General features: G+C 60.2%; 50 protein-coding genes and 2 pseudogenes (2 of these 52 only partly in view). 29 read left to right on the forward strand and 23 right to left on the reverse strand.

The window, feature by feature from the left end; genetic code table 11:
• Window positions 1–1,582 carry the 3' portion of a phospholipase D family protein gene (locus tag QMX88_RS00295; RefSeq protein WP_442969418.1) on the forward strand. 8 nt of this gene lie to the left of the window's left edge, so the window shows 1,582 of its 1,590 coding nt (coding positions 9–1,590); the start codon falls outside the window, past its left edge; the stop codon is at window positions 1,580–1,582.
• Here the strand turns inward: QMX88_RS00295 and QMX88_RS00300 are convergent.
• Both QMX88_RS00300 and QMX88_RS00305 read right to left on the reverse strand, forming a co-directional pair.
• Window positions 1,579–2,724, reverse strand: coding sequence for an MFS transporter (locus tag QMX88_RS00300; RefSeq protein ID WP_282365377.1), 1,146 nt, complete (start codon window positions 2,722–2,724; stop codon window positions 1,579–1,581). The genes QMX88_RS00295 and QMX88_RS00300 overlap by 4 nt on opposite strands.
• Window positions 2,725–2,832: 108 nt before the next feature.
• Window positions 2,833–4,326, reverse strand: coding sequence for an aldehyde dehydrogenase (locus QMX88_RS00305; RefSeq protein WP_282365378.1), 1,494 nt, complete (start codon window positions 4,324–4,326; stop codon window positions 2,833–2,835).
• 260 nt (window positions 4,327–4,586) lie between these two features.
• On the opposite strand from QMX88_RS00305, the pseudogene QMX88_RS00310 reads away from it, so the two are divergent.
• Window positions 4,587–4,946, forward strand: a pseudogene (locus tag QMX88_RS00310) (cupin domain-containing protein); the annotation flags it as partial.
• A gap of 81 nt (window positions 4,947–5,027) precedes the next feature.
• Here the strand turns inward: QMX88_RS00310 and rpmG are convergent.
• A complete protein-coding gene (rpmG, locus tag QMX88_RS00315) occupies window positions 5,028–5,183 on the reverse strand; it encodes a 50S ribosomal protein L33 (protein ID WP_010225867.1) in 156 nt (51 codons plus the stop codon).
• Between the two features lie 11 nt (window positions 5,184–5,194).
• On the reverse strand, window positions 5,195–5,431 hold the full coding sequence (gene rpmB / locus QMX88_RS00320) for a 50S ribosomal protein L28 (RefSeq protein ID WP_037016669.1): 237 nt from the start codon (window positions 5,429–5,431) through the stop codon (window positions 5,195–5,197).
• A gap of 362 nt (window positions 5,432–5,793) precedes the next feature.
• On the opposite strand from rpmB, the gene QMX88_RS00325 reads away from it, so the two are divergent.
• Window positions 5,794–7,383, forward strand: coding sequence for an ABC transporter substrate-binding protein (locus QMX88_RS00325; protein WP_282365379.1), 1,590 nt, complete (start codon window positions 5,794–5,796; stop codon window positions 7,381–7,383).
• A gap of 203 nt (window positions 7,384–7,586) precedes the next feature.
• Here the strand turns inward: QMX88_RS00325 and radC are convergent, their stop codons facing one another.
• Window positions 7,587–8,261 (reverse strand): RadC family protein, encoded by a 675-nt coding sequence (gene radC / locus QMX88_RS00330; RefSeq protein WP_192171453.1) that lies wholly within the window; start codon window positions 8,259–8,261, stop codon window positions 7,587–7,589.
• A 132-nt stretch (window positions 8,262–8,393) separates the two neighbouring features.
• Here radC and coaBC point away from each other — a divergent pair, with 132 nt between their 5' ends.
• The 5 genes from coaBC to QMX88_RS00355 all read left to right on the forward strand — a co-directional run bounded on the left by coaBC (window position 8,394) and on the right by QMX88_RS00355 (window position 17,308).
• Window positions 8,394–9,602: a bifunctional phosphopantothenoylcysteine decarboxylase/phosphopantothenate--cysteine ligase CoaBC gene (gene coaBC / locus QMX88_RS00335; protein WP_282365380.1), complete on the forward strand. Its 1,209-nt coding sequence runs from the start codon at window positions 8,394–8,396 to the stop codon at window positions 9,600–9,602.
• Between the two features lie 6 nt (window positions 9,603–9,608).
• Window positions 9,609–10,064, forward strand: coding sequence for a dUTP diphosphatase (dut, locus tag QMX88_RS00340; RefSeq protein WP_192171455.1), 456 nt, complete (start codon window positions 9,609–9,611; stop codon window positions 10,062–10,064).
• A gap of 1,303 nt (window positions 10,065–11,367) precedes the next feature.
• Window positions 11,368–12,765 (forward strand): phosphomannomutase/phosphoglucomutase, encoded by a 1,398-nt coding sequence (locus QMX88_RS00345; protein WP_282365504.1) that lies wholly within the window; start codon window positions 11,368–11,370, stop codon window positions 12,763–12,765.
• 22 nt (window positions 12,766–12,787) lie between these two features.
• On the forward strand, window positions 12,788–13,693 hold the full coding sequence (gene argB / locus QMX88_RS00350; protein ID WP_192171456.1) for an acetylglutamate kinase: 906 nt from the start codon (window positions 12,788–12,790) through the stop codon (window positions 13,691–13,693).
• Window positions 13,694–13,870: 177 nt separating this feature from the next.
• Entirely contained in the window at window positions 13,871–17,308 is a 3,438-nt protein-coding gene (locus tag QMX88_RS00355; protein ID WP_282365381.1) for a ParB/RepB/Spo0J family partition protein, read from the forward strand.
• Window positions 17,309–17,329: 21 nt separating this feature from the next.
• Here QMX88_RS00355 and QMX88_RS00360 read toward each other — a convergent pair whose 3' ends face one another.
• Complete coding sequence (locus tag QMX88_RS00360; protein ID WP_407073212.1) at window positions 17,330–17,941, reverse strand: DUF4124 domain-containing protein; 612 nt, start codon at window positions 17,939–17,941, stop codon at window positions 17,330–17,332.
• 12 nt (window positions 17,942–17,953) lie between these two features.
• Entirely contained in the window at window positions 17,954–18,595 is a 642-nt protein-coding gene (pyrE, locus tag QMX88_RS00365; protein WP_282365382.1) for an orotate phosphoribosyltransferase, read from the reverse strand.
• An 82-nt stretch (window positions 18,596–18,677) separates the two neighbouring features.
• On the opposite strand from pyrE, the gene QMX88_RS00370 reads away from it, so the two are divergent.
• A complete protein-coding gene (locus QMX88_RS00370) occupies window positions 18,678–19,457 on the forward strand; it encodes an exodeoxyribonuclease III (RefSeq protein ID WP_065988229.1) in 780 nt (259 codons plus the stop codon).
• Between the two features lie 83 nt (window positions 19,458–19,540).
• Here the strand turns inward: QMX88_RS00370 and QMX88_RS00375 are convergent, their stop codons facing one another.
• Together QMX88_RS00375 and rph are read right to left on the reverse strand one after the other, a co-directional pair.
• Entirely contained in the window at window positions 19,541–19,909 is a 369-nt protein-coding gene (locus tag QMX88_RS00375; RefSeq protein WP_065988228.1) for a DUF4870 domain-containing protein, read from the reverse strand.
• A gap of 57 nt (window positions 19,910–19,966) precedes the next feature.
• Window positions 19,967–20,689, reverse strand: coding sequence for a ribonuclease PH (rph, locus tag QMX88_RS00380; protein WP_192171461.1), 723 nt, complete (start codon window positions 20,687–20,689; stop codon window positions 19,967–19,969).
• 290 nt (window positions 20,690–20,979) lie between these two features.
• Between rph and QMX88_RS00385 the strand changes: the two genes are divergently transcribed.
• The 6 genes from QMX88_RS00385 (at window position 20,980) to QMX88_RS00410 (ending at window position 26,239) form a co-directional block, all read left to right on the forward strand.
• Window positions 20,980–21,843, forward strand: coding sequence for a YicC/YloC family endoribonuclease (locus tag QMX88_RS00385; protein WP_192171462.1), 864 nt, complete (start codon window positions 20,980–20,982; stop codon window positions 21,841–21,843).
• 13 nt (window positions 21,844–21,856) lie between these two features.
• Window positions 21,857–22,477 carry a guanylate kinase gene (gmk, locus tag QMX88_RS00390; protein WP_192171487.1) on the forward strand — a complete coding sequence of 207 codons (621 nt, stop codon included), beginning with the start codon at window positions 21,857–21,859 and terminating at the stop codon, window positions 22,475–22,477.
• A 129-nt stretch (window positions 22,478–22,606) separates the two neighbouring features.
• Window positions 22,607–22,870, forward strand: coding sequence for a DNA-directed RNA polymerase subunit omega (gene rpoZ, locus QMX88_RS00395; RefSeq protein WP_025257879.1), 264 nt, complete (start codon window positions 22,607–22,609; stop codon window positions 22,868–22,870).
• Window positions 22,871–22,930: 60 nt separating this feature from the next.
• Window positions 22,931–25,039, forward strand: a complete 2,109-nt coding sequence (spoT, locus tag QMX88_RS00400) for a bifunctional GTP diphosphokinase/guanosine-3',5'-bis pyrophosphate 3'-pyrophosphohydrolase (RefSeq protein WP_192171463.1) — start codon at window positions 22,931–22,933, stop codon at window positions 25,037–25,039.
• 24 nt (window positions 25,040–25,063) lie between these two features.
• Window positions 25,064–25,444 carry a RidA family protein gene (locus QMX88_RS00405; protein ID WP_065988223.1) on the forward strand — a complete coding sequence of 127 codons (381 nt, stop codon included), beginning with the start codon at window positions 25,064–25,066 and terminating at the stop codon, window positions 25,442–25,444.
• 57 nt (window positions 25,445–25,501) lie between these two features.
• The gene (locus tag QMX88_RS00410) at window positions 25,502–26,239 is read left to right on the forward strand and encodes a hypothetical protein (protein ID WP_282365383.1); all 738 of its coding nucleotides are present in this window, start codon (window positions 25,502–25,504) and stop codon (window positions 26,237–26,239) included.
• Window positions 26,240–26,367: 128 nt separating this feature from the next.
• Here the strand turns inward: QMX88_RS00410 and QMX88_RS00415 are convergent, their stop codons facing one another.
• A complete protein-coding gene (locus QMX88_RS00415; protein WP_282365384.1) occupies window positions 26,368–27,228 on the reverse strand; it encodes an NAD-dependent epimerase/dehydratase family protein in 861 nt (286 codons plus the stop codon).
• A gap of 212 nt (window positions 27,229–27,440) precedes the next feature.
• On the opposite strand from QMX88_RS00415, the gene exbB reads away from it, so the two are divergent.
• The 7 genes from exbB (at window position 27,441) to QMX88_RS00450 (ending at window position 36,136) form a co-directional block, all read left to right on the forward strand.
• Window positions 27,441–28,418 (forward strand): tonB-system energizer ExbB, encoded by a 978-nt coding sequence (gene exbB, locus QMX88_RS00420; RefSeq protein WP_282365385.1) that lies wholly within the window; start codon window positions 27,441–27,443, stop codon window positions 28,416–28,418.
• Between the two features lie 3 nt (window positions 28,419–28,421).
• A complete protein-coding gene (gene exbD / locus QMX88_RS00425) occupies window positions 28,422–28,847 on the forward strand; it encodes a TonB system transport protein ExbD (RefSeq protein ID WP_133773871.1) in 426 nt (141 codons plus the stop codon).
• Window positions 28,844–29,587, forward strand: a complete 744-nt coding sequence (locus tag QMX88_RS00430; protein ID WP_192171467.1) for an energy transducer TonB — start codon at window positions 28,844–28,846, stop codon at window positions 29,585–29,587. Before exbD ends, QMX88_RS00430 begins: the two co-directional genes overlap by 4 nt.
• A 91-nt stretch (window positions 29,588–29,678) precedes the next feature.
• Window positions 29,679–30,608, forward strand: a complete 930-nt coding sequence (locus QMX88_RS00435; protein WP_065988216.1) for a hydrogen peroxide-inducible genes activator — start codon at window positions 29,679–29,681, stop codon at window positions 30,606–30,608.
• Between the two features lie 8 nt (window positions 30,609–30,616).
• Window positions 30,617–32,692, forward strand: coding sequence for an ATP-dependent DNA helicase RecG (gene recG / locus QMX88_RS00440; protein WP_282365386.1), 2,076 nt, complete (start codon window positions 30,617–30,619; stop codon window positions 32,690–32,692).
• An 87-nt stretch (window positions 32,693–32,779) separates the two neighbouring features.
• On the forward strand, window positions 32,780–34,168 hold the full coding sequence (locus tag QMX88_RS00445) for an aminoacyl-tRNA deacylase and HDOD domain-containing protein (protein ID WP_192171469.1): 1,389 nt from the start codon (window positions 32,780–32,782) through the stop codon (window positions 34,166–34,168).
• 636 nt (window positions 34,169–34,804) lie between these two features.
• Entirely contained in the window at window positions 34,805–36,136 is a 1,332-nt protein-coding gene (locus QMX88_RS00450) for an IS110 family transposase (protein ID WP_282365387.1), read from the forward strand.
• 481 nt (window positions 36,137–36,617) lie between these two features.
• Here QMX88_RS00450 and QMX88_RS00455 read toward each other — a convergent pair whose 3' ends face one another.
• The 4 genes and pseudogenes from QMX88_RS00455 to QMX88_RS00470 form a co-directional block, all read right to left on the reverse strand.
• On the reverse strand, window positions 36,618–36,992 hold the full coding sequence (locus QMX88_RS00455; protein ID WP_282365388.1) for a helicase: 375 nt from the start codon (window positions 36,990–36,992) through the stop codon (window positions 36,618–36,620).
• A gap of 329 nt (window positions 36,993–37,321) precedes the next feature.
• Window positions 37,322–37,591, reverse strand: a pseudogene (locus QMX88_RS00460) (HU family DNA-binding protein); the annotation flags it as partial.
• A gap of 188 nt (window positions 37,592–37,779) precedes the next feature.
• On the reverse strand, window positions 37,780–38,928 hold the full coding sequence (locus tag QMX88_RS00465) for an NAD(P)/FAD-dependent oxidoreductase (protein ID WP_282365389.1): 1,149 nt from the start codon (window positions 38,926–38,928) through the stop codon (window positions 37,780–37,782).
• 34 nt (window positions 38,929–38,962) lie between these two features.
• A complete protein-coding gene (locus QMX88_RS00470; RefSeq protein WP_002555879.1) occupies window positions 38,963–39,130 on the reverse strand; it encodes a rubredoxin in 168 nt (55 codons plus the stop codon).
• Window positions 39,131–39,501: 371 nt separating this feature from the next.
• Between QMX88_RS00470 and QMX88_RS00475 the strand changes: the two genes are divergently transcribed.
• Together QMX88_RS00475 and ubiA are read left to right on the forward strand one after the other, a co-directional pair.
• Window positions 39,502–40,080, forward strand: coding sequence for a chorismate--pyruvate lyase family protein (locus tag QMX88_RS00475; protein WP_282365390.1), 579 nt, complete (start codon window positions 39,502–39,504; stop codon window positions 40,078–40,080).
• Window positions 40,080–40,970: a 4-hydroxybenzoate octaprenyltransferase gene (ubiA, locus tag QMX88_RS00480; RefSeq protein ID WP_282365391.1), complete on the forward strand. Its 891-nt coding sequence runs from the start codon at window positions 40,080–40,082 to the stop codon at window positions 40,968–40,970. The genes QMX88_RS00475 and ubiA overlap by 1 nt, the downstream gene beginning before the upstream one ends.
• Window positions 40,971–41,005: 35 nt before the next feature.
• Here ubiA and QMX88_RS00485 read toward each other — a convergent pair whose 3' ends face one another.
• Window positions 41,006–41,386 (reverse strand): COG4315 family predicted lipoprotein, encoded by a 381-nt coding sequence (locus QMX88_RS00485; protein WP_122534187.1) that lies wholly within the window; start codon window positions 41,384–41,386, stop codon window positions 41,006–41,008.
• Between the two features lie 170 nt (window positions 41,387–41,556).
• Between QMX88_RS00485 and phoB the strand changes: the two genes are divergently transcribed.
• The 3 genes from phoB to QMX88_RS00500 all read left to right on the forward strand — a co-directional run bounded on the left by phoB (window position 41,557) and on the right by QMX88_RS00500 (window position 45,037).
• Complete coding sequence (gene phoB, locus QMX88_RS00490) at window positions 41,557–42,246, forward strand: phosphate regulon transcriptional regulator PhoB (RefSeq protein WP_037016751.1); 690 nt, start codon at window positions 41,557–41,559, stop codon at window positions 42,244–42,246.
• Between the two features lie 90 nt (window positions 42,247–42,336).
• Window positions 42,337–43,596 carry a phosphate regulon sensor histidine kinase PhoR gene (phoR, locus tag QMX88_RS00495; protein WP_244656054.1) on the forward strand — a complete coding sequence of 420 codons (1,260 nt, stop codon included), beginning with the start codon at window positions 42,337–42,339 and terminating at the stop codon, window positions 43,594–43,596.
• A 100-nt stretch (window positions 43,597–43,696) separates the two neighbouring features.
• Window positions 43,697–45,037 (forward strand): hemolysin family protein, encoded by a 1,341-nt coding sequence (locus tag QMX88_RS00500; RefSeq protein WP_192174552.1) that lies wholly within the window; start codon window positions 43,697–43,699, stop codon window positions 45,035–45,037.
• A 21-nt stretch (window positions 45,038–45,058) separates the two neighbouring features.
• Here QMX88_RS00500 and QMX88_RS00505 read toward each other — a convergent pair whose 3' ends face one another.
• From QMX88_RS00505 to QMX88_RS00540, 8 genes are all read right to left on the reverse strand, one after another.
• Window positions 45,059–45,967, reverse strand: coding sequence for a peptidoglycan DD-metalloendopeptidase family protein (locus QMX88_RS00505; RefSeq protein WP_192174551.1), 909 nt, complete (start codon window positions 45,965–45,967; stop codon window positions 45,059–45,061).
• A 278-nt stretch (window positions 45,968–46,245) separates the two neighbouring features.
• Complete coding sequence (locus tag QMX88_RS00510) at window positions 46,246–47,151, reverse strand: response regulator (protein ID WP_282365392.1); 906 nt, start codon at window positions 47,149–47,151, stop codon at window positions 46,246–46,248.
• A 173-nt stretch (window positions 47,152–47,324) separates the two neighbouring features.
• Window positions 47,325–48,083, reverse strand: coding sequence for a phosphate signaling complex protein PhoU (phoU, locus tag QMX88_RS00515; RefSeq protein WP_133773894.1), 759 nt, complete (start codon window positions 48,081–48,083; stop codon window positions 47,325–47,327).
• 51 nt (window positions 48,084–48,134) lie between these two features.
• The gene (gene pstB / locus QMX88_RS00520) at window positions 48,135–48,968 is read right to left on the reverse strand and encodes a phosphate ABC transporter ATP-binding protein PstB (protein WP_282365393.1); all 834 of its coding nucleotides are present in this window, start codon (window positions 48,966–48,968) and stop codon (window positions 48,135–48,137) included.
• A 104-nt stretch (window positions 48,969–49,072) separates the two neighbouring features.
• Window positions 49,073–50,743, reverse strand: coding sequence for a phosphate ABC transporter permease PstA (gene pstA, locus QMX88_RS00525; RefSeq protein WP_282365394.1), 1,671 nt, complete (start codon window positions 50,741–50,743; stop codon window positions 49,073–49,075).
• 15 nt (window positions 50,744–50,758) lie between these two features.
• A complete protein-coding gene (locus QMX88_RS00530) occupies window positions 50,759–53,044 on the reverse strand; it encodes an ABC transporter permease subunit (protein ID WP_282365395.1) in 2,286 nt (761 codons plus the stop codon).
• Window positions 53,045–53,229: 185 nt separating this feature from the next.
• Window positions 53,230–54,210 carry a phosphate ABC transporter substrate-binding protein PstS family protein gene (locus tag QMX88_RS00535; protein WP_192174547.1) on the reverse strand — a complete coding sequence of 327 codons (981 nt, stop codon included), beginning with the start codon at window positions 54,208–54,210 and terminating at the stop codon, window positions 53,230–53,232.
• A gap of 147 nt (window positions 54,211–54,357) precedes the next feature.
• On the reverse strand, window positions 54,358–55,656 hold the full coding sequence (locus QMX88_RS00540; RefSeq protein ID WP_282365396.1) for an MFS transporter: 1,299 nt from the start codon (window positions 55,654–55,656) through the stop codon (window positions 54,358–54,360).
• A gap of 380 nt (window positions 55,657–56,036) precedes the next feature.
• Between QMX88_RS00540 and QMX88_RS00545 the strand changes: the two genes are divergently transcribed.
• Window positions 56,037–56,438, forward strand: a complete 402-nt coding sequence (locus QMX88_RS00545) for an acyl-CoA thioesterase (protein WP_093466337.1) — start codon at window positions 56,037–56,039, stop codon at window positions 56,436–56,438.
• 108 nt (window positions 56,439–56,546) lie between these two features.
• Window positions 56,547–57,211, forward strand: the 5' portion of a protein-coding gene (locus QMX88_RS00550; protein WP_282365397.1) for a D-hexose-6-phosphate mutarotase. The gene runs 247 nt beyond the window's last position; 665 of the gene's 912 nt are visible here — the first part of the coding sequence; it begins with the start codon at window positions 56,547–56,549; its stop codon lies beyond the right edge, outside the window.

Raw genomic sequence — 57,211 nt, forward strand, 5'->3', positions numbered from 1 at the left:
GTTGACGAACTTACGGGCGGTGCCCCTCCTCCTGGCTCTCGCCCTCGGCCTCAGCGGTTGTGCGCACACGCCCGCTCCTGACGGACCGAGTCAGGCGCTGCCGGCGGCGCAGTCTTCATTCGGCCGCTCGATCATGGCCCAGGCGGCGCCTCACGAGGGCCGTTCGGGCTTCCGCCTGCTGCCCAACAGTACCGAAGCCTTCATGGCCCGCGCCGAGCTGATTCGCAACGCCAAAACCAGCCTGGACCTGCAGTACTACATCGTTCACGACGGCCTGAGCACTCGGGCGCTGGTTGACGAACTGCTCAAAGCTGCCGATCGCGGCGTTCGCGTGCGCATCCTGCTGGACGACACCACCAGCGACGGGCTGGATGAAGTCATCGCCACACTCGCTGCGCACCCGAATATTCAGATTCGCCTGTTCAATCCGCTCAATCTGGGCCGCAGCATGGGCGCCACCCGTAACCTGGGCCGGCTGTTCAATCTGTCCCAGCAGCATCGCCGCATGCACAACAAGTTGTGGCTGGCCGACGGCGCCGTGGCCATCGTCGGCGGGCGCAATCTGGGTGACGAGTATTTCGACGCCGAACCCAATCTAAATTTCACCGACATCGACATGCTCAGCGTGGGCCCGGTGGCGGAACAGCTGGGTCACAGCTTCGATCAGTACTGGAACAGCGCGCTCAGCAAGCCGATCAACGACTTCCTCTACTGGCCACCCGATCGTAAGGATCTGACCAAAGCGCGCGCTCTGCTGGCCGAGTCGCTGGATCAGGCCCACGTTGAGAAGAAGGCCCTGTATGAACGGCTGATGGACTATCGGACTCACCCGCGCATGAAGACTTGGCTCAATGAGCTGATCTGGGCGCACAACCAGGCGTTGTGGGACGCGCCGACCAAGGTGCTGTCACGGGGGGAGCCCGACCCGCATCTGCTGCTGGCGACTCAATTGAGTCCTGATCTGGGCAGCGTGCACAAGGAACTGATGCTGATCTCAGCCTACTTCGTGCCTGGGCAGGAAGGCTTGGTGTACCTGACCGGACTCTCGGACAAAGGCGTGTCGGTGAACCTGCTGACGAATTCGCTGGAGGCCACCGACGTGCCGGCGGTACACGGCGGTTACGCGCCCTACCGCCGGGCACTGCTGGAGCACGGCGTGAAGCTGTTCGAACTGCGCCGCCAGCCAGGCGATCCGAGCAACGCCAAGGGCAGCGGACCTGCATTTCTGCACACAAACCTGATCAAGGGCGGCTCGGAATCGAGCCTGCACAGCAAGGCGATGATCTTTGATCGGCAGAAGATGTTCGTGGGTTCGTTCAATTTCGACCCACGGTCAGTGCTGTGGAACACCGAAGTCGGCGTGCTGGTCGACAGCCCCGAGCTGACCGAATACCTGCGCGAGCTGGCGCTTCAGGGTATGGCGCCGGCCATCAGCTATCAGGTCAAGCTGGAAAACAACCGGCTGGTGTGGGTGACCGAGGACAACGGCAAAATCCACACGCTGTCCAAAGAGCCTGGCGACTGGTGGCGCCGGATGAACGCCTGGTTCAGCACGGCGGTCGGCCTGGAAAAGATGCTTTAAGCCGCCACCGCCTGCGCTCCAAAGGCCTTGGGGCGCTGGGACAGGATGACCAACCCCAGCGCCCCCGCCGCCATCAGCAACGGCAGCGCCTGACCGCTGACCCACTGGCTGCCAGCGCCTGCCGCCAAGGGGCCGAGCAGGCAACCGATCCCCCACAGCTGGGCGACGTGGGCATTGGCGCGCACCAAAGCGTCATCGCGGTAGCGCTCGCCAATCAAAATCAGCGACAGCGTGAACAACCCGCCCGCACTGGCGCCGAACAGTACCCACAGCGGCCAGATGGCGATTGTGTCGACCAGCAGCGGGATCGCCAGGCTCGACACCATCAGCACCAGCGCACACCCGGAAAACAGCCGCCGACGCGAGACCCTGTCGGCCAGCGCACCAATCGGCAGTTGCAGAAGCGCATCACCCACCACCACAGTGCTGACCATTGCCAAGGCGATTTCAGGCGTGAAGCCTTGCTGCAGGCAATACACCGGCAGCAGGGTCAGAATCATCGCTTCAAACCCGGCGAATAAAGCGATGGCCCACGCAATGGCCGGCAAACTCCGACAGAAGCCGCCGAGATCGCGCAGCGTCACATGGCTGGATTCCGCGCTCGGCGCGCCTGTTCTGCCCAGCAATAGAAACGGCGATACCGCCAGCAACAGGGTCCCGACCCAGAGCCCGTAATCTGCTTCCGTGCCAATGAAACCCAGCAGCACCGGCCCGCCCAGCTGACTCAATGCGTAGGAACTGCCGTACAGCGCCACCAGCTTGCCGCGCAGCCGTTCGATCACCAACTGGTTGATCCAGCTCTCGCCGAGCACGAAGACGATGGTCAGGATCGTCCCGAGCATCAGCCTCAATACCAGCCAGATCCAGTAATTGGGCAGTAACGCCAGTAAACCCACTGAAAATGACCCGGCCCACAGGCACAGCCGCATCAGGTTGGCGGTGCCGAGTCTTGAAGCGAGCCGGCTGGCAAGGCTGGCACCCAGCAGCACGCCAATGGCCGGCATCGCAGCCATGACGCCAATGGCAAACGCACCGTAACCCCAGGCCTCCAGCCGCAGGGACACCAGCGGCATGCTCACGCCCAGCGCCAGACCGACGCTCAATACCGACGCCAGCACAGCGAAATAAGTACCCCAACGCATCACCACGCTCCTGTGGCTCAAAAGGACGAAACAAAACAGCCGGGCTTTGATGAAAGCCCGGCTGCGTTGGTTTTTACAGCGACTGAGTGTTGAAGCGCGCGCGGCCTCTTACAGCTTGATCCAGGTCGCTTTCAGCTCGGTGTATTTATCGAACGCGTGCAGCGACTTGTCTCGCCCGTTGCCGGACTGCTTAAAGCCACCAAACGGCGCAGTCATGTCGCCGCCATCGTACTGATTGACCCACACGCTGCCAGCGCGCAACGCCTTCGCGGTCAGATGCGCCTTGGACAAGTCAGCCGTCCACACCGCCGCGGCCAGGCCGTAAGGCGTGTCGTTGGCAATCTGAATGGCTTCTTCAGCGGTATCGAAGGTCAGCACAGAGAGCACTGGCCCGAAGATCTCTTCCTGAGCGATCTTCATCGCGTTGGTCACGCCGTCGAAGATCGTCGGCTCAACGTAGGTCCCGCCTGTCTCTTGAAGAATGCGCTTGCCGCCGACGACCAGCTTGGCGCCGTCGGTGTGGCCGGCTTCGATGTACGACAGTACGGTGTTCATCTGCTGGGTATCGACCAGCGCGCCAACGGTGGTTGCCGGATCAAGCGGGTTGCCCGGCTTCCAGGCTTTCAGCGCTTCGATCACCATCGGCAGGAATTTGTCCTTGATCGAGCGCTCGACCAACAGACGGGAGCCGGCCGTGCAGACTTCGCCCTGATTGAAGGCGATGGCGCTGGCCGCAGATTCCGCCGCAGCCTGCAGATCTGGCGCGTCGGCGAAGACGATGTTCGGGCTCTTGCCGCCGGCTTCCAGCCAGACGCGCTTCATGTTCGATTCGCCGGAGTAGATCAGCAACTGCTTGGCAATCTTCGTCGAACCGGTGAACACAGCCGTGTCGACGTCCATGTGCAGCGCCAGCGCTTTACCGACGGTGTGGCCGTAACCCGGCAGCACGTTCAGCACGCCAGCCGGAATACCGGCTTCGATGGCGAGCTGGGCGACGCGGATCGCGGTCAGCGGGGATTTTTCCGACGGTTTGAGGATCACCGAGTTGCCGCTCGACAGCGCAGGGCCCAGCTTCCAGGACGCCATCAACAGCGGGAAATTCCACGGCACGATGGCCGCCACTACGCCAATTGGTTCACGAGTCACCAAGCCCAATTGATCGTGCGGGGTCGGCGCCACTTCGTCGTACAGCTTGTCGATGGCCTCGCCGCTCCAGCTCAACGCCTGGGCGGAGCCGGGAATGTCGATGCCATAGGAGTCGCTGATCGGCTTGCCCATGTCGAGGGTTTCGAGCAGCGCCAGCTCTTCGACGTTCTCGTTGATCAGCTCGGCCAGACGAAGCATGGCTGCCTTGCGCTTGGCCGGCGCCAATCGCGACCAGACGCCGGAATTGAACGTAGCCCGGGCGTTTTCAACGGCGCGTTGCGCGTCGGCGGCGTCACAGCTGGCGACGTGGGCGAGGAAGCGGCCATCAACCGGACTGATGCAGTCGAACGTCGAGCCGGATGCGGCGTCTGTGTATTCACCGTTGATGAAAGCACGGCCTTCGATTTTCAGATCCTGGGCGCGTTGTTCCCAGTCAGCATGAGTCAGGGTGGTCATGAAACGTCCTCCTCTTATGAAATAGGCACGTCTTCGCACTCGAATCGGGCTTCAGGGCAGGGCCTGACGCGTCATCGGATCGGCCGAAGGCATTCGCCACCCTAAACCAGCATTGGACGGATTTCCAATATATTGGACAGAAGCGGGCTAGTTCTGGCCGGATCGTGCATTTTATTCAACAGCTGTTCGGGCTCGCTTGTGCTTTCCATCCGGCCCTCGGCAAGCAACAATCACGCAGCGCCTACTTTCAGGAATCAGATATGAGCATCGAAAGCATCGTCGACTTCAGCGAAGCCACTACCGCAGCGGAGCGTTTCACCCCTGCTGCTGAAAAGATCCTCAAGGGCGAGCCGAACCAGACGGTTTACAACCATTACAACAGCCCGTGCGGGCAGCTGAATGCAGGCGTCTGGGAAGGGGAAGTCGGTCAGTGGAAGGTAAATTACACCGAGCATGAGTACTGTGAAATCGTGCAGGGCGTCTCGGTCATCCGTGACGACGCAGGCAAGTCGAAAACCCTGCGCGCGGGTGACCGCTTCGTGATTCCTGCAGGGTTCACAGGCACGTGGGAGGTGCTGGAGGCCTGCCGCAAGATCTATGTGGTGTTTGAACAGAAGGCCTTACTGTTAGTTGACCCACCTTATTTCACCCACAAAAAAGCCCGCATCACTGCGGGCTTTTTTGTAAGAGGCAGAAATCAATTACTTGATTTTGGCTTCTTTGTAGATCACGTGCTTACGAACAACCGGATCGAATTTTTTAATTTCGATTTTGTCCGGAGTCGTGCGCTTGTTCTTGTCGGTGGTGTAGAAGTGGCCGGTGTTAGCGGTCGACACCAAACGGATCAATTCACGCATGATTTTCTCCCTTAGACCTTCGCGCCAGCACGGCGGATTTCGGCCAGAACAACCGTGATACCACGCTTGTCGATGATACGCATGCCTTTAGCAGATACGCGCAGACGTACGAAGCGTTTCTCTTCTTCAACCCAGAAGCGGTGATGCTGCAGGTTTGGCAGGAAACGACGACGGGTTTTGTTGTTTGCGTGGGAAATGTTATTCCCGGTTACCGGACCCTTACCGGTAACTTGACATACTCTCGACATGCCTCAGCCCTCTAAAACCACATGCCCAACCCGGCATGGGTTGGCCGCTTAATCTCTCAGTCATTTGGCGCCAGGCGCCGCGTTTCTTCAGGGGTCTTACCGGCCACACCTAAGGTGAAGGCAGCGGGCCCCTAGAAAAGAGCGCTGCTTTATACCAGAAAGCCCCCGGTGCAACAACACAAACCACGAATTGCCTGTCACAAAGCCAGGGCTTTCACCCGGCAACGCCAGCGGCGTTAGGCGCGGCGGGAAATATACCACTCGTCGCGCCGCAGCGATTGTTCTGCGCCAATCGATGGTCTAGGGTTACTGACTCTCCAGACTGCGCCGGCAGATGGGCTCTCTCTGAAAGGAAAATCGCCATGCGCCTAGCCGTTCTACCCCTGTTGCTCGCGTCCCTGTCCACACCACTGCTGGCCCAGGCGGCAACGACGCTGAGCGTCTGCACGGAAGCCAGCCCCGAAGGCTTTGACGTGGTGCAGTACAACTCGCTGACCACCACCAATGCTTCGGCCGACGTGCTGATGAACCGCCTGGTGGACTATGACGCCAAGGACGCCAAGCTGGTTCCGAGCCTGGCGCAGAGCTGGAGTGTGTCGCCGGACGGGCTGACCTACGACTTCAAACTTCGCGCCGGCGTGAAATTCCATCACACCGACTATTTCACCCCCACGCGCGAGCTCAACGCTGACGACGTGGTGTTCAGCTTCCACCGCATGCTCGATCCGGCCAATCCGTGGAATAAGGTCGCTGTGCAGGGCTTCCCCCACGCGCAATCCATGCAATGGCCGTCGCTGATCAAGAAAGTCGAAGCGACCGATGCCACCACAGTGCGCATCACCCTGGACCACCCGGATGCGACCTTTCTGGCGACGCTCAGCATGGGCTTCGCTTCTATTTATTCCGCGGAGTACACCGCGCAGCTGCTGAAGGCCGGTACGCCGGAGAAGCTCAACAGCCAGCCGATTGGCACCGGGCCTTTTATCTTCAAGCGCTTCCAGAAAGACTCGGTGGTGCGTTACGAGGCGAACCCGGATTACTTCGCCGGGAAGCCGGCCGTTGATGCGCTGATCTACGCGATTACGCCGGACGCCAATGTTCGCCTGCAACGTATTCGCCGCAACGAGTGCCAGGTTGCCCTGTCGCCAAAGCCGATGGATGTCGCTGAAGCCGGCAAGGATTCGAACCTGAAGGTCGAAAAGACTGACGCCTTCATGACCGCTTTCCTGGCGATCAACAGCCAGCATCCGCCACTGGACAAGCCGGAAGTACGTCAGGCGATCAACCTGGCATTCGACAAAGATACTTACCTGAAAGCGGTGTTCGAAGGTTCGGCGCGCCCGGCCAACGGTCCGTATCCGCCTAATACTTGGGGCTACGCCAGTGACCTGCCTGGCTACAAGCATGATGTGGCGAAGGCAAAGGAACTGCTGACCAAGGCCGGTCTGAAAGACGGCTTCAAGACGACGATCTGGACTCGGCCGTCGGGCAGCTTGCTCAATCCCAACCCTAACGCCGGCGCGCAGTTGCTGCAGAACGATCTGGCCGCGGTGGGGATCAAGGCGGAAATCAAAGTTATCGAATGGGGCGAGCTGATCCGCCGCGCCAAGACCGGCGAGCACGACCTGCTGTTCATGGGCTGGTCGGGGGATAACGGCGACCCGGATAACTTCCTGACGCCGCAGTTCTCCTGCGCCGCAGTCAAATCCGGCACCAACTTCGCGCGCTACTGCGATGAGGGGCTGGACAAGCTGATCAGCCAGGGCAAGGCGGTGACCGATCAGGCGCAACGCAGCAAGCTGTATCACCAGGTTCAAGAGCAGATCCAGAAGCAGGCATTGTGGCTGCCGCTTGCGCATCCAACTGCCTATGCGCTGCTGCGCAAGAATGTCGAGGGTTATAGCGTGAGCCCGTTTGGTCGTCAGGATTTCTCAAAGGTGACCGTGAAATAATTCGCGGGAGATCGGGAACTGGGCTCATACGCTCCCCCGCTGGATGCACGCGATGCTTAGTAGGACCGGCTTCAGCCGGGAAGAGGCCCGTTTGCACACCGTCGATTTTGCGGTGTGAATACCGACGCTTTCCCGGCTAAAGCCGGTCCTACATTCGTTCGGTGTCCAGCCCCAGAATCTCTGTGATTAGCCAGTCCTGGCCGCTACATCAACCCATACTCAACCATCGACAGCGGATCGCCGTCGCCGATGATCAAGTGATCCAGCACCACCACGTCCACCAGCGCCAGCGCCTGTTTCAGATGCCGCGTCAGGTCGATATCGGCTTCGCTGGCGTCTTTGACGCCGGAGGGGTGGTTGTGACAAAGGATCAAGCCTGCCGAGTTGTGGGCCAGTGCCCGCTTGACCACCTGCCGCGCGTGGACATGCGCCGTGTTGATCGAGCCGTGAAACAGCACTTCGAACGTCTGAACCCGGTTCTTGCTGTCCAGAAACAGGCAACCAAAGACTTCATGGGGCTCGTGCCGTAACAGCGCCTTGAGGTAGCGACGCACCTGCGTCGGGTTTTCCAGTACAGAATCGCGCTTCAAATCCTCGCCCATGTTGCGTCGGGCCATTTCCATGACAGCCTGCAACTGCGCGAACTTGGCGGGTCCCAGACCCAGCTCGCTGCTGAATGCCGTCAGGTTGGCTTCGAGCAACGCACGCAGGCTGCCGAACTGATGCAAAAGGTGCCGGGCCAGGTCCACGGCGCTTCTCCCCGACACGCCCGTGCGCAAGAAAATCGCCAGCAATTCGGCGTCCGACAGACTCGACGCCCCCCGCTCCAGCAGCTTCTCCCGCGGACGCTCTGCCGCCGGCCAATCGCGAATACTCATAGCAGCTCCCTGTATGTGGCGCCGCTGTTCCCGTGCGGTCGCTGTGCTATCTTAGCCGCTCTTTTTTGCGCGACAGTCAGGCCTGGGGAGGCGTAATGATTGCCGCGTGTTAACCGACCTAAAGGCAGGCCTATGCAGCGGCTGTATCGAAAACGCATCGTTCTCGGCGTCGGCGGTGGCATCGCGGCCTACAAGAGCGCCGAACTGGTCCGCCGTTTGCGCGACCACGGTGCGGAAGTCCGCGTCGTCATGACCAAAGGCGGCGCTGAGTTCATCACCCCGCTGACCATGCAGGCCCTGTCCGGCCACCCCGTCCACCTGGATTTGCTCGACCCCGCAGCGGAAGCGGCCATGGGTCATATCGAGCTGGCCAAGTGGGCCGACATGATTCTTATCGCACCGGGCACCGCCGACCTCATGGCCCGTCTGGCCCAAGGCATTGCCAACGATTTGCTGACCACCGTGGTGCTGGCGACCGACGCTATCGTCGCCGTCGCGCCCGCGATGAATCAGGCCATGTGGCGCGACCCCTCCGTGCAGGCCAATCTGCAACTGCTCGAACAGCGCGGCTTTCGCATGTTTGGCCCGGCCAGCGGCAGTCAGGCCTGTGGTGATGTGGGCTACGGGCGCATGCTCGAACCCAATGATCTGGCGCAATCTGCGGCCGATTGTTTCCAGCGCCTGACGCTGACCGGCAAGCATGTGCTGATCACTGCCGGCCCTACCCAGGAAAACATCGATCCGGTTCGCTACATCACCAACCACAGCTCCGGAAAAATGGGTTTCGCCCTGGCCGAAGCCGCTGCCGAAGCGGGCGCGCGGGTCACCCTGATCACCGGCCCGGTGAACCTGCAGACGCCTGACCGGGTGTCGCGCATCGACGTTGTCAGTGCCCGGGACATGCTCGCCGCCTGCGAAGATGCCATGCCTTGCGATCTCTTCATCGCCTCGGCAGCCGTTGCGGACTACCGGCCGGAAGTCGTCGCCACACAGAAATTGAAGAAAGATCCCAACACCGGTGATGGTCTTCTGCTGCAGATGGTCCGCAACCCGGACATTCTCGCCAGCATTGCACAGCGCCCGGATCGCCCGTTCAGCGTCGGCTTCGCGGCCGAAACCGAACACCTGCTCGATTACGCCGCACGCAAGCTCAAAGACAAGAACCTTGATTTGATCGTCGCCAATGACGTCGCCAATCCCAGCATTGGCTTCAACAGCGAAGAAAACGCCTGCAGCGTGATCGACCGAGCGTTGCAAGCGACGCTCTTCGCCCAGACCAGCAAAGCCAAGATCGCGCGGCAGCTGGTGACTTTTATCGCCGATCGCATGAACCAGGTTTAATCACAAATGCACGCTCTACAAGCCAAGATCCTCGACCCTCGCATTGGCAGCGAATTCCCGCTTCCCGCTTACGCCACTTCTGGCTCGGCCGGCCTCGACCTGCGCGCCATGCTGAAAGAAGACACTTTGCTCGAACCGGGTCAGACCCTCCTGATTCCTACCGGGCTGTCGATATACATCGCAGACCCTGGCCTGGCTGCACTGATTCTGCCGCGCTCGGGCCTGGGGCATAAACACGGCATCGTATTGGGCAACCTGGTGGGCCTGATCGACTCCGATTACCAAGGCGAGCTGATGGTCTCCTGCTGGAACCGTGGCCAGACCGCTTTCAAGATCTCCATCGGCGAGCGTCTGGCTCAGCTTGTACTGGTGCCGGTGGTGCAGGCGCACTTTGAAATCGTCCAAGACTTTGACGAGAGTCAGCGCGGCGCAGGCGGCTTCGGCCACTCCGGCAGCCATTGATCCGGTCACAAACACTCACTTTGGCTAACGCATCGCTTTTGGCCTGACGGGCTTTGAGCGGTGCGAAAACACAAGAACGCGTCAGGACGACCCAGCAGGGAGAGTTAGTTTGAAAGGCATCAAACGCACAGCCAAAGCGACCCCCGTTCCGGAAACAAGTGCCCCGGCCGGCAAAGACGCCAATCTGAGCCTGGCAAGTCCCGGCCTCATTCCTTCGCTCATCGGCCTGCTCGCGGCAATGGTGCTGGTGTGGCTTGCCATTCAAAGCCAGCCGCAGCAACAGGAGCAGCTGGTTCAGGCGTGGGGCAGCGCGCAAGCCGGGGCCGTCAACAAGGCCCTGCGCCAGATCAACGCAGACACCCAGGCCGCTGCAATGGACGCCGCGCTGAGCCAGGCCCTGTTGAGCAACAATTCGTCGGTCATCGAGAGCGCGCAGGCTCAATTGCGTTATCGAGACAGCGTGGTAGGCGCACGGCTCAACCCTGTGGGATTCAACAGCGTAGACACCCAAAGCGCGCTGCCGATCAGCTTCGCCACGCTGGACATGCTGGCCAAGGCCGGCAAGGGTGAAACGCCTGCGCCCGAAGCGCGCAAGGTCGGCGACACATGGCTGATCTACAGCGCCGCGCCCTTGCGCACGGCGCCAGACGCGCCGATCACCGGCACCCTGTTGCTGGCGTTCAACCCACAGCGGCTGATCAATGCACTCCCCGAGACACCCGCCGATGCGGGTCAGGTGGTACTCGTTCAGCAGTTTGGTAACGCCACCGCGCAGAATTTTCTCACGCGCGGCGAAGACGACGGCAGCCGTCCACAAGAATTTTCCACCGGCTACCCCAACTGGAAACTGACCTTTGCGGCCGGCCCCGCGCTGCAAGGCTCGACGCCCTGGCTGATGCTGCTGCTCGCCTTGCTGGTTGCCGCAGGGGCGATGCTGTTGGGGTTGTATCTGAACGAGAGTGCACTCAAGCGCCGGGTTGCTGCCGACGCGCGGCAGCTTGAGCAACTGCTGCAAGAACTCTCCGGAGGCAAGGCCGTCAAGGCCTTCAGCTTGAGCCTGCCCGCGTTGAACGGGCTCGCTCAGAGCATGGCGCGGTTCTCGCTGCGCAATAATCCAACGGCAGCCGGACCAACAGAACAGGGGCAGCCAGCCGGGACACCGCCCCACGGCGCCGCACCGCGCCTTCCGGTTGTGTCGGAGGATGACCACCTGACCGACCCTCTGTTTCAGGACACCGATATCCTCGACCTCGACCTGATCGATGACCACCCTGACTCCCCGCAGTCGGAGCCATCCCGCGCCATGAGCAGCAACGCCTCCATCGCCCCGACATTTCCCGAGACGATTTTCCGCGCTTATGACATTCGCGGCATCGTCGGCGATACGCTGAACGCCGAGACCGCTTACTGGATCGGCCGTGCCGTCGGTGCGGAAAGTCTCGCGCAGGGCGAGCCGCATGTTTCGGTAGGCCGCGACGGTCGACTCTCGGGGCCTGAGCTGGTCGCGGACTTGATCAAGGGGCTGCATGACAGTGGCTGCCACGTCAGCGACATCGGTCTGGTGCCCACGCCGGCGCTGTACTACGCCACCCACGTACTGGCGGGGAAAACCGGCGTCATGTTGACGGGCAGCCACAACCCGAAGGATTACAACGGCTTCAAGATCGTCATTGCCGGCGATACGCTGGCAGACGAGCAGATTCAGGCACTGCACGAACGCATCAAGGCCAACGACCTGCCGTCCGCTAAAGGCAGCATCATCAAAGTCAATATCCTCGACCGTTACGCCAGCGAGATCATTGGCGATGTGGTGCTCGCGCGGCGCATGAAAGTCGTGGTGGATTGCGGCAACGGTGTAGGTGGCGTTATCGCCCCGCAATTGATCGAAGCGCTGAATTGCGAAGTCATCCCGCTGTATTGCGAGGTCGACGGCAATTTCCCCAACCATCACCCTGATCCGGGCAAGCCGGAGAACCTTCAGGACCTGATCGCCAAGGTCCGGGAAACCGGCGCCGATCTGGGACTGGCCTTCGACGGTGATGCCGATCGTGTCGGTGTCGTCACCAATACCGGCACGATCATCTACCCTGACCGCCTGCTGATGCTGTTTGCCCGGGATGTGGTCAAGCGCAATCCCGGCGCTGACGTGATCTTCGACGTCAAATGCACGCGTCGCCTGATACCGTTGATCCACGAATACGGCGGCCGCCCGGTTATGTGGAAGACGGGTCATTCGCTGATCAAGAAGAAGATGAAGGAAAGCGGCGCACTGTTGGCAGGCGAGATGAGCGGACACATCTTCTTCAAGGAGCGCTGGTTCGGTTTCGACGACGGCATCTACAGCGCAGCGCGTCTGCTGGAAATCCTCAGTCAGGAAAAATTCAGCGCCGAGGAGCTTTTCCAGACCTTTCCAAACGATCTATCCACGCCCGAGATCAACATCAAAGTCACCGAGACCCGCAAGTTCAGCATTATGGAAGCGCTGGAGCGCGACGCCCAATGGGGCAACGCCAACCTCACCAGCATCGATGGTGTGCGGGTCGATTATCCGAAAGGCTGGGGCCTGGTTCGCGCTTCCAATACCACGCCCATGCTGGTATTACGCTTCGAGGCCGAAACCGAGCTTGAGCTGCAGCGGATCAAGGACGTCTTCCATACCCAGTTGAAACACGTAGCACCGGATCTAGAACTTCCTTTTTGACCCAATTTTGAGTGGAGCCCAAATGACCCTCGAACATGATGCCGCAGCCAATGCCGCCAAGGTCCTTTCCGAAGCGTTGCCCTACATCCGACGTTTTGTTGGCAAGACGCTTGTCATCAAATACGGCGGCAACGCCATGGAGAGCGACGAGCTGAAAACCGGCTTCGCCCGCGACATCGTGCTGATGAAGGCGGTGGGTATCAACCCGGTCGTGGTTCACGGCGGTGGCCCTCAGATTGGCGACCTGCTCAAGCGCCTGTCCATCGAAAGCCATTTCATCGACGGCATGCGCGTGACCGACGCCGAAACCATGGACGTGGTGGAAATGGTGCTGGGCGGCCAGGTCAACAAGGACATCGTCAACCTGATCAACCGCCACGGCGGCAGCGCCATCGGCCTGACCGGTAAAGACGCGCAGCTGATTCGTGCGAAGAAGATGAACGTCACGCGTCAGACCCCGGACATGCTCAAGCCGGAAATCATCGACATCGGCCATGTGGGTGAAGTTGTCGGCATCAACACCGACCTGCTGAACATGCTGGTGAAGGGCGATTTCATTCCGGTGATTGCGCCCATTGGCGTAGGCGCGGATGGCGAGTCCTACAACATCAACGCCGATCTGGTCGCAGGCAAAGTCGCTGAAGCCCTGAAGGCCGAAAAGCTGATGCTGCTGACCAACATCGCCGGCCTGATGGATAAGGAAGGCAAGGTGCTGACCGGCCTGACCACCGAGCAGGTCAATGGCCTGATCGCCGACGGCACTATCTACGGCGGGATGCTCCCAAAGATCCGTTGCGCACTGGAAGCGGTTCAGGGCGGCGTTAACACCTCGCACATCATCGACGGCCGTGTGCCGAATGCCGTGCTGCTGGAGATCTTTACCGATACCGGCGTTGGCACTTTGATCAGCAATCGCAAGCGTCACTGATTACCGCTGTAAAAAGCCCCGCCCGGCCCACTGCCGGTCGGGGCTTTTTTACGGCCAGGTTTTAGTGGCGCCCACACAGGCTTCAGATTTATCCGACCGGCTAAAGCGCCATCTGATGACAGTCACACCCTCAGGAACTGAACACCGTAGGTCTCGCTCATTATTTCGAGACCTCTTATGTCCACGCTGCATCGCAATACCCCGCCACCCGTTCAACCAGAACCCTCATTGGAACTCCTTTTGCCCGGCGAGCAGCCGAATGTAGAGCTGGCGCCCCCGGCAGATCTGTTGGAGCCCTACGTCAGCGCGCAGTCGCTGACCGGGCACAACGCGCTTGAGGACGTCGCGCCATTCAGTGGCGTTTACAACATCGACGGCCTGCTGTTCATCGAACTCGACGGCCGCACGTACGAAGTGGAATTCGATACCGACAACTTCCGCTTCAACCTTGTGGCACCTCGGGCGCCTGATCACGGGATGGACGAAAGCGCCGCGGCGCCAGCGAACCGGGAGCAGGTTCTACGCGGCTGGCACCCGACCTACCTCGCCGGCAGCCAGAGATGGTTGCTTTTACCCGCCACTTCACGCGTGAGTAGCACCGTAGAGCCTGCCCGACTCATGACGCTGCCTCATCAGGTCGACGCTTTGTTGACGACCGGGGATCTGGTCAGAATCAACGACACGGTCGGGCGTTTCCTGTTGCAAAACACGCCACAGCCGAACGACACCCAAGGTACGCAGACGCTGCTGTCGCTCCTCGCGGCCCCCCATTTGGCCGTCTTGAAGCCAGGCGCCAACGCTGCCAGGCCAACGCAAAAATCTCTGAGCATCGTCCTCGACTCGATGCTCAGCTCTGCGCCGGCCGAGACGCTCGCCGGTCAACTGCTCAAAGCGCTGGAATGGTATGGCGGCGAGGTTGGTGAGGTCACCGCCCCGGTCATTCGCCAGCAACTGGTATGGGCGGCGCTCATGCTGGAGCTCAATCCCCCCGAGTACCAAAGGCCAGGACACATTGCGGGTTGTGATCTGGAGGGGCCGCAGAATTGGGGCCTGACCTACCGGCAGCGTCAGACACGGCTGCTCAACGCACTCGCAGCAAAGACCGCCACGCCTGAGCTGGCGCTGTACATCCTTTCGCCTGCCATTCCTGACTTCGTGGTGGAGGGCATCGATGAAGACCTGCGATACGGCACGGCGGCGTGGGTGAATTTCGTTCATGGCGTATCACTCGGCAATACGCTTGCTCCAGCGTTGGCATCGACGCTCACGTTCGAAGAAGTGATTCAGTTGCCCATGAACTTGAGCAAGGAGGCGAGCTATGAAGAGCTGACACTGATTGCCACCACCCGCGCACTTCCCAGCCTGACGTGGGCGACCGCCAATGGACTATCGCGCAGTGAGGGCACTAACGACTTTTCGCTGTCGGAGATGGACGCGGCAGCGGCCGCCCTGGACGGTTACATTGCCAATGCGTTGGAGGCGGCCGAGGGCATGACCCGTGAGGTACCTGATCGCGTTCGACTAGCGATGGGCAAGCTTCGCGACATTTTTGGCGCCGAGGCCGACGACATCAAAAAAATGCTCATGTATCCCGCCGCCTTCAGCAGGCGACTTGAGCATTTATTGCGCAGTGACCCTTCAAGCGACGCTTCTCGTTTTTACTTGCTGGACGTTTTTTCAGCGGGAGAAATGGTGAACGGGACCGACACGTTCAAACCTGTCACGCCCCGAGCGCCAGTCAGAGGAGGGTTTGACAGGATCTCGACCCCGCTTATCGGCATCGATATTCCGAGGATGTTTGAAGCGCAATACCGGTTCTATGAAGCGCGAGCAAAAGCCGCCTACGCATTTATCATCGAGGAGCTGCTGGCGCAGTTGCCCGCCGAGGATCGAAGAGCGCTTCACTGCGGGAGGGTGAAGATTCATACGGTGCGCACATCCACGGGGAAGCTCGCAGGCTTCGAAGTGCCAGAAGACAGAGAACGTAAGCGGGGTCGCTACGGTTTTATCCTCGAATGTGCGGACCGGGAAAACACTTTTTACTACGAGCTTTTCCCTCTCGTGGGCGTTGCCGTACGTCATACCCGTTTGGCAATTCCTACCCGGCGCGCGCATCCCTTTCCTTCAGCACTGCCCTCAGCACTGGAAATCGTGTCAGGAAGCGCCGTGGGTATCGACTGGGACGCCTACGCCAACCTTACCAAGCCACAACCCGGCAAAACCTCTGTGGTCATCAGCGAAATGGTCGCCGAGCTCGCCCCGCTCGCCGCCCTGCCCGACGATGCAGGCACTGCCCTGACATCGGCACGCCTGAAGGACATTTCATTCGAGGTAGCGACAACCCACCTGTTTTTTTACTCCCATGACGCCTACCTCTATCACCGCCATCAGACAGCATCGGAAGAGGTGGCCAGCAACTACCCTCCACTCTTGCGCAGTCTTGAACTGTTCGTTCCAGGGCTCGCCTGCACCAATGCGATTGCGACGGATGAGTCACCCGCCGTCGCCTGTACGCTGGACGCGCTCACCTTCGGCATCCCGGCATTGAGGCTTTTACGAGGTGCAATCAGACTGGCATTCAATGCGGGCAAGCTGAGTGTTATGCGGGCCCTGCCGACATTCGCGCAGCTGATGCCCGCCGTATTTCTGAGCTCTGCTCATGTGTATCGAGCGACACGCGCTTCCAGCACTTTCATGCCTGGGGCCATCGGCAAGCTGCTCGCTTCAAAGGCGTTCAATATGAACGCCTTTCATGCCCTGGCTCGTCGAATGCACGGCATCGCCAGGTCAACAGCAGGCATAAGCCAGGGCCTGCGCCACGTCTCTGGCATCCCCACCATTACAACGCCCACGCAATGGCACGGCACGAGCACCATGGATGTCCTCGCCAAAGTCGGGGACATTGAGAATGTGCCGGTGCGCAGAATCTCCAACGCTGTGTCTCGCACGCACGGCGCCTATTACCTGATCACCTCGGGGTGCGCATATGGCCCACGGCTGATCGCGCGACGAGCCATGGGGAATTCACTGCAACGCATCAACGGCAGGACGGGCTATCCCCTGTCTGGCCGAGGCGCGATGAAAAACCCCATCGCGGGACCCGATAGCGGCACGCTGGGCCCTGCGATCGATGCCACTACTGATCTGGCGGACGTGATGAAGGTCAATGGCATCAGTGCAACGCCAGAGCAGTTCACTGCCATCAGAGAAGCTATGGAGGACGGAACGCCGCTGTTTATCTACGAAACCGCCAACGGGAGCAAAAGCATCGCGCTCCATGATGTGTACGACGGGGTATATCTGGACGCCCTGACCAACTTGCGGGTGAGCGTTTTCAGGTTTTATAACCATGCCACCCTGAAAACATGGCGTGTAGACCCTGCACTTCAGGCTAATGTCATGCAGGTCGCCCCACAGCGCCTGAACCCCGGTCGAGGAGAGTTGATTCAGAAGCGGCTGGACGACATCAAGTCAGGCATTACCGAGGGGCAATACCTGCCGCCTATCCACGTCAGGGAGCTGGAAAACGGCGCTTATCCGGTGGTCAACGGCAATCATCGGCTTGCCGCTGCGCTCGACATGCAGCTTGAGACTGTCCCGGTGCTGATCGTCTGATCCGAAGCGAGGGCGCGCAGGCTAGCGGCCCAAAAGCTTCTGCAACCGCGCACGATCTTGCGCGAACTCGGTTTCGGCCTGAGTTCGCGCAGTCTGATAGCGCAGGATGTCGACTTTCAGGTTCTGCTGCTGATCGCGCAGGTCGTCCATCTGATCGAGCAGCGTCTTGGGCACAGGATGCCCTGCCCGCTCCTGATCAGCCGCCTGCGTCTGAAGTGCGCCCTGCTGCGTGACGAGGTTCTGAATGTTGCCTTGAGCCACGACGATCAAGCCGTCGAGTTCAGCGAGCCGACGATTCTTCGCCCGGTCGACGTCTTCGACGCTGGTGTACAGCCGAAGCAGATGCGCATCGGCGTCGGACTGCAGCTTGGCGGCCTGGGCATCGCGCAGTTCATCGGCCGAAGGTGCAGGCGGTATCGTCTGCACCACGCGACCGCGCTGATTCAGCACTTCATAACCCTTGCCGACGTACTCCGGGGGCACGCCCTGGCGATCGAGCACGGTCACGCCGCGATTGTCGACGTAGCGATACAGCACAATGCCCGGGGCGTCGTCCGCTTGAACACTCGCGATGCAACCCAAACCCAGCGACAGACAAAAACCCAACGTGCCCAGCTTGAGCATAAACCGCATCCTTTTGGAGGCTCAGATTCCGTATTGAGCCCGGTAAGCCTCGACGGAAGGCAAGTGCTGCTTGAGCTGCGGATCGTCGGCCAGGAATTCCAGCACCTGATTCAACGAAACGATGCTCACCACCGGAATACCGAAATCACGCTCGACTTCCTGAATGGCAGACAGCTCGCCATTGCCGCGCTCCTGGCGGTTCAACGCGATCAGCACGCCGGCAGCGTTCGCGCCCTGGGCCTGAATGATCTGCATGACTTCGCGAATAGCGGTACCTGCAGTTATTACGTCATCGATGATCAGCACATTGCCGGTCAACGGCGCGCCCACCAGGCTGCCGCCTTCGCCATGGGCCTTGGCCTCTTTGCGGTTGAAGCACCAGGGTAGGTCGAGGCTGTGATGGTCGGCCAGCGCCACGGCAGTCGCCGCTGCAAGGGGAATACCTTTGTAGGCCGGGCCGAACAGAACATCGAAGGAGATACCGCTTTCAACAACGGCAGCGGCGTAGAACTTACCCAGTTGGGCGAGGGCCGAACCACTGTTGAAAAGACCGGCATTGAAGAAGTAAGGACTGGTGCGCCCAGACTTCAATGTGAACTCACCGAAGCGCAAAACTCCGCGATCGATGGCAAAACGAATGAAATCGCGTTGATACGCCTGCATGAAAAAAGCCCCGAATACCACGGATTTAGCTAATTAGGTAGAGCTCGGGTATCATACACGCACGTGATTTTTGGGGCCATTTATGCGGATCATCAGTGTGAACGTTAATGGTATTCAGGCTGCAGTCGAGCGTGGTTTGCTCAGTTGGCTGCAAGCCCAGAATGCCGACGTCATCTGCCTTCAGGACACCCGCGCCTCCGCCTTTGAACTGGACGACCCAGCCTTCCAACTGGACGGCTACTTCCTATATGCCTGCGAAGCCGAAGTGCCTGCCCAGGGTGGCGTGGCGCTTTACTCGCGGCTGCAGCCGAAGGCAGTTATCAACGGTCTTGGTTTCGAGACGGCTGACCGTTACGGGCGTTACCTGCAGGCAGACTTCGACAAAGTCAGTATCGCGACCTTGCTGCTTCCTTCCGGGATGAACGGCGATGAAGACTTGAATCAGAAATTCAAGCTCATGGACGATTTCGGCAAGTACCTCGACAAACAGCGGCGCAAACGTCGCGAGTACATTTACTGTGGCTCGCTGTATGTGGCGCAACAGAAGCTGGACATCAAGAACTGGCGTGACAGCCAGCAATCTCCGGGCTTCCTGGCACCAGAGCGTGCATGGATGGACGAGATCGTTGGCAACATGGGTTACGTCGATGCCCTGCGCGAAGTCAGCCGTGAAGGCGATCAGTACAGCTGGTGGCCGGATAACGAACAGGCCGAGATGCTCAACCTGGGCTGGCGCTTCGATTATCAACTGCTGACCCCGGGCCTGCGTCGTTTCGTACGCAGTGCGCGCCTTCCACGCCAGCCGCGCTTCTCGCAACACGCGCCGCTGATCGTGGATTACGACTGGACGCTCACCATCTGACGTTCAGTTGCTCAAAAAAAGCCGACGTGAAGTCGGCTTTTGTTTGTCCGCAGATCAGGCATTTGCCCGATCCCCGTGAAGTCTTACTTGATCAACCGCCAGGTAAACGGATAGCGGTAGGCGACGCCGTCATTGACCTTGACGCCCGCGATGATCGTCAGCACCAGCGCGCCGACGCCCACCAGCATCAACAGCGGAAAGCCGATAATCACCACCATCAGCAAAAAACAGATCATCGCGGCGATGGCGACGGTGATCTGAAAATTGAGGGCTTCCTTGCCCTGGGCATCGATGTACGGGTCGACTTCTTTCTTGAGCTGCCAGACGATCAGGGGCCCGAGCAAATTGCCGAACGGGAAGATCAGGCCGAAGAACGCCGCGAAGTGGCACAGCATTGCCCACTGACGGACTTCTTTACTCGGCGTTGGCAACGGCGACTGACTCTCGATCATCATGCTTTCCCTGTTTTGATGTAGTGCTCTGACGTGGTGTTCTGACGTAGAAACCGATCAGTCGGCCAGTGCCGCCTGCTGCAGTTCGAAGATTTCGCTCATGCCTTTTTGAGCCAGTGCCAGCATCGCGTTCAAGTCTTCAGGCTGGAACGGCGCGCCCTCGGCAGTGCCCTGCACTTCGATGAAACCGCCCGCATTGGTCATGACCACGTTGAGGTCGGTCTCGGCCGCAGAGTCTTCAAGATAATCCAGGTCCAGGACCGGCTCGCCCTGATACATGCCCACCGATACGGCTGCGATCATCTGCTTCAGCGGATCGCCACCCTTCAGGCCGCCACGCTTTTTGATCGATTTGAGCGCATCGATCAGCGCAACCATGGAGCCGGTGATCGACGCAGTGCGTGTCCCGCCGTCGGCCTGGATCACGTCGCAGTCGACATACAAGGTGATTTCACCCAGCTTGGACATGTCCAGTGCCGCACGCAGCGAGCGGCCGATCAGGCGCTGGATTTCGAGGGTACGGCCGCCCTGCTTGCCACGGCTGGCTTCGCGCTGGTTACGCTCGCCCGTTGCGCGAGGCAGCATGCCGTACTCAGCCGTCAACCAGCCCTGGCCCTGCCCCTTGAGAAAACGCGGAACGCCGTTTTCAACGCTGACGGTGCAGATCACCTTGGTATCACCGAACTCGACCAGCACAGAACCCTCGGCGTGCTTGGTGTAGTTGCGGGTGATGCGGATCGGGCGAAGCTGATCGGCAGCGCGACCACTTGGACGTTTCATCTGGGATACCTGTACTGGGAGACGGAAAACTGGTCTGCATTATAGAGGTGCAGGCACGGCTTGGGACATCTAAAGACACATCGCTCACAACGAACGCTGCTGAAGGGCACTGCCGGACAGCTTGGTCACGACGCCGCGCATCGCTTGCGACAATGCCACATTTGGGCGCACACCCTGCACTGAGCTACAATCCTGCGCCTTTATAGCCAGTCGTTTCCCCACGACACTTTGCCGGGGATTCATCCCGGACCGGCTATCCGCAAACGCCTGAATTTATAGAGGTACTTCCCATGGTGCACAGCATGACGGCTTTTGCCCGCGCTGAACGAGCCGGCCCACAAGGCACGCTGAGCTGGGAAATGCGCTCGGTCAATCACCGTTACCTCGAACCCCATTTGCGCCTGCCGGAATCCTTCCGTGACCTCGAAGGCGCCGTACGTGAAGCGCTGCGCCAGGGCCTTTCCCGGGGCAAAATCGAATGCACCCTGCGTTTTACTGAAGAAACCGCAGGCAAACCGCTGCAGGTTGATCGCGAGCGCGCAGGGCAACTGGTCGCGGCTGCGGAGATCGTTGCCAGCCTGATCAAACAACCTGCTGCGCTGAACCCGCTTGAAGTGCTGGCCTGGCCTGGTGTGCTGGTGGCCGACGCTGCCGATCCGCAAGCGCTCAACAATGATGCCCTGGCCTTGTTCAACGAAGCCCTTGAAGAACTCAAGGCCGGGCGCGCCCGCGAAGGCGCCGATCTGGCCAGGCTTCTCGACGAACGGCTTACCGCGATCAAGACTGAAGTCGCGACCTTGCGTACGCTCGTGCCGCAGATGCTCGCCGCCCAGCGTCAGAAGGTGCTCGATCGCTTTGCCGACATGAAGGCCGAGCTCGATCCGCAGCGTCTGGAACAGGAAATGGTCCTGCTGGCACAAAAAAGCGACGTCGCCGAAGAACTCGACCGCCTGAGCACGCACGTCACCGAGGTTCGCCGTGTGCTCAAAGCCGGCGGACAAGCCGGGCGCCGGCTGGATTTTCTGATGCAAGAGCTCAACCGCGAAGCCAACACCCTGGGCTCCAAAGCCTTTGATCCTCGAAGCACGCAAGCTGCCGTCAACCTCAAAGTGTTGATCGAGCAGATGCGCGAACAAGTGCAGAACATTGAGTAAGGCCACCTCCAACATGACCCACAGCACCGGCACCCTGTACATCATTTCCGCCCCATCGGGCGCGGGCAAGACCAGTCTGGTCAACGCCCTGATCAACGCTCAGCCGCAGATTCGCGTGTCGGTGTCCCACACCACCCGGGCCATGCGTCCGGGAGAAGTGGACGGCGTGAATTACCACTTCGTCGACCGCGCCGAGTTCGTGCGCATGATCGAGCACGGCGACTTTCTCGAACAGGCTGAAGTCTTCGGCAATATGTACGGGACGTCACAAAGCCGGTTGCAGCAGACGCTGGACGAAGGTCATGACCTGATTCTGGAGATCGACTGGCAAGGTGCGGAGCAGGTTCGCAAACTGATGCCCCACGCCCGCTCGATCTTCATTCTGCCGCCGACCCAGCAGGCGCTGCGCCAGCGTTTGACCAACCGGGGCCAGGATAGCGACGAGATCATCGAGGGCCGCATGCGCGAGGCGGTCAGCGAGATGAGTCACTACGCCGAATACGATTACATTGTGATCAACGACGATTTCGCCACGGCGCTCGAAGACCTGAAAGCGATCTTCCGCGCCAATTTGCTGAGCCAGGAGCACCAACAGCAGCGTCATAGTCAGCTGTTGTCGCAACTGTTGGCCTGATCGGTTTTTGCCCGGCAAAACCGGGCTATTGAAATCAGCGCTTCCCTAAACGCTGGTGATTTTTTAGACTGTCGAGTCCGCTCGCCCATTCGGGCACCGCGCATATCGCATTTGCTACGAGGAATACCCATGGCCCGCGTGACCGTTGAAGACTGCCTGGAACATGTAGATAACCGTTTTGAGCTGGTCATGCTCGCCACCAAGCGCTCGCGTCAACTGGCGACCGGTGGCAAAGAGCCAAAGCTGGCATGGGAAAACGACAAGCCTACCGTAGTGGCCCTGCGTGAAATCGCTGCAGGCCTGATGGATTACGCTGTTATCGCAGAAGCCGAAATCGTTGAAGATGAACCACTGTTCGCGGCATTCGAGGACGAGTCCAGCGAGGCCGTCTAAGCCTATGCCTGGTCGACGTAGCAAGGCGCAGGGTCCCAGCCTTCGGCAAGGAGATTTATCTTGCCGAGCATAGACGCCCTCGCCGATCGCCTCGCGACCTACCTCGGCGCAGACCAGGTCAATCTGGTCCGCCGGGCGTACTTCTACGCCGAACAAGCGCACGACGGCCAACGCCGTCGCAGCGGCGAAGCCTATGTCACGCATCCGCTGGCGGTGGCCAATATTCTTGCCGACATGCACATGGACCATCAGAGCCTGATGGCCGCCATGCTGCATGACGTGATCGAAGACACCGGCATCGCCAAAGAAGCGCTCTGCGCACAGTTTGGCGAAACGGTGGCCGAATTGGTCGACGGGGTCAGCAAACTGACCCAGATGAACTTCGAGACCAAAGCCGAAGCTCAGGCCGAGAACTTCCAGAAGATGGCGATGGCCATGGCGCGGGACATCCGTGTGATTCTGGTCAAGCTCGCCGACCGCCTGCACAACATGCGCACGCTGGAAGTCCTTTCCGGAGAGAAGCGCCGCCGCATCGCCAAAGAAACCCTCGAAATCTACGCCCCTATCGCCAATCGTCTTGGCATGCATAGCGTGCGCATCGAATTCGAAGACCTGGGTTTCAAGGCGATGTACCCGATGCGCTCTTCGCGCATTGGCCAGGCGGTCAAGCGCGCGCGCGGCAACCGCAAGGAACTGGTCAACAAGATCGAAGAGTCGCTGAGCCACTGCCTCGCCGTTGACGGCATCGAAGGCGAAGTCAGCGGTCGTCAGAAGCATTTGTATGGCATCTACAAAAAGATGCGCGGCAAGCGCCGGGCCTTCAACGAGATCATGGACGTCTACGCGTTCAGGATCATCGTCGACAAGGTCGACACCTGCTATCGCGTGCTCGGCGCTGTGCATAATTTGTACAAGCCGCTGCCCGGCCGCTTCAAGGATTACATCGCGATCCCGAAAGCCAACGGCTATCAATCGCTGCACACCACCCTGTTCGGGATGCACGGCGTGCCCATCGAAATCCAGATTCGCACCCGCGAAATGGAAGAGATGGCCAACAACGGCATCGCCGCGCACTGGCTGTACAAATCATCTGGCGATGAACAGCCGAAAAGCACCCACGCGCGGGCCCGTCAGTGGGTCAAGGGCGTGCTGGAAATGCAGCAGCGTGCGGGTAACTCGCTGGAATTCATCGAAAGCGTGAAGATTGACCTGTTCCCGGACGAGGTCTACGTGTTCACGCCCAAAGGCCGAATCATGGAGCTGCCGAAAGGCTCCACGGCGGTGGACTTCGCGTATGCCGTGCACACCGACGTTGGCAACAGCTGCATCGCCTGCCGGATCAATCGCCGGCTGGCGCCGCTGTCCGAACCGTTGCAAAGCGGCTCGACCGTCGAGATTGTGAGCGCGCCGGGAGCACGTCCGAATCCGGCCTGGCTCAACTTTGTCGTGACCGGCAAGGCCCGTACGCACATCCGTCATGCGCTCAAACTGCAGCGCCGATCGGAGTCGATCAATCTCGGCGAACGCCTGCTGAACAAAGTACTCAACGGTTTCGACAGCACGCTGGAAAAAATTCCGGCCGAACGGGTGCGCCTGATCCTTGCCGAGTATCGGGTCGAGGTCATCGAAGACCTGCTCGAAGACATTGGCCTGGGTAACCGCATGGCTTACGTGGTCGCTCGCCGATTGCTGGCCAGTGAAGGCGATCAACTGCCAAACGCAGAAGGTCCACTGGCTATTCGTGGCACCGAAGGCCTCGTCCTCAGCTACGCCAAGTGCTGCACGCCGATTCCAGGCGACCCGATCGTCGGGCATCTGTCCGCGGGCAAAGGCATGGTCGTGCACCTGGACAACTGTCGGAACATCGCGGAAATCCGCCACAACCCCGAGAAGTGCATTCAGCTGTCCTGGGCCAAAGACGTCACCGGCGAATTCAACGTTGAGTTGCGCGTCGAACTGGAACACCAGCGTGGCCTGATCGCCTTGCTTGCCAGCAGCGTCAACGCCGCGGACGGCAACATCGAAAAAATCAGTATGGATGAACGCGATGGTCGCATCAGCGTGGTCCAACTGGTGGTCAGCGTGCACGACCGCGTGCATCTGGCCCGTGTGATCAAGAAACTGCGCGCCCTGGCCGGCGTGATCCGCATCACCCGTATGCGCGCGTAGTCAAACCGCAAACAGGAGTTTTTCATGAGCAAGACCGTCATCTCCAGCGACAAAGCCCCCGCCGCCATCGGCACCTACTCCCAGGCAATCAAGGCGGGCAACACCGTCTACATGTCGGGCCAGATTCCGCTGGACCCGAAGACCATGGAACTGGTCGAAGGCTTTGAAGCACAGACCGTTCAGGTCTTCGAAAACCTGAAGGCGGTGGCCGAAGCGGCAGGCGGTTCGTTCAAGGACATCGTCAAGCTGAATATCTTCCTCACTGACCTGAGCCACTTCGCCAAGGTCAACGAGATCATGGGCAAATATTTCGAACAGCCGTACCCGGCGCGCGCCGCCATTGGCGTGGCTGCGCTGCCGCGTGGCGCTCAAGTCGAAATGGACGCCATTTTGGTCATCGAGTAAATCCCGGTGCGGAGCTCAAGCACGCTCCGCCTCCTCAGAAAAGGAAGGACTCCGCCCATGCGCGTTGCGTTTGCCCTCTCGCTGCTGGTCGCACTGCTCAGCGGCTGCGCCAGCCACTCCGACAAAAGCCCGGACGGCACCTGGATCAACCAGGCGGCCATCGACGCGGCAGCCCAAGGCGGCAACCTGCGTCAGGCGCTGCTGGCCTACGGCCCGAATCTGGAATGGAACATCAACACCAAGGCCGGACAAGCCACTGCTTCAAACGGCTTCGAGCTGAGTGAAGGCAAGATCGCCAGCAATGCCGACGGCAAGCTGCGCGTCGACTTCTACGGCAATGCGTCTGATGAGCTGACCATCAAGGGCGATGAGCTGGTGCAACGCGCCAGCGACACCGGGCCTGAGCAGCATTTCCGCTCGCCGAAAGAAGCCCCACCGGCCGGCGCGCAACCCGGCACCAGCTTTGAGCGCGCGCTCTACACCGCCTACCTTAGTGGCAAGTGGACCATCGTCAATGGCGACGGTCAGGGCAGCACGGTTGAATTCCTGCCAGACGGCAGCGTCAGCGGCCTGCCAGGTAATGATCGCTACGCACTGTGCCTGGCCGGCGACTGCGCGGCCATGAGCGGTGAATACGACAGCATGTGGCTGGAGAAGAACGAGCGCGGTAACCCGTGGATTTTCGTTCGCAACGGCAAACAGCTGGAGTTGTTCCAGGCGGTGAACAACGCCCAGGCAACTGAAATGCCTGACCTGCGCCCGGGCGAGAAGCGCTGGGTGCTTGAGAAGAACTGACTATCGCATACGCAGGGTAGGACCGGCTTCAGCCGGGAAGAGGCCAGTTCATACAACCTCAATTTTCCGGTTGTTAACCTGACGCCTTCCCGGCTAAAGCCGGTCCTACCAATCGGCGCCAAAGCGAGCTAGTTCGGCTGGTCTGCCAGCATCGCCTCATACCCTTCTTTATAAGTCGCATAACGCGGCGTCCAGCCCAGCGCTTTGGCGCGGGCGTTGCTACAGCGCTTGCTGCCGGCGCGGCGCACGTTGTACTCATCCGACCACTCTGTGACGCCCAGACGCTGACGCATCCAGTCGACCACTTCGGCCAGCGGCGCGGGCGCATCGTCAACGCCGATATAACAGTCTTCCAGCGCTACATCGTCTGCAGCCGCACGCAGCAAAAACGCCAGCAGCCCGGCCGCGTCATCAGCATGAATACGGTTGCCATACAGGGGCGGATCAGTTGCAACACTGTAGCCCTGACGTACACGGTTCATCAGATCACTGCGTCCCGGGCCGTAAATCCCGGTCAGCCTGACGATGGTAGCTGGCACACCGCTGTCCAACGCCACTTGTTCAGCTTCGCGCATGACCTGGCCTGAGTACCCGGTCGCTTCGACAGGCGACGTTTCATCAACCCACTCGCCGTGCTGCTGGCCATAGACGCTGCTGCTGGACACGAACAATATCCGCTTCGGCCTCTGTCCGCTGCGCTCGCTCCAGCCCAGCACGTGCCGAAGGCCTTCGACATAAGCCGCGCGATAACCCGCCTCATCCCGGTCAGTAGGTGTGGCGCAGTAGACCAGGTAATCCAGTCGCCCTTCCGGCCAGTGAGCGGGAATGCGGGGGTCGAAAAGATCGCCGCTGACGCCTAGCACGCCGTTGGGCAGTTTCTCTACCGAGCGGCGCAGGCCGTACACGGTCCAGTCATCGGGCATAAGTTGGGAGGCCAGTCGGCTCCCGATATCGCCACATCCAGCAATCAAAACGGATGGCGCTGACATGTCCAATCTCCACATCACTTGTTGAATTTAAGCCTGTAAAGCGGGCTGTAAAACCGACCATTGGGACGCATTCTCATGAAAAAAGAGACGCTCTTACTTTTGTTAACAAGAATTACTTGCAATAATGACGACCCTTTGTTCTCCTCCGCTCGCCTCGCGCCAGCGTGACGCTCTCAGAACGAACACCTATTTTCATATCAGGTCGGGCCAGCATGACATCTATTCAAACCCCCGCTTCGTCCATTGCCAACCGAGGTCTGCCACGCGCAGGACGCGCCATTGCCGCGCTGCTGTTCAGCCTGATGTTGACGCCCATAGCGCTCGCCGACTCCAACGCTCCCGTACAAAAGCCCGCCGTACAGGCGGAGGCGCCAACCGCCACTCCGGTTGACCCTGCGACAACGCCAGGCGTTCAAGAACTGACCCCGGCATCTGCTCCGGCTGAGTCGCTTGATGCCGCTGCGGAAGATAACAGCCTGGGCATGTCCCACGACCTCTCGCCCTGGGGTATGTACAAGAACGCGGACATCATCGTCAAAGCCGTGATGATCGGTCTGGCCATCGCATCGGTCATTACCTGGACCATCTGGATCGCCAAGGGCTTCGAACTGCTGGGCGCCAAGCGTCGTCTGCGGAGCGAAATCGCTGCGCTGAAACGTGCACGCAACCTGGACGAAGCCAGCGCAGGGTCGAAGAAAGAAGGCACCCTTTCCCATTTGCTGGTGCACGACGCACTGGAAGAGATGCGCCTGTCGGTTAACACCCGCGAACGGGAAGGCATCAAGGAGCGCGTCGCTTTCCGCCTTGAACGCCTGGTCGCCGCCTGCGGCCGCAACATGAGCATGGGCACCGGCGTGTTGGCCACCATCGGCTCGACTGCGCCGTTTGTGGGCCTGTTTGGCACCGTATGGGGGATCATGAACAGCTTTATCGGCATCGCCAAAACCCAGACCACCAACCTGGCTGTCGTGGCGCCGGGCATCGCCGAGGCCTTGCTGGCCACCGCACTGGGTCTGGTTGCCGCGATTCCCGCCGTCGTCATCTACAACGTCTTCGCCCGCTCCATTGCCGGCTACAAGGCGCAAGTGTCCGACGCTTCGGCGCAGGTTCTATTGCTGGTCAGTCGCGATCTGGATCACCAGCCTGCGGTCGAGCGCAGCCAATCGCCGCACATGGTAAAGATGGGGTAAACCATGGGCCTGCATTTGAAGGAAGGCGACGACGAGCTCGCCGAGAACCACGAAATCAACGTGACGCCGTTCATCGACGTCATGCTGGTCCTGCTGATCATCTTCATGGTTGCCGCCCCGCTGGCAACCGTAGACATCAAAGTTGACCTGCCTGCCTCTACCGCCAAGCCGGTGCCTCGACCCGAGAAGCCGATTTTCCTGAGCGTGAAAGCCGACCAGAGCCTGTACCTGGGCGATGAAAAAGTGGCCCGCGAGCAGATCGGTCAGGTGCTGGATGCCAAGACCAAGGGCAAGAAAGACACCACGATCTTCTTCCAGGCCGACAAGGGCGTCGACTACGGCGACCTGATGGACGTCATGAACGCCCTGCGCGGCGCTGGCTACCTGAAGGTGGGCCTGGTGGGTCTCGAGACGGTCGGCAAGAAATGATCAATACGCGCCAAAAGCTGACGCGCTATAGCGGTAGTCTGTTGTTGGTGCTGGCGGTCCATGCCGTGGCGATTGTCGTCGCATTGCGCTGGCCCTCCTCGCAGGCCATCGAGCTGCCGCCGGCCGCGATGATGGTCGAGCTGGCGCCTGCTCCCGAGCCCGCCCCGCCGCCACCGCCAAAAGTCGTGCAACCGCCGCAGCCGCCTGCGCCTGAAGAACAACTGCCGATTCCGCCAGTCGCCGAAGCGCCCAAGGCCGAAATCGCCGTACCCAAGCCGGTCAAGCCCAAGCCCAAACCACAGCCGCCAAAACCTGTGAAGAAAGTCGAGCCGCCGAAGGAAGAGAAGCCAGCCGACGACAAGCCGCTGGACGCCCCGCCGTCCAACGCCAAGCCGGAGAAGTCAGCGTCGCCGCAACCTGCTCCGCCCACGCCGCCAAGCAATGCATTACCTACTTGGCAGGGTGAATTGCTGAGTCACCTGAGCAAGTTCAAGCGGTACCCGGAAGATGCTCGACGTCGGGGCATGCAGGGCACCAGTCGTCTGCGCTTCGTGGTCGATGGCGAAGGCCGCGTGTTGTCCTATGAACTGGCCGGAGGCTCGGGCAGCGCATCACTGGATCGAGCGACGCTGGAAATGATCCGCCGCGCGCAGCCATTGCCCAAGCCGCCGCCGGAATTGCTGAAGAACGGGTCGCTGGAAGTGGTCGCGCCCTTCGTTTATTCGCTGGATAAACGCTGAAACCAGAATTTTGTCAGCCGCGACGGGTTGATAACGTGCGTCTATCGATTGCACCCGCTATGCTGGGGCCGCAACTTCATGGACGCACGTTATGACCCTCACAGAATTGCGCTACATCGTTACCCTCGCTCAAGAGCAGCATTTCGGCCATGCCGCTGAACGCTGTCACGTCAGCCAGCCGACCTTGTCGGTGGGCGTCAAGAAGCTGGAAGATGAACTCGGTGTGCTGATTTTCGAGCGCAGCAAGAGTGCCGTACGTCTGACCCCGGTTGGCGAGGGCATCGTGGCTCAGGCGCAGAAGGTCCTCGAGCAGGCCCAAGGCATTCGTGAACTGGCCCAGACCGGCAAGAACCAGCTGACCGCGCCGCTTAAAGTCGGCGCGATCTACACCGTCGGCCCGTATCTTTTTCCTCACCTGATTCCCCAACTGCACCGGGTCGCCCCGCAGATGCCGTTGTACATCGAGGAAAACTTCACCCACGTGCTGCGCGACAAGCTGCGCAATGGCGAGCTCGACGCGATCATCATTGCCCTACCATTCAACGAGGCTGATGTCCTGACGCTGTCACTGTACGACGAGCCGTTCTACGTACTGATGCCTGCCGATCATCCATGGACCCAGAAAAAGACCATTGATGCCTCGGCACTGAACGACAAGAGCCTGCTGTTGCTGGGCGAAGGTCATTGCTTCCGCGATCAGGTGCTCGAAGCCTGTCCGACGCTGGTCAAGGGCGGCGATGCTGCCAAGCACACCACGGTGGAGTCCAGCTCGCTGGAAACCATTCGGCACATGGTCGCTTCAGGGCTGGGTATTTCCATCCTGCCGATGTCCGCTGTCGACAGCCACCACTACGCACCCGGCGTGATCGAAGTCCGTCCGCTGTCGCCGCCAGTACCATTCCGCACTGTGGCAATCGCCTGGCGTGCCAGCTTCCCGCGTCCGAAAGCCATCGAAATCCTCGCTGATTCGATTCGTCTGTGTTCCGTCGCTCGTCCGAAAGCTCAGGCTGAAGCGAGTTAAGGGACGGTATGACGGAGCTGTCTCATGTCTCGGTCACGGCGCTAAAAGGCGTCGGTGAGGCAATGGCTGAAAAGCTGGCGAAAGTCGGTCTTGAGAACATTCAAGACGTGCTGTTTCACCTGCCGTTGCGTTATCAGGACAGGACTCGCGTCGTGCCCATCGGCGAATTGCGCCCGGGCCAGGACGCGGTGGTCGAGGGCGTGGTCAGCGGCGCCGACGTGGTCATGGGCAAGCGCCGCAGTTTGCTGGTCAGGATCGGCGACGGCACCGGCGTATTGAGCCTGCGCTTTTACCACTTCAGCAACGCGCAGAAGGACGGCCTCAAGCGCGGTACCCATGTGCGCTGTTACGGCGAAGCCCGGCCCGGCGCTTCGGGGCTTGAGATCTATCACCCTGAATACCGCGCGATCACCGGCGATGAGCCGGTGGCTGTCGAGCAGACGCTGACACCGATCTATCCCACGACCGAAGGCCTCACCCAGCAGCGCCTGCGGCAATTGTGTCAGCAGAGCCTGTCGATGCTCGGCCCGAAAAGCCTGCCTGACTGGCTGCCGGACGAGCTGGCACGCGACTATCAACTCGCGCCCCTGGCTGAGGCCATTCATTACCTGCACAACCCGCCTGCCGATGCTGACGTCGAAGAGCTCGCGCTTGGCCATCACTGGGCGCAGCACCGACTGGCATTTGAAGAGTTGCTGACGCACCAGCTTTCCCAGCAACGCCTGCGTGAAAGCCTGCGCTCGCAACGCGCGCCTGCATTGCCCCCGGCGAAACGCCTGCCGAAGCAATTCCTCGCCAACCTCGGATTCCCGCCCACAGGTGCGCAGCAGCGCGTCGGCAATGAGATCGCCTACGACCTCAGTCAGCAGGAACCGATGCTGCGGCTGATTCAGGGCGACGTAGGCGCTGGCAAAACGGTCGTTGCAGCACTCGCGGCGTTGCAGGCGCTGGAGGCTGGCTATCAGGTTGCACTGATGGCGCCCACGGAGATTCTTGCCGAACAGCATTTCATCAATTTCACCCGCTGGCTGGAGCCTCTCGGCATAGAGACGGCCTGGCTCGCGGGCAAACTCAAGGGCAAGGCGCGGGCGGCATCCCTGGCGCAGATTGCCGGCGGCACACCGATGGTGGTCGGCACCCACGCGCTGTTCCAGGACGAAGTGCAGTTCAGGAATCTCGCGCTGGTCATCATCGATGAACAGCACCGTTTCGGTGTTCAGCAACGTCTGGCCCTGCGCAAGAAAGGCGTCGGCGGCTCGATGTGCCCACACCAATTGATCATGACCGCCACCCCCATTCCACGCACGCTGGCGATGAGCGCCTACGCCGACCTCGACACGTCGATCCTCGACGAACTGCCACCCGGGCGTACGCCGGTGAACACCGTGCTGGTGGTCGACAGCCGACGGATCGAAGTCGTCGAGCGTGTACGCAATGCGTGCGCCGAAGGCCGGCAGGCGTACTGGGTGTGCACACTGATCGAGGAGTCCGAGGAGCTGACATGCCAGGCCGCTGAAACCACGTTCGAGGAACTGACCAGCGCGCTGGGCGAGCTCAAGGTCGGCTTGATTCACGGGCGCATGAAGCCCGCCGAAAAAGCCGCCGTCATGGCCGAATTCAAGCAGGGCAATCTGAATCTGCTGATTGCAACGACGGTGATCGAGGTCGGCGTGGACGTTCCCAATGCCAGCCTGATGATCATCGAAAACCCGGAACGCCTGGGCCTGGCGCAGCTGCATCAATTGCGCGGTCGGGTCGGCCGGGGCAGCGCGGCCAGCCATTGCGTGCTGCTGTACCACCCGCCACTTTCGCAGATCGGTCGTCAGCGGCTGGGCATCATGCGTGAAACCAACGACGGCTTCGTCATCGCTGAAAAAGATCTGGAGCTGCGTGGGCCAGGCGAGATGCTCGGCACGCGTCAGACAGGGCTGCTGCAGTTCAAGGTTGCTGACCTGATGCGCGATGCAGATTTGCTGCCTGCGGTCAGGGACGCGGCCCAGGCACTGCTTGAACGCTGGCCGCACCATGTCAGTCCCCTGCTGGAACGCTGGTTGCGCCATGGCCAGCAATACGGGCAAGTGTGAAGCAGTCAACGCAATAACAGGGTGTCTCACCTCTATAACAACTAAGCTGGTTATACTTCAGCGATTGTAGGAATCTGGATACAGGCCATGACAGAAGTTGCCCACATCGACACAAGCCCACACTGCCCTTCTGTCATTCGGCAGTTGCTGGGCAAACTCAACTTCCGTGAAGTAACTGACGATGAGTCTCTGCCGCCTGCCCAGAAGGTTCAGGCCATTCTGGTCGATGACTCCGTTGGCGCGCTGTTTATCCTGTTTCCGCAAAACCAATTGCTGGACCTCAACCGCATCACCGAGTTGACCGGCCGCAAATTGAAAGCGGTTCCGAAAGAGTCGCTTGAGCTCATGCTGCAAAAACACAAGCTCGGCACGTTGCCCGGCCTGCCTGCACTGACCAGCTCGCCTTGTCTGTATGAAGAGCGAATTCTGTCTGGCCCTGCCGTGCTGATCGACTCCGGCGAGCCGGGCCTCTTGCTGGAAATCAGCAGCGAGGATTTCAAAACGCTGTTGACCAAGGCCAGCGCTGCCCGCTTTGGCGAACCGGTGACGTCGGTCACACCTAACCTCACGCGTCCCGATGACGACCGCGAGGAGATCACCAAAGCCGTTCAGAACTTCACCGCCCGACGCATTCAGCAGCGCTTGGAGTCCACGGTGGAAATCCCGCCGCTGGCCGACACGGCGCAGAAGATCATCAAGCTGCGTGTCGACCCGGACGCGACCATCGACGACATCACTGGCGTAGTCGAAACCGATCCGGCATTGGCGGCCCAGGTGGTGAGCTGGGCGGCCTCTCCGTATTACGGTTCGGCCGGCAAAATCCGTTCGGTGGAAGACGCCATCGTTCGCGTGCTGGGTTTTGATCTGGTGATCAATCTGGCGCTCGGTCTGGCGCTGGGCAAAACCCTGGCGTTGCCCAAGGATCATCCGCAGCAGGCGACGCCTTACTGGCAGCAGTCGATCTACACGGCTGCGATCATTGAAGGCCTGACCCGCGCGATGCCCCGTGCCGAGCGCCCGGAAAGTGGCCTGACCTACCTCGCCGGTTTGCTGCACAACTTCGGCTATCTGCTGCTGGCGCATGTGTTTCCGCCGCACTTTTCGCTGATCTGCCGCCAGATCGAAGTCAATCCGCACCTGCATCACAGCTATGTCGAACAGCATCTGCTGGGCATCAGCCGCGAGCAGATCGGCTCCTGGCTGATGCGCAACTGGGACATGCCGGAGGAGCTGGTCATCGCCCTGCGCTTTCAGCACGACCCGCACTACGCAGGTGAGCATCACAAGTATGCAAACCTGGTATGCCTGGCGGTGAGGCTGCTGCGCAAGGAAGGCATCGGCTCCGGCCCTCTGGAAAGCATTCCGGACGAACTGCTCGAGCGCCTGAAGCTCTCTCGCGAGAAAGCTCAGGACGTCGTGAAGAAAGTGCTGGAGGCCGAAGTGCTGTTGCGCGAACTGGCCTCGCAGTTCAGCTGATCTCGAAATGCCCGCTTGCAGCCTGAGAGTTAGCTGCGCTTTTTGTTGGGAAGAGGTTGCTCACGAAGATCTGTGGGCATTCAGCTATTTTCTGTGGTGACTCAGCATCAGTCTTCGCGAGCAAGCTCGCTCCTACAGGATCTGGGCTGACTCAACATCTCAGGTACGCCACTGAACTTGTGGGAGTGAGCTTGCTCACGAAGAGGCTGGAGCATTCAGCTATTTTCTGTGGTGACTCAGCATCAGTCTTCGCGAGCAAGCTCGCTCCCACAGGATCTGGGTTGACGCAACATCTCAGGTACACCACTGCACTCGTGGGAGTCGTCCCGCCGCTACGCGCCGCGCTGTCGCGCAGCAAACTGGGTGCACGACTCATCTCCCGTTGTGATGCTGATACCTTGAAAAGCAAAGAGCGGCTGCCCCGTCAGGGGTGGCCGCTCTTTGCTTTGCTAGGATTGAGGAGCGCGGGACAGAGGCCGGTACTCACATTGGTGTGACAGCACCCGCGTGGGAGAGTGGCCCGCACGGTATCGGCGTAGAGTCCTTGTCGGCACGGCTAGCCGTGACCACGTATGAGAGAGTGAACCCTTTCGCCACCGTGTGCCCCGCGCGCCCATCATCCTGCGAGGAAACAGCATGGCGCGCAAGCAATCCAGACAGCGTTTTGAACTGGTCCATCCCCATTGTGCCGGTATCGACATCGGCAGCCGTGAGCATTGGGTCGCCGTTGATCGTGACCACGAGCAACCGGTACGCAGCTTTTCTACCTTCACCGACGACCTCGTCAAGCTGGCCGATTGGCTTGAAGCGCTCAAGATCGAGGTCGTGGCCATGGAAGCCACTGGCGTCTACTGGATTCCACTGTTTGAGCTTCTTGATGCGCGAGGCTTCAAGGTCTATCTGGTCAACTCACGCGCAACGCGGCAGATTTCCGGTCGTAAATCCGATGTCCTCGATTGCCAGTGGATATGGCAACTGATGAGCCATGGCCTGCTGCGCGGAGCGTTTCGCCCTGACGATGCGATTTGTTCTATGCGGGCGCTCATTCGCCAACGAGCCAGCAAAGTTCGTAACCAAGCTCAAACCTTGAACCGCATGCAGAAAGCGCTGAGCCAGATGAACATCCAACTCGCCAACGTCATCAGCGATATTTCGGGCGTGACCGGCATGAAAATCCTTCGCGCAATCATTGCCGGCGAGCGCGATCCGTCTGTTCTGGCCGACCTGACTGATCGGCGGATCAAGGCCAGCAAAGAGACTGTAGCCCGCAGCCTCCACGGTAATTGGCGTTTAGAGCACCTGCATGCGCTCGAACAAGAAGTGCAATGCTATGACTTCTTTGAACAGCAGATTGGGGCATGCGACAAGGCAATTACGGATGCACTGAGTCAATTGCCCGAGCGCGAGGAGGCCCCCCAACCCTCACGAAAAATCCTGCGTAGCCCTCACCGCTGCGCAGCAGATCAGGCGGCCCTGCATCAGTCGCTTTGGCGCGTCATGGGCGTTGATCTCACCGCCATACCGACCATCGGCGTCGATACGGCCTTGGTCATTGCCGGCGAGATTGGACCGGATCTGTCCCGATTTCCCACGATGGAGCATTTCTGCTCATGGCTGGGCGTGGCACCACCGACACGGATTTCGGGTGGTCGCTCACTGTCGGGTAAAGGCCAGAAAACCCTCAACAACGCAGCCCAGGCACTCAAGCAAGCGGCCTCTAACGCGCGAAATGACAAAAGCTTTATCGGCGCCAGCCACAGGGCCCGACTGGCGCGGATGGATACCAGCTGCGCCATCAAGGCCACGGCTCACCAACTTGCACGCTTGATCTACGCCATGCTGACCAAGGGGCAGCCCTATGTTGAGCAGGGGATCGAAGCGTTTGAAGAACGGAGCAAGGAAAAGCAGTACCGGGCCTTGCTGCGCAAGGCCCGTAAGCTGGGGCTGGACGTGGTAAAGGCTTCTTGAATTGTGGAACAAAATCAGAGACTTATTTTTTGTTTGATGAGAGTGAGCTTGCTCACGAAGAGGCTGGAGCATTCAGCTATTTTCTGTGGTGACTCAGCATCAGTCTTCGCGAGCAAGCTCGCTCCCACGGGCTCGGGGTCGACTCAACATCTCAGGCACGCCGCTGCACTCGTGGGAGTGAGCTTGCTCACGAAGAGGCTGGAGCCTTCAGCTATTTTCTGTGGTGACTCAGCATCAGTCTTCGCGAGCAAGCTCGCTCCCACAGGATCTGGGCTGACTCAACATCTCAGGTACACCACTGCACTCGTGGGAGTGAGCTTGCTCACGAAGAGGCTGGAGCATTCAGCTATTTTCTGCGGTGACTCAGCGTCAGTCTTCGCGAGCAAGCTCGCTCCCACAGGATCTGGGTTGACGCAACATCTCAGGCACGCCGCTGCACTCGTGGGAGTGAGCTTGCTCACGAAGAGGCCTGAGCATTCAACTATTTCTTCTTCCTCGGCTTCAAATACTTCGTCAGCCCCTGGAACCACATCACCAGTCCCGCGTTGCCGGCGACCAGGATGTCCTTGTCCTGAATGCCCTGCATGAATGCGAGCTGCTTGTTCCGGGCCTGCATTGTGGCGAAGCCGTAATCGGCGTCTTTGAAAGAGATCACGAACGCAGGTGCCGCAAAGGTGCCGGCGCGGCTCTTGACGCGCTGATCGCGCACGATGAAGTGCCGGGCGATCTTGCCGTCAGCCGTCTGCAACTGGAAAGCCAGATCCTTCCCCGCGAGTTGCTGCTGAAACGCGGGATTATTGCGACTGGCGCGGGCCATCAACAGGCCCAACATCCAGAGTAGAAAACGAAACTTCATGCGTGGGCCTCATGGGATCAGCGGCGGTCAGGGTGACCAGCCGCAGTGTAGCGAGCTTGATTGTCCGGCGAGCAGGCAGAACCGGTCAGTCGCAAAGTGGCGGGCTAGACGGGACGCGCAGGTCGGCGCCGGTCGATTCACAGCCCATAAAAAAATGGGCACGCCGACTGATCGGTATGCCCATTTCCATGCTGCTCGCCCTCCGCAGAGCGCTCAGCGAATTACTTTTTCTTTGCTGCGGGTGCCTTGGCCGCTGCGGCCTTGGCTGGCTTCGCATCTTTGGCGGCTGCAGCCGGCTTGGCTGGTTTCGCTGGCTTTGCCGAGTCCGGATTGACGCTGTCTTTGAGAAACTTGCCCGGCTTGAATGCCACCGTGTTGCTGGCCTTGATCTTGACGGGCTCACCGGTCTGAGGGTTCTTGCCGGTGCGGGCGCCACGATGACGTTGCAAGAAAGTGCCGAAGCCAACCAGCGTGACGCTGTCCTTTTTGTGCAACGCGTTGGTGATTTCGTCGAGCACCGCGTTGAGTACGCGATTGGCTTGTTCTTTGGTGAGATCTGCTTTCTCGGCAATAGCCGCTGCGAGTTCTGGTTTACGCATATAAAGCCTCTTTTACGGTTTTTTGTTTTTATGTCCCGTGCAGCCCTTGCGGACAGCGAGCAGGTGCCGCAACAGCTCTACGTTGCGGCAGACAGGAATGAGAATGGCACGCCACCGGGACCCGCGCCAGTACGTGGGCCACGTTTGTTTCAACTAAAAGATGGCTTATCCGACAGAACGACTGTTAATCATGCCAGCAGCGGGGGCAAAGCCTTGTTCAGGGCGAGCTTGTCCATCACCGCCGCGCCTGTCAGCGCGTAACCCAGCAGGTTGCCGTCGCTGTCCAGACACAGTGCCTTGATGTCGGCGCCCTCACCTTCCACGGTCCAGACACCTACCGAGCCCTTGGGCGGCGGCGACACTACCAGCGGGCAAACCGGCGTTTTCACCGTGACCGGCATGGGGCCATATTTGACGGGTGTGAGCGTGCCGGCGAGGGTTTGCGCCAATGCCCGGGCGCAGTTCATCAGCGGCATGACGTAAAGCAGATTCAGGCCATCAACTTCAGCGCAGTCGCCCAGTGCATAGATATTGGCGTGGGAGGTCTGCAAATGCCGATCGACCACAACGCCACGCCCGATCTCCAGGCCGGCCGCTGCGGCGAGATCAGTGCGGGGGCGCAGGCCGATCGCCGATACCACCAGATCGCAGTGAAGCACCTCGCCATCCGACAGGTGCGCCTCGAGCCCGTCGTCGGCACGATCAAGCCGTGTCAGCAAGGGGCCGAGATGAAAACGCGCGCCCAGGCTTTCCAGCCCGGCCTGTACCGCTGCGGCAGCCGCAGGGTGCAGCAACGTCGGCATCACCTGCTCGCACGGCGCAACCAGGTCGATTTCGTAGCCGCCCAGGATCAGATCGTTGGCGAACTCGCAGCCGATCAGGCCTGCGCCCAGAATCAGCACTCGCTTCTTGCCGGCGGCTGCAGCACGGAAACGCGCGTAGTCCTCCAGATCATTGATCGGGAATATGGCATCGGCGGCATCACCGGCCACCGGCACGCGCACAGTTTCCGCGCCCCACGCCAGAATCAGATCGCGGTACGGGACCGCTTCCTCGCCGATCCACAGACGCTTGTGACCCGGATCGATGCCGCTGACGCGGGTGTGCGTGCGCACCTCGGCCTTGAGCTGCTCGGCCATGGCGCCTGGCTCGGCCATGCTCAAGCCGTCGGCTTCCTTGTTTTTGCCAAAGCCGGTGGACAGCATGGGTTTGGAGTACGAACGGCCGTCATCGGCGGTGATCAGCAACAGCGGCGTCTCGCCATCCAGCTTGCGAAATTCGCGGGCGAGGTTATAGCCCGCCAGCCCGGTACCGATGATCACGACAGGTGCGTTCATTCATTTCTCCAGAGGGGTCGTGGAAGTCGGCGGATCAGCCGATTTCGATCATCTCAAAATCCATTTTGCCGACGCCGCAGTCAGGGCACAGCCAGTCTTCCGGCACATCCTGCCAGAGCGTGCCCGGCGCGATGCCGTCATCCGGCCAACCGTCGGCTTCGTTGTAGATCAGGCCACAGACTATGCATTGCCACTTTTTCATTGGTCGGTTCTCTTGGTTTCAGGCTAGGCGTCCCAGACGCTCCGCTGTCGTCGCGAAGTTTTCGAATGGGTCAGGCCTTTTACTGATCACAGCGCAATGACGCAAGTTTCATTGATGCACGACTCGCGCGCTTTTCGGAGGATTGGCTCTAGCTGCGATGGCGTCGAGCGTCATGCCGCAAGATTGATAGCGCCCAAACCGGCCTCTTCCCGGCTGAAGCCGGTCCTACTAACACTGCATATCCTGTAGGACTGGCTTTAGCCGGGAATGCGTCAAGTGTCTCAGCGCAGCAATGGGGGGCTCCGGTCGTCGGTCAAAAATCGCAATCATGCTAAGCTCGCCGCCTCGATTGCCGCCTGTGTTTGTCTCCCGTGATCCAGCAAACCCCTGCATTTCCAGCGCCCGAATGGCTTTTGCGCGATCAGTTGATCGAAGCCCCCTCACCCGTCGTTCTTGAGTGGCTGTTCCACGAAGATTCCCTGACCCGACGCCTGACTCGGTTCTCTGACAATCATTTCTGCGTGCAGCCGCAGTTCGAAGGCTGGCAACGCCTGCGTGATGATGAGTGCGCCGCGTTGCACTTGCCTGAGGGCAGCGAAGGCTGGGTGCGTGAAGTCTATCTGCTGGGCCGTGATGAACGATGGGTGTTTGCCCGCAGTGTCGCCGCCCGCAGCGCGCTAGAGCATGACGGCCTGCACATGGACGAACTCGGCACCCGATCGCTGGGCGAACTGCTGTTCAGCGATAAAGCCTTCGCCCGCGGCCCGCTGCAGGTCTGCCACTATCCTGCGCAATGGCTGCCCGTGATTGACGCACAGCCGGGCTTGTGGGGACGCCGCTCCTGTTTCAGCCGGGGGATCTTGAGCATTCTGGTGGCGGAAGTGTTTCTGCCCACCGCATGGCGCGCCATCGAAGCCAACCTTCCACTGCATGCCCAAGAGGGCCGCTGATGTACCTGTCGTTGCTCAAATCCCTGAACCGTCTGCACCCACGCGCCTGGGACTTCATCCAGCTCACGCGCATCGACAAGCCCATCGGCATTTATCTGTTGCTGTGGCCGACCTTGTGGGCGGTCTGGATTGCAGGCAAAGGCTCGCCTTCCCTGAGCACGCTGCTGATTTTCGTCATCGGCGTGTTCCTGATGCGCGCGGCGGGCTGCGTGATCAACGACTTCGCCGACCGCAAGGTGGACGGCCACGTCAAACGCACCGAGCAACGGCCGTTGGTGAGTGGCAGGGTGACGTCAAAGGAAGCGCTGATTCTGTTCGCCGTGTTGGTGGGGCTGAGCTTTGTGCTGGTGTTGTTCACTAACGCGACGACGATCTGGCTGTCGTTCGGCGGTCTTGCCCTCGCGGCGTGCTACCCGTTCATGAAGCGCTATACCTACTACCCGCAAGTGGTATTGGGCGCTGCGTTTTCGTGGGGCATGCCGATGGCGTTTACCGCGGAGACCGGCGAGCTGCCCGCTGCCGCGTGGCTGCTGTACATCGCCAATCTGCTGTGGACGGTGGGATATGACACGTATTACGCGATGACGGATCGCGAGGACGACTTGAAGATCGGCGTAAAATCCACGGCCGTGCTGTTCGGCGACGCGGATCGGGTGATCATCCTGACGCTGCAATGCCTGGCGCTGTTCTGCCTGATGCTGGCGGGTACACGCTTTGAGCTGGGCCTGTACTTCTTCATCGGCCTGCTGGTGGCCGCGGGATGCTTTGGCTGGGAATTCTGGTCGACGCGGGACAAAGACCCGCAAGCCTGCTTCAGGGCCTTTCTGCACAACCACTGGGCGGGGCTGGCGATTTTTATCGGTATCGTTCTGGACTACGCGCTGCGCTGACCGATTCGGGCCGACGCAGCGCGCGAAGGCTCAGATCATGGCTTGGCGATGTGCCAGACGTCGCCCTTGCCGTCGCCGGTTTTGTCGCCAGCGGCCTTGTCGCTTTTGAAAAAGTACAGCGGCTTGCCCTTGTAAACCCACTGCGAGGCGCCGTCATCGCGCTTGATAATGGTCCAGTCGCCCTCAGGCTTGTCGCTGGCAGTAGCGGTCAGCGGCGGCCAGTTGGTTGCGCATTGATCATTGCAGACGGACTTGCCCGCGGAGGTGTCCTTATCAAAGGTATAGAGCGTCATGCCTTTGTGGTCGGTGAGCATGCCGTCACTGGTCATCGCCGGCGCGGCAGCGAATGCCATGCCGGAAGATGCCAACGCTGCCGCCGCCAAAAGGCGCATCAGAGCAGAAGAAATTTTAGCCATGGATGAATCCTCTTTTTGTCTGTCGCTGGATGGACATTTCTTGTAGGACAAGTCGCCAGCTTAGCGCTAGACCGGCGAATACGCCTAGCTCGAACTAACCTGTCACACGACTGCAATAATTCCGTTATCTAATGCGCCCCAAGACAGTTAAATGACATGAGGTTCGAGGCATGGTTGGCAGGAGCATTCTGATCGTCGACGACGAGGCGCCCATTCGCGAAATGATTGCCGTCGCACTGGAAATGGCCGGCTATGACTGCATTGAGGCTGAGAATTCGCAACAGGCCCACGCCGTTATCGTCGACCGCAAGCCGGACCTCATCCTGCTGGACTGGATGCTGCCGGGTACATCCGGCATCGAGCTGGCACGCCGCCTGAAACGTGACGAGCTGACCGGTGACATCCCGATCATCATGCTCACGGCCAAAGGCGAAGAGGACAACAAGATTCAGGGCCTCGAAGTCGGCGCCGACGACTACATCACCAAACCCTTCTCTCCCCGCGAATTGGTCGCCCGCCTCAAGGCCGTGCTGCGCCGGGCTGCCCCGAACGATGGCGAATCACCGATCGAAGTGGGCGGTCTGCTGCTGGACCCGATCAGCCACCGCGTGACCATCGACGGCACACCTGCCGAGATGGGCCCGACCGAATACCGCCTGCTGCAATTCTTCATGACCCATCAGGAACGCGCCTACACCCGCGGGCAGCTGCTCGATCAGGTCTGGGGCGGAAATGTCTACGTGGAAGAGCGCACCGTGGATGTCCACATCCGGCGTCTACGCAAAGCCCTCGGCGAGGCTTACGAAAATCTGGTACAAACCGTCCGCGGTACTGGTTACCGTTTCTCCACCAAAAGCTGAAAAAGCGTTTGGCAGCGATTCAGACCGCTGAAGACAAGGACGCGTTAATTGAATCACAACTGGCATGGCACCCTGATCCGCCACTTGCTGATGTTGGTCACAGCCTCGCTGCTGGCCGGTTTGATCAGCGGACATTACGGCGGGTGTCTGGCAATCGGTCTGGGGCTTTATCTGGCCTGGACCCTCAAACAGCTGCTGCGCCTGCATGACTGGCTTCGCCATCACAAACCCGACGAGCCGCCGCCCGATGGCTATGGCTTGTGGGGTGAAGTCTTCGACAGCATTTACCATTTACAGCGTCGCGATCAGCGCGTGCGTGGCCGCCTGCAAGCGGTTATCGACCGTGTCCAGGAATCCACCGCCGCACTGAAAGATGCCGTGATCATGCTCGACAGCGACGGCAACCTGGAATGGTGGAACCGCGCGGCAGAAACCTTGCTGGGCCTGAAGACGCCCCAGGACAGCGGTCAGCCGGTGACCAACCTGGTGCGCCACCCGCGCTTCAAGGAGTACTTCGCGCACGCCAACTATGCCGAACCGCTGGAGATCCCGTCGCCGGTCAATGACCGCCTGCGCATTCAGATGCTGATCACCCGCTACGGCAACAACGAGCATTTAATGCTGGTGCGCGACGTGACGCGTATGCATCAGCTGGAGCAGATGCGCAAAGACTTCGTCGCCAACGTGTCTCACGAGCTGCGCACACCGTTAACGGTCATCTGCGGGTACCTGGAGACGCTGCTGGATAACGTCGAAGAAGTGAATCCGCGTTGGGTCCGTGCGTTGCAGCAAATGCATCAGCAAGGCGGACGCATGCAGACGTTGCTTAACGATCTCCTGCTGCTGGCCAAGCTGGAAGCCACCGATTACCCGTCCGACAATCAGCCCGTCGCCGTGTCGTCGCTGCTGCAGAGCATCACCAATGATGCCCAGGCGCTGTCGGGGAGCAAGAACCAGCAGATCACCCTGGAGCTGGAAAGCGACGTCAGCCTCAAGGGCAGCGAGGCGGAGCTGCGCAGCGCGTTCTCCAACCTGATCTTCAACGCGGTCAAATACACGCCCGCAGAGGGCAAGATCCGCATCCGCTGGTGGAGTGACGGGCGTGGCGCGCACCTGAGCGTGCAGGACTCCGGCATCGGCATCGACAGCAAACATATCCCGCGCCTGACCGAGCGCTTCTACCGCGTCGACTCCAGCCGCGCGTCAAACACCGGCGGAACAGGCCTGGGCCTGGCGATCGTCAAGCACGTGCTGCTGCGCCACCGCGCGGTACTGGAAATCAACAGCGTCCCCGGCAAGGGCAGTGTGTTTATCTGCAACTTTGCCCCGGCCCAGATGACCAAAGCCTAGGCAAGCCTGTAGATAGCCGTTAAATTGCGTCCCTTGTGCCCTCCAATTGTGAGGGCTTGTTTCATTCCACACTTCAAAACGGAACCTGCAAAACCCCATCATGGACCCTTCCCCTGGTATCAGCCTGGCTTCACTCTTCGCCGATTTCGGCATGATTCTTTTCGCAATGGTGTTGGTTCTGCTCAACGGATTTTTCGTTGCGGCCGAGTTCGCCATGGTCAAACTGCGCTCCACCCGTGTCGAGTCCATTGCCGAGAAAAACGGCTGGCGTGGACGCATTCTGCGCACCGTTCACAGTCAGCTCGATGCTTATCTGTCGGCGTGCCAGCTGGGTATTACGCTGGCGTCGCTGGGGCTGGGCTGGGTCGGTGAGCCGGCATTCGCGCACTTGCTGGCGCCGTTGCTCGAGACGGTCGGCGTGGAATCGCCCGAGGTCGTCAAAGGCGTGTCGTTCTTCAGCGCCTTTTTCATGATTTCGTACCTGCACATCGTGGTGGGTGAGCTGGCCCCGAAATCCTGGGCCATTCGCAAACCCGAGCTGTTGTCGCTGTGGACGGCGGTGCCGCTCTACCTCTTCTACTGGGCGATGTACCCGGCCATTTACCTGCTCAACGCCAGTGCCAACGGCATTCTGCGCATCGCCGGCCAGGGCGAGCCCGGCCCCCACCACGAGCACCATTACAGCCGTGAAGAGCTCAAGCTGATCCTGCACTCAAGCCGCGGTCAGGACCCAAGCGACCAGGGCATGCGCGTGCTGGCCTCCGCCGTGGAAATGGGCGAGCTGGAAGTGGTGGACTGGGCCAATTCCCGCGAAGACATGGTCTCGCTGGAATTCAACGCCCCGCTCAAAGAAATCCTCGCGATGTTCCGTCGGCACAAGTTCAGCCGGTACCCGGTGTACGACTCGGACCGCAATGAATTCGTGGGCCTGTTGCACATCAAGGACCTGCTGCTGGAGCTGGCGGCGCTGGACCACATCCCCGAGTCTTTCAATCTCGCCGAGCTCACGCGGCCGCTGGAGCGCGTGTCCAAGCACATGCCGTTGTCGCGCCTGCTCGAGCAGTTCCGTCAGGGCGGCGCGCACTTTGCGCTGGTCGAGGAAGCCGACGGCAAGATCATCGGCTACCTGACGATGGAAGACGTGCTGGAAGTGCTGGTGGGCGACATTCAAGACGAGCACCGCAAGGCGGAGCGCGGGATTCTGGCCTATCAGCCGGGCAAGCTGCTGGTACGCGGGGATACGCCGCTGTTCAAGGTCGAGCGCCTGCTGGGCATCGATCTGGACCACGTTGAAGCCGAGACCCTCGCAGGCCTGATCTACGACAGCCTCAAGCGCGTGCCTGAGGAAGAGGAAGTTATGGAAGTCGAAGGCCTGCGCATCATCATCAAGAAGATGAAAGGGCCGAAGATCGTGCTGGCGAAGGTGTTGAAGCTGGATTGATCTGCACGTCCGGGCAGATCATCAATTCCCGCCAATCGCGAAGTTAGGCAGGCTCTGGACCGGTTGCGAGAATTCGTACGGGATCGACTCCAGCGCCAGCCCGACATTGCGCTGCACCACGAAGTGCAAATGCGGGCCGGTGCTGTTGCCGGTGTTGCCGGACCGTCCGAGCGGCGCGCCCACTGCCACATGCTGGCCTTCCTTGACGCTCACCGATCCCTGCTGCAGATGCAGATAGACGCCCATCGTGCCGTCGTCGTGCAGGATGCGCACGAAGTTGCCCGATGGATTGGCGCCTCGACCTGACTGGGCATTCTCGGTCTTGATCACGGTCCCGCCCCGCGCAGCGATGATCTGCGTGCCTTCGGGCATGGCGATGTCGATCGCGTAGCGGCTCTTGGCGCCTACGTGGCTGTAGGATCCATTGGCACCCTGACTGATGCGAAATGGCCCGCCCACCCACGGCAATGGATAGCGATAGGCAAATCCGTTCGCTGACACGCCGCGCTGCGGGTCGCCGACGATGGATCGTAGACTGGGCTTGTAGGCCATGGCCTTGCTGGCGACTTGCGGGCTGAGGGCGATAAGGCGTTCGTTGCTGCGCGCTGGAATTGTGCGGCGAATGACTTGGTCCGACACGCCCACCACGTTCTTCACCCCGGCCAGACGCAGCTCGACTTCAACGGGCGCGTAAAGATCGTTTCGCACATACAGGCTGTCGCTGCCATTGGCTTTCTTCACGCTCAGGCGCACCTGGGAGTCGATGCGCTCGACCATGCGCTCGCGAAGCTTCATCACCTCCGCGCCACGCACAGGCTGGTCGGTAAACGACACGACGCCATTGGCATCGGTGAACCGATAGATCGTGACGGCCCCGGCGGTCTGCGTGGCCAGCAGTAAGGCACAGACAACCAGCACGCGCTCTAACATCGGGATAGACCTGGTGAGTGGACGATTGGCGCCCAGCCTAACAGCGATGCCGACGCAATTGGACTCATCCGAATCAATCGGTAATAGACGAAGCGTCAAGGAAATCGCGTCAGCACAGGGCGCGATCGGAACTGCAATTTCTATGCTGGATAGAGTGGGAGTAAGCTTGCTCGCGAAGATGGACGCCCGACCGCACCAAATTTAGCGGATGTACCGGTCTCATCGCGAGCAAGTTGGAGCGCCATCCCGGTCGCTCCCCCAGGTGAGTGCGCAGCGGATCAGGCGCCCGGCACGAAGTGCTTCTGCGCGGTGCCACGGGCAATCAGGCGCGACAAATAATCAAGCTTCTGGGTGTCCTTGTCGACGAAGCGGAAGGTGACCTGCAGCCACTCGCTGTCGGGCTTCTGCTCGAACGCGGCAATCGCGTGCAGATAACCATTGAGACGCGCCACCTCGGCGTTCTCGCCCTGCTCCAGATCGAGCACGGCGCTTTCGAGGATCTGCGGCAGGACATCGCCGCGGCGGACCAGCAGCGAGGCTTCCTTGAGCGTCAGCGCCTTGATAACGCAGGGCTGGGTCCCGCTCGGAAGACGCAAATGACCCTGGCCACGACCCGTGGGTGCGGCGGCAGGAGCAGCATTGGCCATCGGCTGGGCCAGAGGCTGAGCGGCCTGGGGTGCCGCAGAAGCTGCGGGCGCCGTGTTGACAACCTCAGGGCGATTACCCGTCAGGGCGCTAAGCGAGTCATTGGCAAACGCCGCATTGACGCGGGCCGGGCCACTGGACATCAACGCGTCGAGCTTGCCGACCTTGTGCAGCGCTTTCTTGACCTTGGTCAGCAGTTGCTCGTTGGTGAACGGCTTGCCGATGAAGTCAGAGACGCCGGCCTGGATCGCCTGGATCACGTTTTCCTTGTCGCCACGGCTGGTGACCATGATGAAAGGCATGGTCTTCAGGTTGTCCTGCTGGCGGCACCAGGTCAGCAATTCGAGCCCGGACATTTCGGGCATTTCCCAATCACAGAGCACCAGATCAAACACTTCACGGCTGAGCAGCACTTGCGCCTTGCGACCATTGACTGCGTCTTCCAGAGCGATTCCCGGGAAGGCATTGCGCAGGCCTTTCTTGACCAGATCACGGATGAACGGTGCGTCATCCACCACCAATACACTGACTTTACTCATCGACGCTCCTGATGGCGTGTTCACCGTAAATGGCGAGCATTCGCTGGCGGGTGGCCAGCTGCCAAACTGTTTGACGACACCGGGACTTTTATTCGCGGGTGACTTGAAAAATATGGGCAGACCGGAGAAACAAAAACGCCCGGCGGTCGCCAGGCGTTTTTTCTCAGGCAATCTTATTTATCGTCAGGCGTGTCCAGAACATTAATCCTTTCGGCGGTCAGGCCTTTCACTTCTTCCTGCATGCGCTTGAGGCCCAGGTGGCGGACATCGGTACCGCGCACCAGGTAGATAACCAGTTCGGAGATGTTGCGCGCATGATCACCGATGCGCTCCAGGGAACGCAGGACCCAGATCACATTCAACACGCGAGAGATCGAACGCGGATCTTCCATCATGTAGGTGACCAGCTCACGTAACGCGGTCTTGTACTCGCGGTCGATGTTCTTGTCGTACTGCGCAACCGACAACGCCAGATCGGCGTCGAAGCGGGCGAACGAGTCCAGCGCATCGCGCACCATTTTGCTGACTTGATCGCTGATGTGGCGCACTTCGACGTAACCACGCGGCGACTCACCCTCTTCGCACAGCTGAATCGCACGGCGAGCGATCTTGGTGGACTCATCGCCAATGCGCTCAAGGTCGATGACCGACTTGGAGATGCTGATGATCAGACGCAGGTCGGACGCGGCAGGCTGACGACGGGCCAGAATGCGCAGGCACTCTTCATCGATGTTGCGCTCCATCTGGTTGATGCGGTCGTCCACCTCGCGCACCCGCTGGGCCAGGCCCGAGTCGGCTTCGATCAACGCGGTGACCGCATCGTTGACCTGCTTCTCGACCAGACCACCCATTTCCAGCAGGTGGCTGCGAACTTCTTCCAGTTCAGCGTTGAACTGCTGGGAGATGTGATGTGTATGGCTGTCTTTGATCATGAGTGTCCGTCCGATTGATTGCGCGGTGGTTCAAGGCTGACGAAACACGTGCTAGCCGTAACGACCGGTTATGTAGTCTTCAGTCTGCTTTTTGGTCGGATTGGTGAACAACGTATCGGTGTCCCCGTATTCGACCACCTTGCCCATGTGCAGAAACGCGGTGTAATCCGACACGCGCGCCGCCTGCTGCATGTTGTGGGTAACGATCACAATGGTGTATTTGGATTTCAGTTCGTAGATCAACTCTTCGACTTTCAGGGTCGAAATCGGGTCGAGCGCGGAGCACGGCTCATCGAGCAGCAGCACTTCGGGTTCGACGGCGATGGTGCGGGCGATCACCAGACGTTGCTGCTGACCACCGGAAAGTCCGAGCGCCGACTCATGCAGGCGGTCCTTGACCTCGTCCCACAGTGCGGCGCCACGCAAGGCCCACTCGACGGCCTCATCGAGCACGCGCTTTTTGTTCACGCCCTGAATACGCACCCCGTAGACCACGTTCTCGTAAACGGTCTTGGGGAACGGGTTGGGCTTCTGGAACACCATGCCGACCCGGCGACGCAACTCGGCGACATCCTCGCCTTTGGTGTAGATGTCGTGGCCATAGAGCTTGATCTCGCCCTGTACGCGGCAGCCGTCCACCAGATCGTTCATGCGGTTGAAGGTGCGCAGCAAGGTGGACTTGCCACACCCGGACGGCCCGATGAACGAGGTCACGCGCTGTTTCGGGATGTTCATGCGGATGTCGAACAGCGCCTGCTTCTCGCCATAGAAGAGATCCAGCCCCGGCACTTCCAGCGCAACGGCTTCGTTCGCCAGATCCAGCACCTGGCGCTTGCGACCCAGGGCCGACATGTTGATGCCGTGGGCGTGGGGTTCGTGTTGCATGGTCTCTCTCCGTTCGTAGCTGCAAGCCTCTAGCCGCAAGCTGCAAATGTGGTGCTGATACGGTATGCGGCTTCTCAGCTTGCCGCTTGAAGCGTGTCGCTGACTCAGTCTTCGAACGCCTTGTACTTGTCGCGCAGGCGGTTGCGAATCGTCACCGCCGAAAGGTTCAGCAGCGCGATCACCAGCACCAGCAGCAGCGCCGTGGCGTACACCAGCGGGCGCGCGGCCTCGACGTTGGGGCTTTGAAAACCCACATCGTAGATATGAAAACCCAGGTGCATGATCTTCTGGTCAAGGTGCAGGTACGGGTAATTACCGTCCAGCGGCAGCGACGGCGCCATCTTGACCACACCTACCAGCATCAGCGGGGCCACTTCACCCGCCGCTCGTGCCACGGCCAGAATCAGGCCGGTCATCATCGCCGGGCTGGCCATCGGCAAAACAATCTTCCACAGCGTTTCGGCCTTGGTCGCGCCCAAAGCCAGCGAGCCCTCGCGCAGCGTCAGCGGGATACGCGCCAGGCCTTCTTCGGTGGCAACGATCACCACCGGCACGGCGAGGAGCGCCAGGGTCAACGATGCCCACAGCAAGCCCGGTGTGCCGAACGTCGGCGCCGGCAGGGCTTCGGGGAAGAACAGCTGATCCAGAGATCCGCCCAGCACATAAACGAAAAAGCCCAGCCCGAACACGCCGTAGACGATGGCAGGGACGCCCGCAAGGTTGTTCACCGCGATGCGGATCAAGCGCGTCATCACGCCCTGGCGCGCGTATTCACGCAGATACACAGCGGCGAGCACGCCAAACGGCGTCACGATGACGGCCATGATCAGCGTCATCATCACAGTGCCGAAGATCGCCGGGAAAATCCCGCCCTCCGTATTGGCCTCGCGCGGGTCGTCGCTTAGGAACTCCCAAAGCTTCTGAAAGTAGAACCCCAGCTTGGTCATCGTGCCCATGGCGTTGGGTTGATACGCGTGAACCACCTTGCCGATGCTGATCTCGATTTCTTTGCCGTTCGCGTCACGGGCCGTCAGGCTGTCGCGATTGTATTCGGCGTGCAACGCGCCCAGCCGCGATTCGACGTCCTTATAGCGCGCGTCGTATTCAGCGCGCTCAGTGGCCATGTCGGCCTGTGCGGCGGCATCGAGTTCGCCGTTGAGCTCAAGCTTGCGCGCCTGCAGACGCAGCCGCTCGATGCCGTGGTTGATCGCGCCGATCTCGCCCTTCTCCAGGTCGTCCAGTTGATCGGAAATGCCCTGCACCCGCTCGATACGCGCCTGCAGTTGCGGCCATGCGGCTTCACCCTCGGCGACTACTTTGCCGTCTTCCTTGACGTTGACCAGATAGCCGTAGAAGTTGCCCCACTCGCGGCGCTCCAGGGTCATCAATTCCGCAGGCTTGCGCGCGTCCTTGAGCCACTCGCCAATGACCCAGTTGAAATCGCTGGGGCTGATATCCCGGTTGCCTACCTTGAACAGATCGCGGGTCATGAACTCGGGCCCCTGATCAGGAACCGGCAACCCGGCGGCCTTGAGCCTGGCGCGCGGCACTTGTTCAGGCTGAACAAGCTCGCCAACCAGCACATGGCTTTCCTGCCCGGGAACGTCGTACTGGGCGGAAATGACATCGGCGGGCCAGAAATGCCCCAGCCCGCGCACGGCAATCACCGCCAGCAGGCCGATGGTCATGATCACCGCGATGGACACCGCACCCGCGCTCAACCAGACGCCGGGGCCGCCACTGTTGAACCACCGCTTGAGGGAGGTCTGCTTCATCGGTTTCAACCTGCCCTAGAGAGACGAATACTGCTTGCGCAGGCGCTGACGAATCAGCTCTGCCAAGGTATTCATGACAAATGTGAACATCAGCAGCACCAGGGCGGCGAGGAACAGCACGCGATAATGACTGCCGCCCACTTCCGACTCGGGCATCTCCACCGCCACGTTGGCCGCAAGGGTGCGCATGCCTTCGAACAGGTTCATGTCCATGATCGGCGTGTTACCGGTGGCCATGAGCACGATCATGGTCTCGCCCACAGCGCGGCCCATGCCAATCATCAGCGCAGAAAAAATCCCCGGGCTGGCCGTGAGAATCACCACGCGAACCAGCGTCTGCCACGGCGTGGCGCCGAGGGCCAGTGAGCCGAGGGTCAGGCCACGCGGCACGCTGAACACGGCATCCTCGGCAATCGAATAAATGTTGGGGATGACCGCAAAACCCATCGCGATTCCGACCACCATTGCGTTGCGCTGGTCGTAGGTGATGCCCATATCGTTGGTGATCCACGCGCGCATGTCGCCGCCGAAGAACCAGTTCTCCAGGTGCGGGCTCATGCTCAGTGAGACCCAGCCAATCAGCAGAATGACCGGAATCAGAATCGCGCTTTCCCAGCCGTCGGGTACCCGCAGGCGAATCGAGTCAGGCAAGCGCGTCCAGCCAAACCCCGCCAGCAGAATGCCGATGGGGGTGAAGATCAGCAGACTGAAGATGCCCGGCAAGTGCCCTTCCAGGTACGGCGCCAGGAATAGCCCGGCGAAGAAGCCGAGAATGACCGTCGGCATCGCTTCCATCAGCTCGATGACCGGCTTGACCTTGCGACGCATGCGCGGCGCCATGAAGTAAGCCGTGTAGATAGCAGCGGCGACGGCGATCGGCGCCGCCAGCAGCATGGCGTAGAACGCAGCTTTGAGCGTGCCGTAGGTGAGAGGCGCGAGGCTGAGCTTGGGCTCGAAGTCGCTGCTGGATGCGGTGGATTGCCAAACGTATTTGGGTTCGTCGTAGTTCTCGTACCAGACCTTGTCCCACAACGCGCTCCAGGAAATTTCCGGGTGCGGATTATTCAGGCTCAAGGGCAGCAGCTTGCCGCTGTCTTCAACGATGAGGCGATCCGCGCGGGGCGACAGACCCATCACCGCGGGGCCGCTGGCTATCGGGTCGATCAACAGCGTGCGGTGAGCGGTGCTGTGGAAAACGCCGAGCTTGCCGGAGGTGTCCATGGCAATGAACCCTTTGCGGCGCTGCTCGGCGGTGATCTGGGAAATCGGCGCGCCGCTCATTTTGAAGTCACGAATGTGCTGCAGACGCATCTCGCCATCGACGTCCCGCGCCATGAACCACTGCGCGATGTTGCCCCTTGAGCTGCCGATCACCAGCGAGATGCCACCGACCAGTTGCGTGCTGGCGGTGGTTTCGGCGTTGGCGTCTTCAAGCAGTTTGTAGCGGCCGTTCAGCGTGCGATCGCGCAGGTCGAACACATCCACCAGCGCGCGACCGTTGATCACGTACAGCCACTGCTGGCGCGGGTCGACGTAGATGGCTTTGACCGCTGCTGACAGCTGAGGCAGGTCAATGCGGCTCTGCTCGCGATCGGTTTCGCCGGTCATCAGGTTTTCGGATTGGGTCAGCGACAACACGTGCAGCTGGGTACCGGTTGCACCGGCCAGAATCAGGGTCGTGTCGCTGGCATTCAGATTGACGTGCTCAAGCGCCCGCCCGCCTTCGTCCAGCACCAGCGGCGTCTCGCCGTAGGGATAGGTAATCGTGGGGGTGATGGTTTTCTTGTTGTCGGGATAGCTGATCGGATAAGCGTGCTTGAACACCAGCACCTGTCCGTTGGACAGGCCGACCGCAATCAAAGGCTTGCCGGGCTGATCCTGGGCCACCGACGTCACCTTCGCGCCAGCGGGGATCGGCAAGGCAACGCGGGAAATTTCGCCGCCGTCCTTGAGGTGGAAAAACAGCGCTTCGCCCTTGTCGGACACGCGCATGGCGACCTGATTCTGCTCTTCGATGACCAGCACCATGGGGTTGCCAGCATCTTGCAGCCAGGCGGGTGTTTGAGCATCGCTGCGCGTCAGTTTCGCCCCCTGAAACAACGGCGCGACGACGTAAGCCAGGTAGAAGAAGATCAGGGTGATGGCGGCCAACACGGCAAGACCGCCCACTAACACGTACCAACGCGTCAGGCGGTCTTTGAGCGCACGGATCCTGCGCTTGCGTTGCAGCTCGGGCGCATTGAAATCAATGCGCTCGGGACGGGGTTTTTCGGTCATTGATGAATTGGCCAAATCATTCATGCGCACACCGTAGCCACTCTGTATGACAAATACATGACAGCGAGGTGACGCAAAAAAGCCCGCCGCTCCTGAATCGGGGCAACGGACTGTTCAGTGTTCTGCGAGCCTCGTTCCATAAGGCCTTTGTCGTTTGTGGCGGGACGAACCTGTCACCCCGCATCAGGGTTGTCTGGGCAGCGCGCTCGCTACCGTTCTTGTAGCCCCAGATCAGCCAAGGCTTTGCTGACGACCTTGGCTGGTAACGGAATGTACCCGTCTTTCATGACAACTTCCTGACCTTGTTTTGACAGGATCAATCTGACGAACTCGGCTTCGAGCGGATTCAATGGCTTGTTCGGCGCCTTGTTGACGTACACATAAAGGAAGCGCGCCAGCGGGTAAGTGCCATTCAGCGCGTTGGCCTCGTTGTCTTCGACAAACTCGCCGCCCTCTTTTTTCGCGAGGGGTACGGTGCGCACGCTGGATGTTTTATAACCAATGCCCGAGTAGCCAATGCCGTTCAGCGAATTGCTGATGGAGCTGACCACCGAAGCAGAGCCGGGCTGTTCATTGACGTTGGGTTTGAAGTCGCCCTTGCACAGGGCCTCTTCCTTAAAATAACCGTAGGTGCCGGAAACCGAATTGCGTCCGAACAGCTGGATGGCCTTTCCGGCCAGATCTCCTGTCACGCCCACATCGCCCCAGGTTTTTGCATCGGTCCTGGCGCCGCACAGGCGGGTCGCGGAGAAAATCGCGTCGACCTGCTGCAGCGTCAGACCCTTGATCGGGTTGTCCTTGTGGACGAATACGGCCAGCGCGTCCACCGCCACGGGAATCGCGGTCGGCTTGTAGCCGTGCTTCTGCTCGAAGGCCGACAGTTCGCCGTCCTTCATCTTGCGGCTCATGGGTCCCAGCGTCGCAGTGCCCTCGGTCAGTGCGGGCGGCGCTGTTGAGGAGCCGGCAGCCTGAATCTGGATGTTCACGCTTGGGTATTCTTTCTTGTAGGCCTCGGCCCACATCGTCATCAGATTGGCGAGGGTGTCGGAGCCCACGCTGGACAGATTCCCGGAGACACCGCTGGTTTTGACGTAGGGCTTGATTGCAGGGTCGACGGCGGCAGAAGCACTGCCGATAGCCGCGCCAGCCGCGACGAACGTCAGCGCCGTCATCAAACGTTTGAAGGTCATGCCTTGCTCCTGGCGAGGTGAAGAGTGCCGCCATCGATGATGGCCATGTGACTACTCTATGACCGGAATATGACAATCAAATGAAAGGCCGCCAGTCATTACGACTGGCGGCCTTGGTTTCAGCAGGAGGATTTGCCGGTGGCTCGATCAGGACTCGACCGGCTTTCTCTTGATCAGGTAAACACCGATCCCCATGCCCATGGCGCAAAGAATCGCTACGTACCAAGCCGGGCCCATCGGGTTGGCCGCGAACATCAGGCTGACGACCATGGGCGTTAAGCCACCAAAGATGGCGTACGCCAAGTTGTAGGAAAACGACAGCCCGGTGAAGCGGATCACAGGCGGAAAGGCCTTGACCATGACGAACGGCACTGCGCCGATAGTGCCGACAAACAAGCCGGTGATTGCGTAGAGCGGATACAGCAGATCCGGGTGCGTGCCGATCATGTGGTAGAAGGTCCACGAACTCACCAGCAGACCGAGCGAGCCGAACAGGAACACCAGGCCCGCGCCGAGTCGGTCCGCCAGCGCGCCAGCCCCGATACATCCCAGACTCAGCAAGACAATGGCGAGGCTGTTGGCTTTGAGGGTGTCGGCAGGTGCGAACCCGTAGGCCTTCTGCAGCAGGGTCGGCGTCATCAGAATGACCACCACCACGCCGGCGGAGAGCAGCCAGGTCAGCAACATCGACAGGACGACGGCGCCGCGATGATCGCGCAGTACCGCTTTGAGCGGCACTTCTTCAGCCAGTTGCTTGCGCAATTGAAGCTCGGCGAACACCGGGGTTTCGTGCAGCCAGCGGCGCAGGTAAACCGACATCAGCCCGAAGACGCCACCGAGCAGGAAAGGAATCCGCCAGGCGTAGTCCGATACCTCAACGGGCGAGTAAACGCTGTTGATCCAGGTCGCGACCAGCGAGCCGAGCAAAATCCCGGCCGTCAGGCCGGACGTGAGGGTACCGCAGGCGTAACCGACGTTACGGGCGGGAACGTGTTCGGAAACGAATACCCACGCGCCAGGCACTTCGCCACCGATTGCGGCGCCCTGAATGACGCGCATCAGCAGCAGCAACATGGGGGCCCAGATGCCGATCTGCGCGTAAGTGGGCAGCAAGCCCATGATCAGCGTCGGCACGGCCATCAGGAAAATGCTGAGGGTGAACATTTTCTTGCGGCCCAGCAGATCGCCGAAGTGCGCCATGACGATGCCGCCCAGGGGCCGAGCCAGATAACCGGCGGCAAAAATGCCAAACGTTTGCATCAAACGCAGCCATTCGGGCATGTCTACGGGGAAAAACAGCTTGCCTACCACTGCTGCGAAGAATACGAAAATGATGAAGTCGTAGAACTCCAACGCGCCGCCCAGGGCAGACAGTGAAAGGGTTTTGTAATCGTTACGGTTTAACGGGCGCGAAGGCTGGGTGGCGCTTAAAGGCACAGAGGACATGACAGTGGCTTCTCTTTTGAGGCTCTCTTTGGGCGAAAAATCAACGGTGACTCAACCGTGGGTAACGGCTTCACACGCGATTTCTCGACTCGAAAAGTTAATCGGGCATCAAAATTGCGTGCCAAAAATGGCGTAGTGCGCCAAGTCGGTCCTGCACGATAGCAAATTGCGTACAAATGCACATGGATTGCAATGGCGCGAAGGCATCATGAAAAAGCGGCGGTCGTTTCATGACCGCGCGCCCGATATACTCGCCGGCCACGACTCAGCCGGTCTCTTCAGGGAAGTTGTGCGAAGCCATTTACCCAAGTCGTTTTCGCAGAGTTTCCCTTTAAACGAAATGAAGACTACCTAGAGTCATGGGTCAGAGGGACCCAATAATGATTGAGCTCGAACAAGAAGATCCGATACCGCAGGGCGATCTTGCCCTGCAGATTACCGCCCTGCCCCGCGAAACCAACGGCTTTGGCGACATTTTCGGCGGCTGGCTGGTTGCCCAGATGGACCTCGCCGGCACTGCCATGGCGAGCAAGGTGGCCGGCGGCCGTGTGGCGACTGTTGCCATCGACCGCATGGCGTTTCTGGTGCCCGTCGCGGTGGGCGCGCAGTTGTCGTTCTACACCCAGACCCTGGAAATCGGCCGCAGCTCGATTCAGATGATGGTCGAGGTGTGGAGCGATGATCCCCTGTCCAGCGAATGGCGCAAGGTGACCGAGGCGGTGTTCGTTTTTGTCGCCATCGACGGCAGCGGCCGTACCCGTTCGGTGCCGGCTCGACGCTGATCATCAAGCCCGGGTGGGCGCCGATGTGCCCGCCCTTGGCTTTGCGCAACAAACTCATCAAGCTTGGCGCAGTCTGATTCAGTCACTGTCCTTCGAGTGAGAACCCCCATGCCTACGTCAAACGTCGAATCCTTCCAGCTCGGTGAGCTTAATTGCTGGCGCATCCGCCACGGTCAGGCCGAACTGGTGATCGCCCAGCAAGGCGCGCACATCATCAGTTACCAGGTGGACGGCGATGAGCCGCTGATCTGGTCCAACCCGGGCGCGTTGTTCAAATCGGGCAAGCCTATTCGCGGCGGCATGCCTATCTGCTGGCCGTGGTTTGGCAATTTCCAGAAAAACCCGTCCAGCGTGCAGGCCATGCGCGAGAGCGACGAGCCGGCGAAGGCCCACGGCGAAGTTCGGGCGATCGACTGGGAGTTGATGGGCGTCGGTGAGGACGGCGACGCATTGATCGTCGAATTCATCCAGCCCCAGGCCGAGGGACATTTGTCGGGGTGGCCGCACACCGTTGGCCTGAAGCTGCACATCCGCCTGGATGCCGCACTGAATGTCAGTCTGGTGAGCTTCAACGCTGGCGCCGAAGACGTCACGCTGAGTCAGGCGCTGCACAGTTATTTCGCGGTGAGCGATGTGAGCCGGATCAGTATCGAAGGGCTGGATGGCGTCGAGTACCTGAACACACTGGAAAGCTGGGATACCCAGAACGTACAGGTGGGTGACATCACGTTCACTGGCGAGACGGACCGTATTTATCAGGACACGCCTGACCT

The sequence above is a fragment of the Pseudomonas sp. PS02290 genome (assembly GCF_029960075.1).
Taxonomy (GTDB): Bacteria; Pseudomonadota; Gammaproteobacteria; order Pseudomonadales; family Pseudomonadaceae; genus Aquipseudomonas.

What these genes read in the sequence shown, in the direction of transcription:
- QMX88_RS00450 (WP_282365387.1), top strand. Translation starts at nt 34,805, where the DNA reads ATGGCGCGCAAGCAATCCAGACAGCGTTTTGAACTGGTCCATCCCCAT.
- ubiA (WP_282365391.1), top strand. Translation starts at nt 40,080, where the DNA reads ATGTACCTGTCGTTGCTCAAATCCCTGAACCGTCTGCACCCACGCGCC.
- QMX88_RS00430 (WP_192171467.1), top strand. Translation starts at nt 28,844, where the DNA reads ATGATCAATACGCGCCAAAAGCTGACGCGCTATAGCGGTAGTCTGTTG.
- QMX88_RS00305 (WP_282365378.1), bottom strand. Translation starts at nt 4,326, where the DNA reads ATGACCACCCTGACTCATGCTGACTGGGAACAACGCGCCCAGGATCTG.
- QMX88_RS00545 (WP_093466337.1), top strand. Translation starts at nt 56,037, where the DNA reads ATGATTGAGCTCGAACAAGAAGATCCGATACCGCAGGGCGATCTTGCC.
- QMX88_RS00435 (WP_065988216.1), top strand. Translation starts at nt 29,679, where the DNA reads ATGACCCTCACAGAATTGCGCTACATCGTTACCCTCGCTCAAGAGCAG.
- QMX88_RS00415 (WP_282365384.1), bottom strand. Translation starts at nt 27,228, where the DNA reads ATGTCAGCGCCATCCGTTTTGATTGCTGGATGTGGCGATATCGGGAGC.
- QMX88_RS00355 (WP_282365381.1), top strand. Translation starts at nt 13,871, where the DNA reads ATGTCCACGCTGCATCGCAATACCCCGCCACCCGTTCAACCAGAACCC.
- QMX88_RS00500 (WP_192174552.1), top strand. Translation starts at nt 43,697, where the DNA reads ATGGACCCTTCCCCTGGTATCAGCCTGGCTTCACTCTTCGCCGATTTC.
- QMX88_RS00470 (WP_002555879.1), bottom strand. Translation starts at nt 39,130, where the DNA reads ATGAAAAAGTGGCAATGCATAGTCTGTGGCCTGATCTACAACGAAGCC.
- QMX88_RS00385 (WP_192171462.1), top strand. Translation starts at nt 20,980, where the DNA reads ATGGTGCACAGCATGACGGCTTTTGCCCGCGCTGAACGAGCCGGCCCA.
- QMX88_RS00485 (WP_122534187.1), bottom strand. Translation starts at nt 41,386, where the DNA reads ATGGCTAAAATTTCTTCTGCTCTGATGCGCCTTTTGGCGGCGGCAGCG.
- QMX88_RS00455 (WP_282365388.1), bottom strand. Translation starts at nt 36,992, where the DNA reads ATGAAGTTTCGTTTTCTACTCTGGATGTTGGGCCTGTTGATGGCCCGC.
- pstB (WP_282365393.1), bottom strand. Translation starts at nt 48,968, where the DNA reads ATGCAACACGAACCCCACGCCCACGGCATCAACATGTCGGCCCTGGGT.
- rph (WP_192171461.1), bottom strand. Translation starts at nt 20,689, where the DNA reads ATGAAACGTCCAAGTGGTCGCGCTGCCGATCAGCTTCGCCCGATCCGC.
- QMX88_RS00345 (WP_282365504.1), top strand. Translation starts at nt 11,368, where the DNA reads ATGAGCAGCAACGCCTCCATCGCCCCGACATTTCCCGAGACGATTTTC.
- QMX88_RS00445 (WP_192171469.1), top strand. Translation starts at nt 32,780, where the DNA reads ATGACAGAAGTTGCCCACATCGACACAAGCCCACACTGCCCTTCTGTC.
- dut (WP_192171455.1), top strand. Translation starts at nt 9,609, where the DNA reads ATGCACGCTCTACAAGCCAAGATCCTCGACCCTCGCATTGGCAGCGAA.
- QMX88_RS00535 (WP_192174547.1), bottom strand. Translation starts at nt 54,210, where the DNA reads ATGACCTTCAAACGTTTGATGACGGCGCTGACGTTCGTCGCGGCTGGC.
- coaBC (WP_282365380.1), top strand. Translation starts at nt 8,394, where the DNA reads ATGCAGCGGCTGTATCGAAAACGCATCGTTCTCGGCGTCGGCGGTGGC.
- QMX88_RS00540 (WP_282365396.1), bottom strand. Translation starts at nt 55,656, where the DNA reads ATGTCCTCTGTGCCTTTAAGCGCCACCCAGCCTTCGCGCCCGTTAAAC.
- pyrE (WP_282365382.1), bottom strand. Translation starts at nt 18,595, where the DNA reads ATGCAGGCGTATCAACGCGATTTCATTCGTTTTGCCATCGATCGCGGA.
- rpoZ (WP_025257879.1), top strand. Translation starts at nt 22,607, where the DNA reads ATGGCCCGCGTGACCGTTGAAGACTGCCTGGAACATGTAGATAACCGT.
- phoB (WP_037016751.1), top strand. Translation starts at nt 41,557, where the DNA reads ATGGTTGGCAGGAGCATTCTGATCGTCGACGACGAGGCGCCCATTCGC.
- pstA (WP_282365394.1), bottom strand. Translation starts at nt 50,743, where the DNA reads ATGAAGCAGACCTCCCTCAAGCGGTGGTTCAACAGTGGCGGCCCCGGC.
- QMX88_RS00375 (WP_065988228.1), bottom strand. Translation starts at nt 19,909, where the DNA reads ATGATCGAGAGTCAGTCGCCGTTGCCAACGCCGAGTAAAGAAGTCCGT.
- exbD (WP_133773871.1), top strand. Translation starts at nt 28,422, where the DNA reads ATGGGCCTGCATTTGAAGGAAGGCGACGACGAGCTCGCCGAGAACCAC.
- QMX88_RS00300 (WP_282365377.1), bottom strand. Translation starts at nt 2,724, where the DNA reads ATGCGTTGGGGTACTTATTTCGCTGTGCTGGCGTCGGTATTGAGCGTC.
- phoU (WP_133773894.1), bottom strand. Translation starts at nt 48,083, where the DNA reads ATGATCAAAGACAGCCATACACATCACATCTCCCAGCAGTTCAACGCT.
- QMX88_RS00530 (WP_282365395.1), bottom strand. Translation starts at nt 53,044, where the DNA reads ATGAATGATTTGGCCAATTCATCAATGACCGAAAAACCCCGTCCCGAG.
- rpmG (WP_010225867.1), bottom strand. Translation starts at nt 5,183, where the DNA reads ATGCGTGAATTGATCCGTTTGGTGTCGACCGCTAACACCGGCCACTTC.
- rpmB (WP_037016669.1), bottom strand. Translation starts at nt 5,431, where the DNA reads ATGTCGAGAGTATGTCAAGTTACCGGTAAGGGTCCGGTAACCGGGAAT.
- QMX88_RS00505 (WP_192174551.1), bottom strand. Translation starts at nt 45,967, where the DNA reads ATGTTAGAGCGCGTGCTGGTTGTCTGTGCCTTACTGCTGGCCACGCAG.
- QMX88_RS00360 (WP_407073212.1), bottom strand. Translation starts at nt 17,941, where the DNA reads ATGCGGTTTATGCTCAAGCTGGGCACGTTGGGTTTTTGTCTGTCGCTG.
- QMX88_RS00405 (WP_065988223.1), top strand. Translation starts at nt 25,064, where the DNA reads ATGAGCAAGACCGTCATCTCCAGCGACAAAGCCCCCGCCGCCATCGGC.
- exbB (WP_282365385.1), top strand. Translation starts at nt 27,441, where the DNA reads ATGACATCTATTCAAACCCCCGCTTCGTCCATTGCCAACCGAGGTCTG.
- QMX88_RS00370 (WP_065988229.1), top strand. Translation starts at nt 18,678, where the DNA reads ATGCGGATCATCAGTGTGAACGTTAATGGTATTCAGGCTGCAGTCGAG.
- QMX88_RS00510 (WP_282365392.1), bottom strand. Translation starts at nt 47,151, where the DNA reads ATGAGTAAAGTCAGTGTATTGGTGGTGGATGACGCACCGTTCATCCGT.
- gmk (WP_192171487.1), top strand. Translation starts at nt 21,857, where the DNA reads ATGACCCACAGCACCGGCACCCTGTACATCATTTCCGCCCCATCGGGC.
- radC (WP_192171453.1), bottom strand. Translation starts at nt 8,261, where the DNA reads ATGAGTATTCGCGATTGGCCGGCGGCAGAGCGTCCGCGGGAGAAGCTG.
- argB (WP_192171456.1), top strand. Translation starts at nt 12,788, where the DNA reads ATGACCCTCGAACATGATGCCGCAGCCAATGCCGCCAAGGTCCTTTCC.
- QMX88_RS00465 (WP_282365389.1), bottom strand. Translation starts at nt 38,928, where the DNA reads ATGAACGCACCTGTCGTGATCATCGGTACCGGGCTGGCGGGCTATAAC.
- recG (WP_282365386.1), top strand. Translation starts at nt 30,617, where the DNA reads ATGACGGAGCTGTCTCATGTCTCGGTCACGGCGCTAAAAGGCGTCGGT.
- phoR (WP_244656054.1), top strand. Translation starts at nt 42,337, where the DNA reads ATGTTGGTCACAGCCTCGCTGCTGGCCGGTTTGATCAGCGGACATTAC.
- QMX88_RS00325 (WP_282365379.1), top strand. Translation starts at nt 5,794, where the DNA reads ATGCGCCTAGCCGTTCTACCCCTGTTGCTCGCGTCCCTGTCCACACCA.
- QMX88_RS00410 (WP_282365383.1), top strand. Translation starts at nt 25,502, where the DNA reads ATGCGCGTTGCGTTTGCCCTCTCGCTGCTGGTCGCACTGCTCAGCGGC.